54 protein-coding genes and 1 pseudogene are annotated in these 56468 nt (G+C 60.9%); 17 read left to right on the top strand and 38 right to left on the bottom strand.

Annotation, left to right across the window (positions count from 1 at the left end; translation table 11 throughout):
- Positions 1-62: 62 nt before the first annotated feature.
- Both ACTG4B_RS04630 and ACTG4B_RS04625 read left to right on the top strand, forming a co-directional pair.
- Positions 63-815: a class I SAM-dependent methyltransferase gene (locus ACTG4B_RS04630; RefSeq protein WP_439154511.1), complete on the top strand. Its 753-nt coding sequence runs from the start codon at positions 63-65 to the stop codon at positions 813-815.
- 49 nt (positions 816-864) lie between these two features.
- A complete protein-coding gene (locus ACTG4B_RS04625) occupies positions 865-1968 on the top strand; it encodes a THUMP domain-containing class I SAM-dependent RNA methyltransferase (RefSeq protein WP_439154510.1) in 1104 nt (367 codons plus the stop codon).
- Here ACTG4B_RS04625 and dxs (ACTG4B_RS04620) read toward each other — a convergent pair.
- The 13 genes from dxs (ACTG4B_RS04620) to ACTG4B_RS04560 form a co-directional block, all read right to left on the bottom strand.
- Positions 1965-3890 (bottom strand): 1-deoxy-D-xylulose-5-phosphate synthase, encoded by a 1926-nt coding sequence (gene dxs, locus ACTG4B_RS04620; RefSeq protein WP_439154509.1) that lies wholly within the window; start codon positions 3888-3890, stop codon positions 1965-1967. The two genes, ACTG4B_RS04625 and dxs (ACTG4B_RS04620), sit on opposite strands and share 4 nt — an antisense overlap.
- A 183-nt stretch (positions 3891-4073) precedes the next feature.
- Complete coding sequence (gene pufX / locus ACTG4B_RS04615) at positions 4074-4307, bottom strand: RC-LH1 core complex protein PufX (RefSeq protein WP_439154508.1); 234 nt, start codon at positions 4305-4307, stop codon at positions 4074-4076.
- 11 nt (positions 4308-4318) lie between these two features.
- A complete protein-coding gene (gene pufM / locus ACTG4B_RS04610; protein ID WP_439154507.1) occupies positions 4319-5245 on the bottom strand; it encodes a photosynthetic reaction center subunit M in 927 nt (308 codons plus the stop codon).
- A 13-nt stretch (positions 5246-5258) separates the two neighbouring features.
- On the bottom strand, positions 5259-6092 hold the full coding sequence (pufL, locus tag ACTG4B_RS04605; protein ID WP_439154506.1) for a photosynthetic reaction center subunit L: 834 nt from the start codon (positions 6090-6092) through the stop codon (positions 5259-5261).
- Positions 6093-6222: 130 nt separating this feature from the next.
- Positions 6223-6378: a light-harvesting antenna LH1, alpha subunit gene (gene pufA / locus ACTG4B_RS04600; RefSeq protein WP_439154505.1), complete on the bottom strand. Its 156-nt coding sequence runs from the start codon at positions 6376-6378 to the stop codon at positions 6223-6225.
- 15 nt (positions 6379-6393) lie between these two features.
- Positions 6394-6549, bottom strand: coding sequence for a light-harvesting antenna LH1, beta subunit (pufB, locus tag ACTG4B_RS04595; protein WP_296372258.1), 156 nt, complete (start codon positions 6547-6549; stop codon positions 6394-6396).
- 144 nt (positions 6550-6693) lie between these two features.
- A complete protein-coding gene (gene pufQ, locus ACTG4B_RS04590) occupies positions 6694-6918 on the bottom strand; it encodes a cytochrome PufQ (RefSeq protein WP_439154504.1) in 225 nt (74 codons plus the stop codon).
- Positions 6915-8375, bottom strand: a complete 1461-nt coding sequence (gene bchZ, locus ACTG4B_RS04585; RefSeq protein ID WP_439154503.1) for a chlorophyllide a reductase subunit Z — start codon at positions 8373-8375, stop codon at positions 6915-6917. The genes pufQ and bchZ overlap by 4 nt, the downstream gene beginning before the upstream one ends.
- Positions 8375-9979 (bottom strand): chlorophyllide a reductase subunit Y, encoded by a 1605-nt coding sequence (gene bchY / locus ACTG4B_RS04580; RefSeq protein ID WP_439154536.1) that lies wholly within the window; start codon positions 9977-9979, stop codon positions 8375-8377. The genes bchZ and bchY overlap by 1 nt, the downstream gene beginning before the upstream one ends.
- On the bottom strand, positions 9969-10973 hold the full coding sequence (locus ACTG4B_RS04575) for a chlorophyllide a reductase iron protein subunit X (RefSeq protein ID WP_439154502.1): 1005 nt from the start codon (positions 10971-10973) through the stop codon (positions 9969-9971). Before ACTG4B_RS04575 ends, bchY begins: the two co-directional genes overlap by 11 nt.
- A complete protein-coding gene (gene bchC, locus ACTG4B_RS04570) occupies positions 10970-11908 on the bottom strand; it encodes a chlorophyll synthesis pathway protein BchC (protein WP_439154501.1) in 939 nt (312 codons plus the stop codon). The genes ACTG4B_RS04575 and bchC overlap by 4 nt, the downstream gene beginning before the upstream one ends.
- 111 nt (positions 11909-12019) lie before the next feature.
- Entirely contained in the window at positions 12020-13168 is a 1149-nt protein-coding gene (locus tag ACTG4B_RS04565) for a methyltransferase (RefSeq protein ID WP_439154500.1), read from the bottom strand.
- A complete protein-coding gene (locus ACTG4B_RS04560) occupies positions 13168-14049 on the bottom strand; it encodes a polyprenyl synthetase family protein (protein WP_439154499.1) in 882 nt (293 codons plus the stop codon). The genes ACTG4B_RS04565 and ACTG4B_RS04560 overlap by 1 nt, the downstream gene beginning before the upstream one ends.
- Before the next feature lie 87 nt (positions 14050-14136).
- Here ACTG4B_RS04560 and crtD point away from each other — a divergent pair.
- Both crtD and crtC read left to right on the top strand, forming a co-directional pair.
- Positions 14137-15504 (top strand): annotated as a pseudogene (crtD, locus tag ACTG4B_RS04555) (1-hydroxycarotenoid 3,4-desaturase CrtD); the annotation flags it as partial.
- A gap of 132 nt (positions 15505-15636) precedes the next feature.
- The gene (gene crtC / locus ACTG4B_RS04550) at positions 15637-16506 is read left to right on the top strand and encodes a carotenoid 1,2-hydratase (RefSeq protein ID WP_439154535.1); all 870 of its coding nucleotides are present in this window, start codon (positions 15637-15639) and stop codon (positions 16504-16506) included.
- Between the two features lie 7 nt (positions 16507-16513).
- On the opposite strand, the gene ACTG4B_RS04545 is transcribed toward crtC, so the two are convergent.
- The 5 genes from ACTG4B_RS04545 to ACTG4B_RS04525 all read right to left on the bottom strand — a co-directional run bounded on the left by ACTG4B_RS04545 (position 16514) and on the right by ACTG4B_RS04525 (position 22776).
- Positions 16514-17149, bottom strand: a complete 636-nt coding sequence (locus ACTG4B_RS04545; protein ID WP_439154498.1) for an ATP-binding cassette domain-containing protein — start codon at positions 17147-17149, stop codon at positions 16514-16516.
- Positions 17142-18785 carry an ABC transporter permease gene (locus ACTG4B_RS04540; protein WP_439154534.1) on the bottom strand — a complete coding sequence of 548 codons (1644 nt, stop codon included), beginning with the start codon at positions 18783-18785 and terminating at the stop codon, positions 17142-17144. Before ACTG4B_RS04540 ends, ACTG4B_RS04545 begins: the two co-directional genes overlap by 8 nt.
- Before the next feature lie 66 nt (positions 18786-18851).
- Positions 18852-20051, bottom strand: a complete 1200-nt coding sequence (locus ACTG4B_RS04535) for an ABC transporter substrate-binding protein (protein WP_439154497.1) — start codon at positions 20049-20051, stop codon at positions 18852-18854.
- 12 nt (positions 20052-20063) lie between these two features.
- A complete protein-coding gene (locus tag ACTG4B_RS04530) occupies positions 20064-20672 on the bottom strand; it encodes a CDP-alcohol phosphatidyltransferase family protein (RefSeq protein ID WP_439154496.1) in 609 nt (202 codons plus the stop codon).
- 100 nt (positions 20673-20772) lie between these two features.
- Positions 20773-22776, bottom strand: coding sequence for a hydantoinase/oxoprolinase N-terminal domain-containing protein (locus tag ACTG4B_RS04525; RefSeq protein ID WP_439154495.1), 2004 nt, complete (start codon positions 22774-22776; stop codon positions 20773-20775).
- Between the two features lie 176 nt (positions 22777-22952).
- On the opposite strand from ACTG4B_RS04525, the gene ACTG4B_RS04520 reads away from it, so the two are divergent.
- Complete coding sequence (locus tag ACTG4B_RS04520; protein WP_439154494.1) at positions 22953-24227, top strand: acetylornithine deacetylase/succinyl-diaminopimelate desuccinylase family protein; 1275 nt, start codon at positions 22953-22955, stop codon at positions 24225-24227.
- 9 nt (positions 24228-24236) lie between these two features.
- Here ACTG4B_RS04520 and panC read toward each other — a convergent pair whose 3' ends face one another.
- Together panC and panB are read right to left on the bottom strand one after the other, a co-directional pair.
- A complete protein-coding gene (gene panC / locus ACTG4B_RS04515; protein WP_439154493.1) occupies positions 24237-25094 on the bottom strand; it encodes a pantoate--beta-alanine ligase in 858 nt (285 codons plus the stop codon).
- A complete protein-coding gene (gene panB / locus ACTG4B_RS04510; RefSeq protein ID WP_439154492.1) occupies positions 25091-25915 on the bottom strand; it encodes a 3-methyl-2-oxobutanoate hydroxymethyltransferase in 825 nt (274 codons plus the stop codon). The genes panC and panB overlap by 4 nt, the downstream gene beginning before the upstream one ends.
- 123 nt (positions 25916-26038) lie before the next feature.
- Here panB and ACTG4B_RS04505 point away from each other — a divergent pair, with 123 nt between their 5' ends.
- The 6 genes from ACTG4B_RS04505 (at position 26039) to ACTG4B_RS04480 (ending at position 32765) form a co-directional block, all read left to right on the top strand.
- The gene (locus ACTG4B_RS04505) at positions 26039-27514 is read left to right on the top strand and encodes an ABC transporter substrate-binding protein (RefSeq protein ID WP_439154491.1); all 1476 of its coding nucleotides are present in this window, start codon (positions 26039-26041) and stop codon (positions 27512-27514) included.
- A 33-nt stretch (positions 27515-27547) separates the two neighbouring features.
- Positions 27548-28489 (top strand): ABC transporter permease, encoded by a 942-nt coding sequence (locus ACTG4B_RS04500; RefSeq protein WP_439154490.1) that lies wholly within the window; start codon positions 27548-27550, stop codon positions 28487-28489.
- Positions 28489-29304, top strand: a complete 816-nt coding sequence (locus tag ACTG4B_RS04495; protein ID WP_439154533.1) for an ABC transporter permease — start codon at positions 28489-28491, stop codon at positions 29302-29304. Before ACTG4B_RS04500 ends, ACTG4B_RS04495 begins: the two co-directional genes overlap by 1 nt.
- Entirely contained in the window at positions 29301-30884 is a 1584-nt protein-coding gene (locus ACTG4B_RS04490) for an ABC transporter ATP-binding protein (RefSeq protein WP_439154489.1), read from the top strand. The genes ACTG4B_RS04495 and ACTG4B_RS04490 overlap by 4 nt, the downstream gene beginning before the upstream one ends.
- Before the next feature lie 64 nt (positions 30885-30948).
- Positions 30949-31962 (top strand): P1 family peptidase, encoded by a 1014-nt coding sequence (locus ACTG4B_RS04485; protein WP_439154488.1) that lies wholly within the window; start codon positions 30949-30951, stop codon positions 31960-31962.
- Between the two features lie 203 nt (positions 31963-32165).
- Positions 32166-32765, top strand: a complete 600-nt coding sequence (locus tag ACTG4B_RS04480; protein ID WP_439154487.1) for a VPLPA-CTERM sorting domain-containing protein — start codon at positions 32166-32168, stop codon at positions 32763-32765.
- Between the two features lie 175 nt (positions 32766-32940).
- On the opposite strand, the gene ACTG4B_RS04475 is transcribed toward ACTG4B_RS04480, so the two are convergent.
- The 6 genes from ACTG4B_RS04475 to ACTG4B_RS04450 form a co-directional block, all read right to left on the bottom strand.
- Entirely contained in the window at positions 32941-33933 is a 993-nt protein-coding gene (locus tag ACTG4B_RS04475; protein WP_439154486.1) for an ABC transporter substrate-binding protein, read from the bottom strand.
- A gap of 42 nt (positions 33934-33975) precedes the next feature.
- The gene (locus ACTG4B_RS04470; RefSeq protein WP_439154485.1) at positions 33976-34827 is read right to left on the bottom strand and encodes an ABC transporter permease; all 852 of its coding nucleotides are present in this window, start codon (positions 34825-34827) and stop codon (positions 33976-33978) included.
- The gene (locus tag ACTG4B_RS04465; RefSeq protein WP_439154484.1) at positions 34824-35744 is read right to left on the bottom strand and encodes an ABC transporter permease; all 921 of its coding nucleotides are present in this window, start codon (positions 35742-35744) and stop codon (positions 34824-34826) included. Before ACTG4B_RS04465 ends, ACTG4B_RS04470 begins: the two co-directional genes overlap by 4 nt.
- 45 nt (positions 35745-35789) lie before the next feature.
- Positions 35790-36632: an ABC transporter ATP-binding protein gene (locus ACTG4B_RS04460; RefSeq protein WP_439154483.1), complete on the bottom strand. Its 843-nt coding sequence runs from the start codon at positions 36630-36632 to the stop codon at positions 35790-35792.
- Complete coding sequence (hydA, locus tag ACTG4B_RS04455) at positions 36632-38086, bottom strand: dihydropyrimidinase (protein ID WP_439154482.1); 1455 nt, start codon at positions 38084-38086, stop codon at positions 36632-36634. Before hydA ends, ACTG4B_RS04460 begins: the two co-directional genes overlap by 1 nt.
- Positions 38087-38185: 99 nt before the next feature.
- On the bottom strand, positions 38186-39436 hold the full coding sequence (locus ACTG4B_RS04450) for a Zn-dependent hydrolase (RefSeq protein WP_439154481.1): 1251 nt from the start codon (positions 39434-39436) through the stop codon (positions 38186-38188).
- Between the two features lie 177 nt (positions 39437-39613).
- On the opposite strand from ACTG4B_RS04450, the gene ACTG4B_RS04445 reads away from it, so the two are divergent.
- Entirely contained in the window at positions 39614-40216 is a 603-nt protein-coding gene (locus tag ACTG4B_RS04445; protein ID WP_439154480.1) for a TetR family transcriptional regulator C-terminal domain-containing protein, read from the top strand.
- A 3-nt stretch (positions 40217-40219) separates the two neighbouring features.
- Here the strand turns inward: ACTG4B_RS04445 and preA are convergent, their stop codons facing one another.
- The 4 genes from preA to araD form a co-directional block, all read right to left on the bottom strand.
- Entirely contained in the window at positions 40220-41524 is a 1305-nt protein-coding gene (gene preA, locus ACTG4B_RS04440; protein ID WP_439154479.1) for an NAD-dependent dihydropyrimidine dehydrogenase subunit PreA, read from the bottom strand.
- Between the two features lies 1 nt (position 41525).
- Positions 41526-42860: an NAD(P)-dependent oxidoreductase gene (locus ACTG4B_RS04435; protein WP_439154478.1), complete on the bottom strand. Its 1335-nt coding sequence runs from the start codon at positions 42858-42860 to the stop codon at positions 41526-41528.
- Between the two features lie 163 nt (positions 42861-43023).
- A complete protein-coding gene (locus ACTG4B_RS04430) occupies positions 43024-43935 on the bottom strand; it encodes a Gfo/Idh/MocA family protein (protein ID WP_439154477.1) in 912 nt (303 codons plus the stop codon).
- Positions 43935-45689, bottom strand: a complete 1755-nt coding sequence (gene araD, locus ACTG4B_RS04425; RefSeq protein ID WP_439154476.1) for an L-arabinonate dehydratase — start codon at positions 45687-45689, stop codon at positions 43935-43937. The genes ACTG4B_RS04430 and araD overlap by 1 nt, the downstream gene beginning before the upstream one ends.
- A gap of 80 nt (positions 45690-45769) precedes the next feature.
- Between araD and ACTG4B_RS04420 the strand changes: the two genes are divergently transcribed.
- On the top strand, positions 45770-46513 hold the full coding sequence (locus ACTG4B_RS04420) for a class II aldolase and adducin N-terminal domain-containing protein (RefSeq protein ID WP_439154475.1): 744 nt from the start codon (positions 45770-45772) through the stop codon (positions 46511-46513).
- Between the two features lie 105 nt (positions 46514-46618).
- The gene (locus ACTG4B_RS04415) at positions 46619-47479 is read left to right on the top strand and encodes an SDR family oxidoreductase (protein WP_439154474.1); all 861 of its coding nucleotides are present in this window, start codon (positions 46619-46621) and stop codon (positions 47477-47479) included.
- On the opposite strand, the gene ACTG4B_RS04410 is transcribed toward ACTG4B_RS04415, so the two are convergent.
- Entirely contained in the window at positions 47445-48104 is a 660-nt protein-coding gene (locus ACTG4B_RS04410; RefSeq protein WP_439154473.1) for a hypothetical protein, read from the bottom strand. The two genes, ACTG4B_RS04415 and ACTG4B_RS04410, sit on opposite strands and share 35 nt — an antisense overlap.
- A 131-nt stretch (positions 48105-48235) precedes the next feature.
- On the opposite strand from ACTG4B_RS04410, the gene ACTG4B_RS04405 reads away from it, so the two are divergent.
- Positions 48236-49021: an ion transporter gene (locus ACTG4B_RS04405; RefSeq protein ID WP_439154472.1), complete on the top strand. Its 786-nt coding sequence runs from the start codon at positions 48236-48238 to the stop codon at positions 49019-49021.
- Here ACTG4B_RS04405 and dxs (ACTG4B_RS04400) read toward each other — a convergent pair.
- The 6 genes from dxs (ACTG4B_RS04400) to ACTG4B_RS04375 form a co-directional block, all read right to left on the bottom strand.
- Positions 49018-50934 (bottom strand): 1-deoxy-D-xylulose-5-phosphate synthase, encoded by a 1917-nt coding sequence (gene dxs, locus ACTG4B_RS04400; protein ID WP_439154471.1) that lies wholly within the window; start codon positions 50932-50934, stop codon positions 49018-49020. The two genes, ACTG4B_RS04405 and dxs (ACTG4B_RS04400), sit on opposite strands and share 4 nt — an antisense overlap.
- Before the next feature lie 11 nt (positions 50935-50945).
- Entirely contained in the window at positions 50946-51833 is an 888-nt protein-coding gene (locus ACTG4B_RS04395) for a polyprenyl synthetase family protein (RefSeq protein WP_439154470.1), read from the bottom strand.
- Positions 51826-52059, bottom strand: coding sequence for an exodeoxyribonuclease VII small subunit (locus tag ACTG4B_RS04390; protein WP_439154469.1), 234 nt, complete (start codon positions 52057-52059; stop codon positions 51826-51828). Before ACTG4B_RS04390 ends, ACTG4B_RS04395 begins: the two co-directional genes overlap by 8 nt.
- Positions 52056-52979 (bottom strand): histone deacetylase family protein, encoded by a 924-nt coding sequence (locus ACTG4B_RS04385; RefSeq protein WP_439154532.1) that lies wholly within the window; start codon positions 52977-52979, stop codon positions 52056-52058. Before ACTG4B_RS04385 ends, ACTG4B_RS04390 begins: the two co-directional genes overlap by 4 nt.
- A 103-nt stretch (positions 52980-53082) precedes the next feature.
- Complete coding sequence (locus ACTG4B_RS04380) at positions 53083-53784, bottom strand: response regulator (RefSeq protein ID WP_439154468.1); 702 nt, start codon at positions 53782-53784, stop codon at positions 53083-53085.
- A complete protein-coding gene (locus ACTG4B_RS04375; RefSeq protein WP_439154467.1) occupies positions 53781-54287 on the bottom strand; it encodes a MarR family winged helix-turn-helix transcriptional regulator in 507 nt (168 codons plus the stop codon). Before ACTG4B_RS04375 ends, ACTG4B_RS04380 begins: the two co-directional genes overlap by 4 nt.
- A gap of 145 nt (positions 54288-54432) precedes the next feature.
- Between ACTG4B_RS04375 and ACTG4B_RS04370 the strand changes: the two genes are divergently transcribed.
- Positions 54433-55302 carry a branched-chain amino acid aminotransferase gene (locus ACTG4B_RS04370; protein ID WP_439154531.1) on the top strand — a complete coding sequence of 290 codons (870 nt, stop codon included), beginning with the start codon at positions 54433-54435 and terminating at the stop codon, positions 55300-55302.
- Positions 55303-55342: 40 nt separating this feature from the next.
- On the opposite strand, the gene ACTG4B_RS04365 is transcribed toward ACTG4B_RS04370, so the two are convergent.
- The gene (locus tag ACTG4B_RS04365; RefSeq protein WP_439154466.1) at positions 55343-55519 is read right to left on the bottom strand and encodes a hypothetical protein; all 177 of its coding nucleotides are present in this window, start codon (positions 55517-55519) and stop codon (positions 55343-55345) included.
- Between the two features lie 198 nt (positions 55520-55717).
- Between ACTG4B_RS04365 and ACTG4B_RS04360 the strand changes: the two genes are divergently transcribed.
- Positions 55718-56344, top strand: coding sequence for a hypothetical protein (locus ACTG4B_RS04360; RefSeq protein ID WP_439154465.1), 627 nt, complete (start codon positions 55718-55720; stop codon positions 56342-56344).
- The last annotated feature ends 124 nt before the right edge of the window (positions 56345-56468 follow it).

The raw sequence follows: 56468 nt of genomic DNA, 5'->3' as shown, positions 1-56468 counted from the left end.
GCAAAACCGCTTTCTGTTGATATGCTTCCCCACAAGTCTTGCCCAAGGAGAGCGGAACCGCAATGCATCTGGACGTCTTGGATCTGCGAAATTTCTATTATCGTAGCGCGCTTGGACGGGCGGCGCAAAAGGTGATCCGCAACGAATTGACCACGCTCTGGCCCGAGGCAAAGGGCCAGATGGTCATGGGCTTTGGTTTCGCGGTGCCGCTGCTGCGCCCCTATCTGAAAGATGCACGGCGGGTCGTCGGCCTGATGCCCGGCCCTCAGGGCGTGATGCCGTGGCCGCCAGAAGGCAAGAACGTCAGCGTGTTATGCGAAGACACATTGTGGCCGATTGAAACCGGCCATGTGGACAAACTGGTCGTGATGCACGGACTGGAAACCACCGAACAGCCTTCGGCGCTGCTTGAAGAAGCATGGCGCGTGCTTGGCCCCGGCGGGCGGGCGGTATTCGTCGTGCCGAACCGCGCCGGGCTTTGGTCGCGGTCGGACAAGACACCGTTCGGCTATGGGCGGCCTTATTCGCTTAGCCAGCTTGAGGCGCAGTTGCGCCTGCACCGCTTTGTCACGGAACGCACCATGTCGGCACTGTTCCAGCCGCCTTCGACCCGCCGGATATGGCGGAAGTCGGCAGGGTTTCTGGAACGGCTGGGTCACCGGATGCCAGTGATCGTCGCCGGTGGCGTGCTGATGATCGAGGTGAGCAAGCAGACCGTCGCCCCCACCCGCCCCGGTCTGGGCGAAGCTGTGAAACGCCCCCTGCGCGCGCTGGAAGGGATCGGCAAACCACAGCACCAGCCCGAGAGCGCCTGATGCCGTTACGCCCTTGCACCTGTGGCCCCGGCAAGCCTATGCACGGCGCATGAGCCAGCCTTTTGAAATCTTCATGACAGCCACACCCGGGTTGGAACGCGCCCTGCATGCAGAGGCGCTGGAAAACGGCTTTGCCGATGCGCAGTTGACCATGGGTGGGGTAATGCTGATGGGATCATGGGAAGACGTCTGGCGGGCCAACCTGACCATGCGCGGGGCCAGTCGTGTGCTGGCGCGGATCGGCAGTTTCATGGCATTCCATCTGGCGCAACTGGACAAGCGGGCACATAAATTCCCGTGGGCCGAAACCCTGCGGCAGGACGTGCCGGTCCGGGTCGAGGTCACGACCAACAAGAAATCCAAAATCTACCATGCCGGTGCTGCGACCCAGCGCATTGAAACCGCACTCAGGGAAAACGGCTATCAGATCAGCGCGGATGCCGCGCTCGCGCTCAAGGTGCGGATCGACGACAACCGCGTGACGATCAGCATCGACACCTCGGGCGACAGCCTGCACAAACGCGGCCACAAGGAAGCTGTGAACAAGGCCCCCATGCGCGAAACGCTGGCCAGCCTGTTCCTGCGCGAATGTGGCTACACGGCAGATGAACCCGTGCTGGACCCGATGTGTGGATCGGGCACATTCGTGATCGAAGCGGCAGAAATGGCCGCCGGGCTGCACCCCGGGCGCACGCGGCACTTCGCCTTTGAACAGCTCGCCAGTTTCGATGCGGATGCATGGGCGACGATCCGGCAGAACAGCCCCCGCGCAACTTCGCATCATTTCTACGGATCAGACCGCGATGCCGGCGCTATCAGGATGAGCCGCGCCAACGCCGACCGCGCCGGTGTGTTCCAGCTGACCACATTCGAAACACTTGCCGTCAGTGACCTGCAACGGCCCGACGGGCCCCCGGGGCTGGTGATCTGCAACCCGCCCTATGGCGGGCGCATCGGGAACCCCAAGCTATTGTTCGGGCTTTACGCAAACCTTGGCAAAGTGCTGCAAGACAGGTTCAAGGGCTGGCGCGTGGGGATCATCACCAGCGATGCGGGCTTTGCCAATGCAACCGGCCTACCATTCAAACCCAAAGGCGCACCCGTCCCGCACGGCGGCATCAAGGTCTGGCTGTTTCAGACCGGTCCTCTCTAGCGGATGCCGGATGTGACCTTTTTCACATCAATACCCGCCGCCTGCATGGCCATTGCCGCGATATCCACTGCCGTCATTCCGGCATCGGCATACATCGCATCTGGCGCGGCCTGATCGATGAACCGATCCGGCAGTGTCATCGTGCGCACCTGACAGCGCCCGTCCAGCAGCCCCTCATTGGCCAGATCATGCAGCACCATCGCGCCAAATCCGCCGCGGCTGCCCTGTTCGACAGTCACCAGGGCCTTGTGATTGCGCAGCAACTGACGGATCAGAGTATGGTCAAGCGGCTTGGCAAAACGTGCATCGGCAATGGTCACGGATACGCCGCGTGCTTCCATCGCACGGGCGGCCTTGCGACATTCACCCAGATGCGCCCCAAAGGATAACAGCGCCACATCCGTGCCTTCCTGCACGATCCGGCCCTTCCCGATCTCGATCACCTCGCCACGTTCAGGCAGGTCCAGCCCCTCACCCTCGCCGCGTGGATAGCGAAACGCAATCGGCCCATCGTCATATGCCGCCGCCGTGCGGACCATATGCATCAGTTCCAGCTCGTCGCCAGCGGCCATCACGACCATGTTCGGGAGTGCCGCCATATAGCCAATGTCGAAAGCGCCCGCATGGGTCGGGCCATCGGCCCCGACCAGCCCGGCGCGGTCGATCGCGAAACGCACGGGCAGGTTTTGCAGGGCCACGTCATGCACGACCTGATCGTAGCCGCGTTGCAGGAACGTGGAATAAATCGCACAGAACGGTTTCAGCCCGCTGGCAGCCATGCCTGCGGCAAAGGTCACGCCATGCTGTTCGGCGATCCCCACGTCAAACACCCGCCCCGCGAACCGCTGGCCCATGATGTTCAGGCCGGTACCATCCGGCATCGCCGCCGTAACGGCGACGATCGCCGGATCAAGCGCCGCTTCGGTCAGAAGCGCCGTGCCAAAAACTTTGGTATAGCTTGGGGCGTTCGGCCGCGATTTGGCCTGCGCACCGCTGACCACATCGAACTTGGACACCCCGTGCCCACGGTCCGCACTGGTTTCGGCGGGGGCGTAGCCCTTACCCTTTTTCGTGCAGACATGAATCAGCACAGGGCCGGTTGCCCGCGTGCGTGCCGCGCGCAAGACCGGCAGCAACTGTGACATGTCGTGCCCGTCAATCGGGCCGATATAGCTGAAGCCCAACTCCTCGAACAAGGTGCCGGACCCGCCGGTCTGCATCCCTGTCACCAGTTGCCGGGCCCGGCGGGCATGGTCGCGCAGCGGACCGGGTAATGCCGCCTCGAAGCCTTCGGCCATCTTGTGCAACTCGCCCATTGGCGACGCATAAAGGCCAGACAGGTAATTCGACATCGCGCCAACGGGCGGGGCAATGGACATTTCATTGTCGTTCAGAATGACGAACAACCGCCGCCCTTCGGCACCGGCGTTGTTCATCGCCTCATAGGCCATGCCCGCGCTGATCGACCCGTCGCCGATCACGGCAATCGCATCGCCCGTGGGCATCCCCATGTCGCGGCCAACCGTAAACCCAAGGGCTGCGGAGATCGACGTGCTGGAATGGGCGGCGCCGAATGGATCATATTCACTTTCAGTGCGCTTGGTGAACCCGGACAGCCCGCCTTCCTGACGCAGGGTGCGGATACGGTCACGCCTGCCGGTCAGCACCTTGTGCGGATAGCATTGGTGGCTGACATCCCAGATCAGTTTATCGCGCGGCGTGTCAAACACCGCATGAATGGCAACCGTGAGTTCAACCACGCCCAGAGATGATCCCAGATGCCCGCCGGTCTGCGACACCGCCGAAATCACTTCGGTCCGCAGATCATCGGCCAGATTGGCCAGTGCGGTGTCATTCATCCGGCGCATGTCGGCCGGACTTGTCACGCAATCAAGAAACGGGGTCTCGGGGTGATTGGTCATGACGGCACCTTTGTGTTAAAAAGAAAGCGCCGCAAGTGGGGTGAACCCGCTTGCGACGCTAGTCTCCTGTAGCCAACAGGAAGGGAACTGGGGCAAAACCCCATGACGGATCCACCAGGGAGGGTGATCCGACAGCGAAGAACCATGGGCGGCTGCGTCGCGCGCCGCCCCGGTCCAATCTTGTCAGGCGGTCGTGGCCTCGGGGGCCATGATCACCAATGACGACAGCGGCGTCGGATCAGGCGCCTGTTTGCTTTCTTCGGGCAGGGCCTTGCCGATCAGCGCGATCATCGCGATCACGAACCAGACAGACAGCACAAAGGCAGCGGCGTAACCGGCCCCCTTCAACATCAGAAACGTGATGTCAGCCGACAGCCTGCTCTTCTCGCTCATGTCGAGGATGTTTTCGTTTTTCATCATCTCTCTCCTTAGAAATCAGGCGCATAGCCGTGGATCTGCGCCCAGACGAACCAGTTGTCGACGACCGTGCCGGACAGCAGGATACCGATACCGCCAGTCAGCGGGGTCAGCACCGCAAACCACCATGCCCAACGGTGAATCCCTTCCATGGTGGCGTTAAAGCCCATGGTCCAGCGCCAGAACAAGGCGGCGCGTTCGGTGGCCGTGCCGCGATCGACGATCTGTTCCAGTTCGCGATCGCCGCCGAAACGGGTCACCGCCAGAATGGTCGCGCCATGCATCGCAAACAGCAGGGCCGATCCATAAAGGAACGCAATCGAAAGCGCGTGGAACGGGTTGTAGAACAGATTGCCATGCGTGATCGAGAACAGGTTGGTCCAGTCGAGATGCGGGAAGATGCCGTATGGCACGGCCTCTGACCATGACCCCATCAGGATCGGACGGAAAAAGTTCAACACAAAGATCAGCCACAGCAGCGCCGCAAAGGCCCACGCCACGTGAAGGCCCATGCCCAGCGCCTTGGCGCGGGTATAGGTCCGCATCCACCACGCCCCGCAACCGACCGCAAAGAAGAAGCTGGCAATCAGCCACCATCCACCTTCGGCCAGTGGCGCAAAGCCGAGCCCGTATTCCGGGCCTGGCGGTTCAAGCGCCAGCCAGAAAAGATCGCGCAGGAACACACCGGGGCTATAGTCGACCTGCGCCCAGAAGTTCATGCCAATGATAAAGAACCACGCGGCAAACCCGATGACAGCCAACAGCCCGTAAGAGCCGTAATGCACCGGTCCGACCTGTGCGTTCCCGAACAGACCAAACAGCGTATTGAAACCTGCCTTGCCGGACCGTTCGCGCATGGTGTCAGGGTCGGCGGGTACACCCATTTCGGGCGGCCCCTGCACCTGAACCTGTGTAAAGATATTCTGATATTCAGCCATTTTTCATACCCTCCTACAGGTCGACCCACCAAGGCAGTTCATAGTACCAGTCCCACCAGACGATCCATTCGTCGAACCAGATGGTGCCGGAAATCACGATGCAGACCGCGCTCCAGAACCCGGCCATCAACGCCAGGAACAGACCCAGACGGTGAATGCCCAGCGGCCCGATGGAATAGCCGATCAAATCCCGGAAATAGGTATCTTCGTGGTCCGGAGTGCGGATCTCGTCACCCTTTTTGCCCGGATTGATCGCCGAGAGGATCAGCGACCCATGCAGCGCCAGTGCAACCGCATTGATCCAGAAGAAACTGATCGCGATCATATGGGCAGGGTTGTAGTGAAAGTTGCCATAGGCATAGCCCACGTTGTTCACCCAATCGAGGTGGCTGAAGATGCCATAAGGAAACGCGTGCCCCCAGGCCCCCATCAACACAGGACGGATCACCACAAGGGTGACATAGGCAAAGATCGCCACGCCAAAAGCGAAGGGCACGTGATACCCGATGCCCAACTTGCGGCATATCTCGACCTCGCGCATCATCCAGCTGACAAAGGCGCCGATGGCGCAAATCGTGATGATCTGCCACAGCCCGCCTTCCAGCAGAGGTGCGGCACCAAGGCCATATTCCAACGATGGCGGATCAATCGAGATCAACCAAGGGTTCCATGTGGGGCCCTGGCTGGCCCCGTAAAAAATCAATATCGTGCCTAACACGGCGAAAAAGAACGTCGTGACCCCGAAGAAGCCAACGTAAAATGGCCCCACCCAGAAGTCGAACAGATCACCGCCAACCAATGTCCCGCCACGGACCCGGTATTTTCTTTCGAAGCTGAGCTGTGCCATCTTCCTACTCCATTCATGGACAGGCCCTGCAACCCCGTTCGGGTGCGCCCTGTCGTCGTCAATGTCGGTGTTTGCCCGGGCGGGGTCAGGCCCCGCCCGCAGCTATGCTATTGTCCTGAAAACAGGCGGTTTATTCTGCGCCAAAGGCGAGCGTGAACCAGTTTGTTTCAGGGTTGCTGAGCAGGACGAGGTGAATCATCGCTGCCAGCAGGAACAGGAAAACGCCCTGTGCCACGAAAACGCGGCGTGGGTCGAAAACCAGCCAGATCTTGTAGAACTGTGCCATGTGATATTCCTCTTCTTACCAGCTGAACCAAGGAAGCTTGATGTACGTCAGGACATGCGCAACGACGGCGACGATCGTGAAGATCGTGAACCCGCTCATGTACACTGTGTGCAGCTCTTGGGCCTGCTCGTCAGTGAGACCTGTGAAGGACAGGTCAGATTTGTCAGCCATGTTTTGTCTCCAAAATAAAGTACTGACGCCGCGCACCCCCCGCGGCCGGGTTACGACAGAAGTTCGTCCTCTGCCCTGATCCGCCACCCCGGGGGGGAATGACGAACATCGGATGCCCCGTGGGGCAAATGTCGTGCCAGCGGTTCATGCGCTAAAGATATGCGGCGTGATGATCCGGGCCTGTGTCCAGGCCTTGGCGATGGGGCCTTTTTCAGGCAGCTCCATCCGGCGTGCCGCCGTCAGCGCCCAAGTCAGGAACGCAAGCGGCAATGTCGCCAGAAAGATCAGCGCAAAATAGGCATAGTATTCACGTTTCGGGGGCGCGGTGCGGGCCCTGAGTATCGGTGCATCTGTTGTAAAATCAGTCATTTGCGTCCTCCCGAGGATGGTTGCAGTGTCTCGATGGTCTCAAGGACCACCCGGTCGTTTCCGGCGTCGAGTGCCGCCCGCTCTGCGGCATCGCGCAGGGTCTTGGCGGCGGAAATACGTGTCAGGATCGGGTGCGTGGCCACGATCTCGTCCAGCTTGGCCTGTGCATCAGCGTCCCATGGGAAATCGCGGCGCAGCGGGGTCAGCGTGGCGTCAGTTGCATCCATGTCTGACCCAAGCGGCAGGATATGGAACAGCGCATCAAACAACCCGTTGCACACCTCTTGCAACACATAGGTCGCACCGGCATAGCCCATGAACGGGGTGCCTGTGGCACGACGGATCGCGGCACCGGGGAAACTGGCGGGGATGAACACGGGGCTTGGCCCGTGCCCGGCCTTCATTTCGGCCAGATACATTTTCTCGTTGATGGACCCCATGACGATCAGGGGCCGCTTGCTGTGCAGCATTTGCCGCACTTCTTCGTTGTTGGTCTTTTTGCCACGACACCGGGCCACGGCAAAGGCACAGGGAAAGCCCAGATCGCCCTCAAGATAATGGCGGATACCGCGGGCATAGGTTTCATTCGCGACAATGGCGAATTCAGCGGTAGCAAAGAAATCCTGCGTGACAGACCGCCACAAATCCCAGACCGGTTTTATCGTCGAATGTTTCTCGCGCTCGATGAACGGTTCGGGGTCAAGGCCCGTCAACTCACCCAGCTTGCGCAGGAATTTCGTGGTGGAATCAATCCCGAAGGGCGCTTGCAGGTATGGCTTGCCCAGCACCTCGCACAGGCCCCGGCCAAATTCGCGGTACATGCAGATATTCACATCTGCATTCACCAGATTGCGCATTTCAGCCAGATGGGCACCCAGCGGCATCACCATGTTGACCTCTGCGCCGATCCCTTCGATCAGGCGCCGGATCTCGGCCAGATCGGATGGCATGTTGAACGCGCCATACATCGGCCCCAGAATATTGACGCGGGGGGCGGCCCCCTCTTCGCGCTTCTTCTCGGGCGGCATCCGACCCTTGGTCATGCCGAATTCGGTAAAGATCCAGGTCATCGCGCGGTCCGCGCATTCCCACTGATCCTCATCAATGGTGCGCGGCAGGAACCGCTGGATATTGGTGCCTTGCGGTGTCACGCCGCCGCCGATCATCTCGGCGATCGACCCGGTCACGACTACGGCAGGCAGTGCAGGATCAAGCACCTGCCAGGCGCGTTTCATCGCCGCCTCAGTGCCTTCACCCATTTCGCTTTCGCCAAGACCGGTCACGACAATCGGCAATTCATGCGGCGGCAAACCGTCAGTGTAGTGCAAAACAGACGTCACCGGCAGGTTTTCACACCCCACTGGTCCGTCAATGACAACCTGCAAACCTTTGACGGCGCAGAACGCATAAACAGCACCCCAATATCCGCCGGCACGATCATGATCGGTGACAAGCATCAGATCATCTCCTGCGCTTTGGCTGCACGGGCTTGCTTGTCCAGCTTCTTTTGATGCTGGGCGCGGAAATCCGGGCGCAGATTGGGCGCGCCTTCCCAGACACCGGCCGTGTCCGCAGTGCCCACGCCCTCAAAGAACGCGCGCATCGTGTCCATCTTTTGCTTGCCTGCAATCGCGGCATTCACGACCTGCGCCAGCGATCCGGCACCGGCCGGGCCCATCAGCGGACGGGCCGAAATAAGGTTGGTGAAATACAGCGCGGGAATTCCGTGTTCCTTGGCGTGTTGCACCACCGGCGTCGTGCCGATCGCCAGATCAGGCTTGATCGCATCGACCGCCGCCAGATCATCCTCTAGCGACGCGCGGTAAACGACCTTGACCCCGCGCGAGGCCAGCCATTCAGCATCGGGCCGGGACCATTCCGTCTTTGGGCAGGCCGTCCCGACATAAGGTACATCCGCGCCGCTTTCGATCAGCAGACGGGCGACCAGCAGTTCCGACCCTTCATAGCCCGACAATGTGACCGTGCCGTTTATCTGTGATCCAGTCAGCGCCGCCCTGATCGCGGGAAGGAATGTATTCTGCGCGGTGGCAATCTGATCGGGGCTGACATTATATGCATCGCCAATCGCGGCCAGCCATGCAGCGGTGCCATCATGGCCAACCGGGGCCGATCCGACAACCTTGCGGCCAGCGGCCTGAAATTCGCGGATGCTGGCAGTATAAAACGGGTGGATCGCTGCCGCGACGCCGCAATCGAGTGCGGCATAAAGCTCGCGCCATTCGCGCGTTGGCACCACAGGCCCAACCGCCAGCCCCATCGGCGCCAGCATCGCCCCGATCATCATCGGGTCTGCGGGAAACATTTCGCCCAGCAGGGCAACAGCGGGACGGTCGGATTTACCAGAGGCGGGGCGGGCCACGGGGCCTGCCTTGATCTCTGCGCGGGCATAATTGAGCATCGCCCCGGCCAGCACATCCTTGGCTTCGGCGTGGGTGGGGATCCCGAATCCGGGCACGTCGATGCCGACGATCCGCACACCGTTGATTTCCTTGGGCAGCAACCGCAGCGGCACACCCGATGCAGTCGGCACGCACAGGTTCGTCACCACAATCGCATCATAGCGATCAGGGTCGGCCATATCGTGCACGCTTTCGCGGATATCCTCGAACAACTTGCCAGTCACCAGCGTTTCGGAATTGAACGGCACGTAACCGACCGACCGGCGCGCGCCATAGAAATGCGACACGAATGTCAGCCCATAAACGCAACAGGCAGACCCGGACAGGACCGTTGCCACGCGTTTCATCCGCAGGCCCACGCGCAAAGACCCGAAGGCCGGGCACATCGACTGTGGCTGGTCATGGGGGCCTTGCGGATAGTCCTTGGCGTATTGATCCAGAATATCGGATTTGCCAGCGGCACGTGCGGCGGCTTCCATCGTGGCCGCCCCAGCCGTGCAGCCACCATCCAACGCGGTCTGCGCTGCAGCTTCCGGCAGATCCGGGGTGGCATCATCACGCGCGGCACCTTCGATAATGCGAACCTTGCCCGCCTCATCATAGCCGACTTCGTAGCCCTGGGTGGCCGCCTCATGCGTCATCATAAATGACCTCAAGGCTTTCCATCGGCTTGGCGTTCTTGCCGCGCATATCGATGTCGGTGGCGGGAACAAGCTGGTAATCGCCACCGGTATCCTTGGCGTCGAACAAGCCCAGCAGGCCATCCTGGTCCAGCGGATTGGGGCGCACGGGCGGGGCAATGCCCACGGCATCGGCCAGACCTTCGAACATCGGGCCCCATTCGCTTTGATGGGTGCCGACAATCTGGTAGTTCGCCGATTTCTTGCGCAGGTCGTCGTTCTGCGGAATGGCGGCCAAAACCGGAATATCCACTGCCTTGGCAAAGGCCTGCGCCTCGCCACTGCCGTCATCCTTGTTGATCACAAGGCCAGCCACACCGACGTTGCCGCCCAGCTTGCGGAAATATTCGACCGCCGAACAAACATTGTTGGCGACATACAGCGATTGCAGGTCGTTCGATGCGACCAGAATGACCTTTTGCGCCATGTCGCGGGCAATCGGCAGGCCAAAGCCGCCACAAACAACGTCGCCCAGGAAATCCAGCAGGACGTAGTCAAAATCCCAATCGTGGAAGCCCAACTTTTCCAACAGCTCGAACCCGTGGATGATACCGCGCCCGCCGCAACCGCGGCCAACCTCTGGCCCGCCCAGTTCCATCGCAAACACGCCGCCGCGCTTGAAACAGACATCACCGATCTTGACCTCTTCACCGGCGATTTTCTTTTTCGCCGATGTTTCGATGATCGTCGGGCAGGCCTTGCCGCCGAACAAAAGGCTGGTCGTGTCGGATTTCGGGTCACAGCCGATCAGCAGAACCCGCTTGCCCATTTCGGCCATCATATGGCTCAGGTTCGCCAGCGTGAACGATTTGCCAATCCCGCCCTTGCCATAAATCGCGATAATCTGGGTTTTCGATGTGGGTTCGCCCTGCGGCACTTCCAGCGATGGTTCCTCGTGCGCTTCGTCGCGCAGACGCTGATCGAAATCCTTAAGATTCGGTATTTCGTCCTTCATGCGGTTCCCCAGTTCAAAATCATCTTCAGGCAGGCCGGATCGGTAAAGGCTGTTTCGTAAGCCTGCCGCGCAGCTTCTGCCGGTTGTTGGTGTGTAATCAGATCCGCCAGTTCCAGCGCGCCGGCCTCGACCAGCGCCTTGGTTGCGATCATGTCGGCCGACGTCCATTCCGCGCTGACGCGGAACCGGGCCTCTTTCATGAAAGCGGGCGGAAAGGCGAATTGCAGCGGCGCTGTGTAGAAGCCCGCCAACACGATTTCGCCTCCCTTGGCGATCCGCCCGATCAGGTCGTTCAGCAGATCTCCGCGACCCGATGCATCATAGATGGACATGTAATCGCGGCGCGCGTCCGCTTCCGGTGCCATCACCTGATACCCATCAGCCCCATCCATGCGCTGCGGGTCAATTTCCCAGACGGTTGGCGCAGGCGCACCGGCGGCAATCGTCAGGCGGGCCAGCAGACGGCCCAGAACGCCGTGGCCGATAATCAGGTCAGGCACGGCCTTGTTCGGCCCCGCCATCGCATGGCGCGCCGTCGCAGCAAGCGCAAACAGCGCGCCGGCAGCCCCCATTCCGGCATCAATCCGGGTCACGCGCGCCGCCTTGGTGACAAGCGTCTGAGACGCAGCCCCGAACAGGCCAAACGCACCATCATAGCAGTTCGCGCCGGGCACAAAGACATGTTCGCCAACGCGAAATCCGCTGTCCGCACCTGCCTCGACAACTTCGCCGGCTGCCTCATATCCCGGGATCAAGGGGTATCCCATACCCGGAAACGGGGGCATTTCGCCCGACCAGAACAATTTTTCCGTTCCTGTCGAAATACCGGAATGCCGAATAGCAACGACGATATCGTCCGCGGCGGGCGGGACCAGTCCCACCGTATCGAGCGCCAACTGGCCCGGTGCGGTTAATATCACTGCATTGCTTTCCAAAGGTTTTTCCTCCTGCCGCGATTCCCTGTTGGAATTTCCCACGGCACCCTGTCCTGCCTGTCAGTTTAACCTGACATCCCGTTGTGTCAATTCATTTAGACATTTTAGGTGTCAACTTGACCTGACACCTTGCAAAACTGATGTTACGAAAGGCCGCAAGCTGCCCATTTGCCTGATCTGTGCGAATCCGGCCTGCCGCAGCAGCGCTGCGATCTCGACGTGAGAGCGCGCGCGCCCGGTGCGCATTGCCATGCAATACAGTGCGAAATAGGCATCCCCCGCGCGGTGCGGATGCCGCCCGCCGGTCATCGGTTCGGATATCAGGACGCGTCCGCCGGGCGGGAGCGCATCATGCACGGCGCGCAGCAGCGCCAAAACCGTATCATCAGCGTGATCGTAAAGAACCCGGATAAGACTGATGACATCCGCCCCCTGCGGAAGTGGATCATCGCGAAACGATCCGGGCACGATTGCAACCCTGCCTGCCATATTGGCCTGCACGAATCGGTCACTTGCGGCGGGCACGACCACAGGCAGATCGAACAGTGTCAGCGACAGGTCAGGATAAGCGGCGCCAACCGCCTGCAAAAAGGCCCCTGTGCCGCCGCCCACGTCCATCAGCCGCACGGCACCGCGCAGGTCCACCGCCGCCAACGTGTCATCGGCCACCAGCACCTGACTATCGGCCATAAGTTGTGAATATGTCGCTGTCACCGCAGGATCGGTTGCACCACCTGCACCAAAGACATAGGGCCAGAAATCGGCCAGTTCAGTCTGGGTTTCACCGCGAAAAAACGCCACAGGATCCGCCAGATCCCGATACAGCACATCGTGATGCGCGATCATCCCCGCCAACCCCGGCACACCGGCCAGCGCGGCACCGCGTGTCGTCAGCGCATAACCCCCGCCGCGGCGCTGTTTGACCAAGCCGATGGCAATCGCACCGGACAGCAGCACCTGCATCCGCGCAGGTGGAACCTGACAGGCACCAGCCAGCGCATCCAGCGTCATCTCCCGTTGCAAGAGCATCTGCGGCACGTCAAGTTTGACCAGCGCCTGCAGGATCTGCGAATGGCAAAACCCCGCGACAAGGTCGAACATCGCGTCACCTTCGGTGCGGACAATGCGCCGTGTCAGGGGGAACCGCGCCGCCCAACGCTGAAAACCACGCGAAGCGGCAAGCCGGACCAACCATGATGATGCGCGCCCCGCGTCAGGCCCGCGCACGGGCCGCAACCCGGGCAGATCCACATCGGCCATTATTCACCCGGAACCGTCGGCTTCACGCGGGCACCGGCGGGCACCAATTTGTCTGCATAGGCCCGCACCATCTGCGCCAGCGCTGCCTCTCCCGGACAGGCCGGGATCGACGAAATCGCCCCGCCGAGAATGTCATCAAACCGCCTGATCGCCCCCTGCACACCTAATGAGGTCACAGCATTGGGGCGCCCGTGCAGATCGTCCTGCCCGGCGGGTTTGCCCAGTTCCTCGACATCGCACAGCGCATCGCGCAGGTCGTCGGCAACCTGAAATGCCTCGCCCAGTCGCGCACCCAGTTCTTCCCATGGTTCGGCGTCCTGCCCGGCGGCAACAGCGCCCATTTGCGTGGCCGCAATAAACAGCGCGCCGGTCTTGGCCTGGTGATAGGCCGACAGATCAATCGTATCTTCGCTTTCCCAACCCTGACCGGCGCAGATGCCAAAGGGCATGCCCGTTCGTTTACCAAGTATGTCGATCAGGCACAGTGCGCGCGCTGGCGCAGTGGCACCGGCGTGAGCCAATAACTGAAACCCCATGATGATCAGACTGTCACCCGTCAGCACCGCCAGCGGTTCGGAAAACGCGCGATGCACCGCGGGTTTGCCCCGCCGCAGGTCAGCATCATCGAAACACGGCAGGTCGTCATGCACAAGGCTGGCGCAGTGGATCACCTCCAGCGCGACGGCGGCCGCATTGGTCAGATCGGGCCGGTCATCGCCGCAGGCCATGGCAACCGACATCAGGATGGTCGGCCTGATACGCGCACCACCCGGCGTCACGGCATATTCCAGAGCAGCCGCAAGCCGGGACGGCGCAACACCGCCCTGCCCTTGCTGAATGGCCGCTGTCATGGTGTCCGCGATGCGATCGGAAATTTTCATGCGCGTCTCCTTTGCATTCCATAGTGTCCATTTTAGTTTACATGTGTCAATGTAAATTCAAAGAGACAGCTTGGTTGAAAAGATCGGATGACGCAAAAAACTCCTCACGTGATCATCATCGGTGCCGGGATCGGCGGGCTTGCGACTGCGCTGCGGCTGGCCGATCAGGGGTGCGCTGTCACTGTGCTGGAAATGCATGGCGCGCCGGGCGGCAAGATACGCACTGTGCCATCCGCCGCAGGGCCGGTCGATGCGGGGCCTACCGTGCTGACGATGCGCCCGGTGTTTGACGCGCTGTTTGCCGATGTGGGCGCGGTCCTGGACGATCACCTGACGCTGACACCCCTTGCAACATTGGCGCGGCATTATTGGGATGACGGCGCAACTCTGGACCTGATGGCAGACCCGGCGGCAAGCCTTGCCAATGTCACCGCCACCTTTGGGGCCAGGGCCGGCGCGGAGTTTGCCGCTTTTTCCGCCCGTGCCAAACGGCTGTTCGATGCCTTTGACCAACCCATGATGCAGACGCCCGAACCCGACAACAGCGCGGTCACGCGCACCGTATTGCGTCGCCCGGCCCTGATCCGCGACATGGCCCCGCATCGCAGCCTTGCAGGGCTGCTGCGCCAATCCTTTGGTGATCCGCGACTGGCGCAACTGTTCGGGCGTTACGCCACCTATGTGGGCGGATCACCCTATGCATCCCCGGCGATCCTTTCGCTGATCTGGCAGGCCGAGGCGCAGGGCGTCTGGACCGTGAAAGGCGGGATGCACCGGCTGGCGCAGGTCATCGCGGGGCTGGCAGCGGATCGGGGGGCCGAATTTCGGTATGGCACGACCGCAACACGCATTACCCGGCAGGGCGGGCAGATCACCGGTGTGGAAACCCCCGGCGGGCATATTGCCGGCGATACAGTGGTTTTCAACGGCGATCCGCGCGCCCTGCAAACAGGTTTGCTGGGCGATGGTCTGCGCGACACGCTGCCGCCCAGCGCCACTGAACCGCGCAGCCTGTCGGCCTATGTGCATGCCTTTTCAGCAACTCCCACAGGGCCGCAACTGGCGCATCACACGGTGTTTTTCGGACATGATCCCAAGGCGGAATTCGCAGCGATCGCCAAGGGCCGGATGCCACAGGATGCCACGCTTTATCTTTGCGCCCAGGATCACGGCACGGTTGCCGCCGATGCACAGCAACGGTTCGAAATTATTATGAACGCGCCGCCGGTGCTGCACGATCCCGAAAAGGAAAAAGCCCAATGTCAGACACTGATTTTCGACCGGTTCCGCCAATTCGGACTGCGATTCAGCCCGGAACCAGGGCCAGATGCGCTGACGACGCCGCAGGGATTCGACCAGCTGTTTCCGGCCAGCAGCGGTTCGCTTTACGGGCGCAGCCCACATGGGATGATGGCGGCATTCAAGCGCCCAACAGCGCGCACGACAGTGCCGGGGCTTTACCTGTGCGGGGGCGGGGGTGCCGATGGCGACACTCTCCGCCCGGCATGCGGCCGCGGCGATCATGACGGACCATGCTTTGCACTCGACGTTCCACCCAACGGTTACGCATGGTGGTATGTCGACGGGATCAGCGATTGCGGGACCAAAGCGGTCAGCGTGATCGGATTTATCGGGTCGGTGTTTTCACCATGGTATGCATGGTCCGGGCGGCGTGACCCGGCCAATCACTGTTGTATCAACGTCGCCACCTATGGCCCCGGCGGGCGTTTCACCATGACAGACCGGGGGCGCGCCGCGCTGAAAACAGACACAAACACACTACAAGTCGGTCCATCGTCGATGCATTGGACGGGCGACAGACTGGTCATCGACATTGATGAAATAAGCGGCCCGCCGGTCATTTCGCGGGTGCGCGGGCAAATCACAGTGACCCCCCGCGCGGTCACATCGGTCGAACTGGCCCTGACATCTGATGGCGCGCACGTCTGGCGGCCATTTGCCCCAACATCGGACATTACCGTCGCGTTGGAAGCACCGGGATGGCAATGGTCAGGCCACGGGTATTTCGACGCAAATTTCGGCACCCGTGCGCTGGAACAAGATTTCAGTTTCTGGACGTGGGGCCGCTATCCGACCAAGGCGGGCGCGACGTGCATCTATGACGCGACCCGCCGCGACGGCACGACGATGGACACTGCCGTGGCCTTTGACGCGGATGGCACTGCACGCATCGTTGACGCGCCACCGCGCACGCCCTTCAAACGGTCTTTGTGGCAAGTGCGCCGCGAAACCCGCGCCGACCCCGGCGTAATCCCAAAACAGGTGCTGAACATGTTGGATGCGCCGTTCTATTCGCGGTCTGCGGTGCAAACCCAACTGAACGGAGAGGTCGTGACCGGTGTCCACGAAGCGCTTGATCTGGACCGCTTCGCATCCCCATTGATTAAACCGATGCTGGCGGTCCGGGTGCCAAGACGGAAGGGATGGAACAGCTAGCGCCCCGCTAGTCCCCCAGCGTCATTATCGCACCGCCTGCGGCCTGCGCATCGTCGGCGTCGTGCGTCACCATCAGCACCGGCAGGGCGCGGGATCTGGCGCGGTCGAACACCATATCGCGCACTTTTGCGCGGCGGGTGGCATCCAGCCGGGAAAACGGCTCGTCCAGCAGCAGCGCGCAAGGCTCTGACAGCAGCATACGCATCAGCGCGACCCGCGCCTTTTGCCCGCCCGACAATGTGGCGGGGTCGCGGTCGCCGAAACCGGCAAGACCAACTTCTTCCAGTGCCTCTTGCACTTTTGCCTGCCTGCCGGCAGCGGTGCCACCCGGACGCAGGCCAAAGCCAAGGTTGGCCCCGACCGACAGATGCGGAAACAGCAGATCATCCTGAAACAGGATACCCACGCGCCGCTTGTGCGGGGCGGCATGGGTGATGTCGTGCCCATCCAGCCAGACCGTGCCGGTGGCCGCGAAATCCAGTGCCAGCGTGCCGGTGATGAACGCCAGCAGCGTGGATTTGCCCACGCCCGACGGCCCCATGACCGTCAGCACCTTGCCTGGCCGGATATGGTGATCGACCGTCAACAGGGGCGTTGCACCCTTGGTGATCGTCACGTCCCGCAGGATCAGCCCCCTATCCATACCGCAGCCCTTTCCTGTTGCGCCAGACCAGCGCGGGGATCAGCAGCGCCAGCGCGAACGGCACCAGTGCCGTGCCTGTCTGCATCAACCCGTAAACCCCGATGGCCCGCCGGTCACCGCCCGATGCCAGCGCCACCGCTTCGGTCGTCAGGGTCGCGACGCGCCCCCCGCCAATCAGCAACGTCGGCAGGTATTGCCCGACCGACACCGCCACACCCACCGCCAGCGCCGTCAGCACCGGGCGCAGCAGCATCGGCAGCCGCACGCGCCACAAAACTGCGCTGGGACTGGCCCCCAGGGCCGCAGCAATCGTGCCCATGCGCGCATCCCACGCGCGAAACGGGTCCGCGAGCGACAAAAAAACATAAGGCAGCACGAACACCAGATGCGCCAGCATCACCGGCCCACGCCCGATATCAGCACCCATGTTCAGCAAAAGCGTCTGCAACCCCGGCAAAAAGGCCGTCTGCGGAATAAGCAGCGGCAAGTATAGCAACCAGATCCCCCGCCGGCTGATCCGCAGGCCATAGCGGTATTCCGCCTCAAGACAGCCGATGGTCAGAAACATTGCGGCAAAGGCAACCGTCACCGCGATCAACGCGGTTTCGCCCAGCGCATCCAGCGTGCCGGGGCCGTGGCGCAGCCAGTTTCGCCATGTGAATTGGTCAGGCAGCATTTCAGGAAAGCTCCAGAACCCTGCCACTGACCAGACCGCCAGCACCGCCAGCCCCAGCAAGACCGCCAGCGCCGACACCGCCCCAAGGCCCAGTGCCGCGCCCGCGACCACGCCATCACAACGCCCCCGCGCACCTGTCGCAATCCAGCGACGACCCAGCCGGGCCACCAGGATTTCCCCCAATCGCCAGAACACCAGTGCGCCAATCACCAGCGCCAACTGCAATAACGCACCGGACGCCGCCTTCAGCCGCATGGCAAGGTCGGGGTCCGACATCCATTTCACGATCTGCACCGATAGCGGCGGTGGCGTGTTCGGCCCAAGGATCACGGCGACATCGACGACCGACATGGCATAAGCCAGCACAACGTAAACCGGTGGTCTGATCTGTGCATAGACGCGGGGAAAGACGGTTTTCAGCCACCCGGTCAGCCGCCCATAGCCCAGGGCCTGCGCGATGGTCACGCTGCGGCGTGCATCCGTCTGCCCCAGTGCGGCAAGGGTGATCAACAGCAGGAATGGCACCTCTTTCACCACCAGTCCGGCGGTCATGGCCAGACCCCATGTGTCCTGCACGATCAGCAAATCGGGGGGCCTGTACCAGCCGGTCACCGCCGGCGACAGCACCCGCGCGATCCAGCCCGAGGGCGCAATCAGAAATGCCAGCCCAAAGGCGGCGGCGGCATGTGGCACCGACAAAAGCGGTGACAACAGTCTTTCAAGCGCGCGAAAGGGTCGCGTACCCGACCAGCCTGCGGTGATCAACACGACGATGGACAGTGAAATCAGCGTTGCCAGTATCCCGGTCGTCAGCGAAAGCAGCACCGCGCGCGGCAAGCCCGCCCATGCGAACAGATCACGAAACGGGTCAAGCGACGGGCCGGTCAGCCCTGCCGCTGGCAGATGCCCGAAGGAAGGCAGCAGTGTGCCCCACAACCCCGCAACGACCGGCCCCAACATCGCAAGCAATGTCAGGACCGGCAAGGCAGGTGGCAAACGCCAGATGCGCGCCGAGCGTGTCACGCCTTACTGCGCAACACCGTAACGGGTCATCCAGTCGTCGGCGATCCGGGTCATCCAGCTTGGGTGCGGCTCTGCCTGCACGGTGCCCAGTTCAGCAGGCGACAGCGTGGCAATCCCCAGTTCCAGCGCATCGAACACCGCACGATCCTCGGGGGTCAGCGCCGCCATATCCAGCACGGTGCCGTAGCCAAGGATTTCAGGGTCTTGCGCGCGGGCCTGCGCCACTGGCGACATCAGGAAATTGGCGACAACCATCGCACCCGCCTTGGAGCCGGAGTTGTAGGGGATCGCCACGAATGACGCGTTGCCGATGGTGCCCTTGTCCAGCACGAAAGTGCGCACGGTGTCGGGCAGCTGGTTGTTGGCAATCGCCGCTGTCGCCTCGCCGGGGCTAAAGGAAATCGCCAGATCAACCTCGCCATCGGCGATCAGTTGCAACTGCGCGGGGCCGGTCGCGGGATAGGCGCGGCCCTGCCGCCACAAGGTCGGCGTCAGCGCATCAAGGTAATCCCACAGCGGCGCGGTGACGGCGGCGTAACTCTCATCCGTCGCAGGCTGCGCCAGCACCGACGGATCATCCAGCAGATCGACCAGCGCCTGTTTCAGGAATGTTGTGCCCAGAAAATCGGGCGGCTGCGGATAGGTGAAACGCCCCGGATTGGCAGTGGACCATTCCAGAATGGCGTTCATGTCACCTAGCGGTTCTGCCAGATCGGCGGTATCGTGTATGAACACGACCTGCGCCATCGCCCAGGGGGATTCGAAACCTTCAACCGGCACGGTGAAATCGGTCTGCACGGTCTTGCCTTCCACATCCACCAGCGCCCAGTTCGGCAGTTGTTCGGCATAGGGGCCAAACAGCAGGTCGGCATCCTTCATCGCCGCGAAATTGGCGCCGTTGATCCAGATCATATCGATCGCGCCGTCGTCGTCCTCGCCTGCCTGCTTTTCGGACAGCACGCGGGTGACGGCATCGGCAGTGTCGGTCAGTTTGACGTGTTCCAGCGTGACATCGTATTCCGCCGCCACCTGTTCACCAACCCAGGCAATGAAATCATTGGTGGTCGTGGACCCGCCCCAGGCGTTCCAGTAAACGGTCTGGCCCACGGCCTCTTCCACGACGGCATCCCAACTGGCGGGATCCGGGTTGGCCAGCGCAGGCAAGGGGGCCAGCAAGGCGGCCAGAACGGCAAGATGTTTCATATGGGTGATCCTTCAGTTAGTGTATATCTGTTTGGCAGCGATAATCCGCAGCGTGGCAGTGACAAAGCACAGCGTTCCGAAAATCCACGCAAGCGGCGCAAAATAAGTTTCAAACAGGCAAAGGAGAACAAAGAACACGATCGTCTCTGTCCCTTCCAGAATCCCGTTGGAATAATAAAGCGATTTCTGCCCCTGCGCATCGGTCCGGTGCCCATGCTTTTCGGCTAAAATCGCATAGCCCAGAAAGCTGGTGCCGTTGAAATAGAACGACGCGAGCAGAAACGCCCCGGCCGTGCCGTTGGCCGCCGGATCGGCCCAGACGAACGCCATGGGGATCGCGCCGTAGAAAAGGAAATCCGCCGCGATATCCAGATAGCCGCCGAAATCCGTCTTGCGCGTGGCCCGCGCCACCGCCCCGTCCAGCCCATCGGCAAGGCGGCTGGCCAACAGCGGGATCAGCGCCAAGCCGGCCAGGCCCAGCGCAATCAGCAAAGCGGCGCACAATCCCAGCGCCAGCCCGATCAGCGTGACACCATCTGCGCTGAACCCGCGCGCGGCCAGTCGGATGCCAAAGGCATTCAAAGGCGGGTCGATCAACTGGCGGGCGTAGCGGTCTAACATGTCAGGCTTTCAACGTTTGACGTCTTTTGGCCCATGCGGCACGGGCGCGCAATCCAGGTGACGGGAAAGTGAGCATCCTGCGACAACTGACATAATGACCCTAGCCAAGCGCGATGCGCGGGCGGCCCTGTGCGGTGACCCTGATGCGCGCCTCGATGAACATCGGCTGGCCTTCGATCGCCACCTCGTCAATGTCGCGGACGGTCGTCAGACGCATGTCCTCGACCCCGGCGGCGCGCGCGCGGGTGCGCGCATCTTCCGAAAGGGCCTGCTCTAGCGCCGTCATCGCCGCATCCCGGTCGGCAAAGCGTTGTGGCCCATCCGCCAGATGCACCACAAAAACGCCCGCACCGGCACTGGTGACAACCCCGCTGGCCTGCATCGCGACCTGCCCCACGACCGCGCCAATCGCATTGGCCACATCGGCATGGTCCGGCACGATCATCCGCGTGCCAAGCCTGTCGCCCACAGGGCCGTAATACGCACGCGCCGACGCGCCCAACCCGATCACCGGCACACCCACCACGGTGCGCATCTGCAAAAGCCCGTGATGCCCGTCCAGCCCTGCCATGGTCAGCGGGTGACGGGCCATCGCAGCAGGATCATCCCAATCGCGGCTGTCCTCGGCAAAGGCGGCTTGCAGCAGACAATCCACCGTCTGCGCGGTCAGTTGATCCACGATCATCTGCGCCAGCGCGGCAGGTCCGTCGGCGATCCGCCGCCCCGATCCGATCCGCCTGCGGGCAAAAAGCGTCAGCGCCTTGGTTGCCGCGTCACTGTCCCATGCATCCACCCGGCCCAGCACATGTGCGGCATCCGAAGGCGTCACCCCCGAAACCATCACAAACCCGCGCCCGATCAGCCGCGCCAGCGCTGGGTTTTCTGTTCGCGATTGCACGGCATGGCCCAGCCGCAGCGGCCCATCCGCCAGACGCGCGACGATTACGGCCTCGCGTTTTTCCAGACCTTCGGGCGGTGCATCCCATTGCGGGATCACGAATTGCCCACTGTCCAGCGCAGGCATGTCCTGCGCCAACGCACGATCAAGCGCGTCATGCACCAGCTTTGGGAATTTCATTGCAGCGAGCGAAATCGGCATCAGCCGACGCGGGCCAAGGTGCAAGCCACCATCCAACCCTTCGACCACATGCACGGCACTATCCCCACCAAGGCCGGTCGTGCGCATCGCCACCGCCTCGACCATGGTGCGGTGCGGGCCGACGCGCGCGCCCTGCACATCAATCATCGGGCGACCGTCGCGCAAAAGGCACACATCGGTTGTCGTTCCGCCGATATCACTGACCAGAGCATCCGTCTCGCCTGTCAGCCATCGCGCGCCCGCACTGGATGCCGCAGGGCCGCTTAAAATCGTCTCGATCGGTTTCTCGCGGGCAACTGCCGCCGACACCAGCGCCCCGTCACCGCGCACGACCATCAGGCGGGCATCAATCCCGATGGCGGCCAGATGACGTTCGCACGCTGTAATTAGCCCGTCGATCATCCCGATCAACCGCGCGTTCAGCACCGCAGTCAGCGCCCGTTTCGGCCCGCCCAGCGCCGACGACAGTTCATGCGAACAGGTCACGGGCTTGCCCGTCAGATCGCGGATCAGATCACGGGCCGCAAGTTCATGCGCGGGGTTGCGGGTGGCAAAGCTGGCAGCAACGGCAAAGCCGGTGATACCCGCATCCAGCCCGTCAAGTGCTGTGCGCAGCGCCACCGGATCAAACGGCGCTACCTCGTTGCCCGCATGGCCGTGTCCGCCAGCCAACGTGATGACAGGATCGCCGCGCAAGGCATCCTCCAGCCCCGCACGGCCCAGTTCAGCGGAGGCAAAACCGATGAACACCAGCGCGATGCGCCCGCCCTGCCCTTCGACCAGCGCGTTGGTGGCCAGCGTTGTGGACAGCGACACCATCGCAATATCGGCAGGCGCGACACCGGCCTGCGCGACGGCCCGATCAATCGCTTCGCCCACGCCTATCGCCAGTTCGGGCCGCGATGTCAGCGCCTTGGCCTTGGCAATCACCTGATCGGTGGCTTCATCCAGCACAATCGCGTCGGTATAGGTGCCGCCCGTGTCCACGCCCAAAAGATACGCCATGTTCTGTCCCTGACTTGCCTGCGCTGTCTTATCGTGTTTCGATTTTAACTTGAATCACAATTCGCTACCTCTCCCTGACGGTCAAACGTGATGTGTGCTGTCTCAAGTGAAAGTCGAAACACTTGAGACATGAATTGGCGATTGTGTCGATGCGTTCGTTGTCCAATAATCGGGGCATGACCACCGCCCTGACCCACGCCATTACCGACCGGCGCGATGACCTGATCGCGCTGACCCAGGATCTGATACGTATTCCCACGCTGAACCCACCGGGAGAGAATTACCGCGAGATTTGCGAATATCTGGACCGGCGGCTGCGCGGCGCGGGTTTTCAGACCGAACTGATCCGCGCCCATGACACGCCCGGGGACAGCGACCGCTATCCGCGCTGGAATATCGTGGCCCGTCGCGACGGCGGACTGGCTGGCGATTGTGTCCACTTCAACAGCCATATCGATGTGGTCGCGTTAGGCACGGGCTGGACGGTGGACCCCTTTGGCGGTGCTTTGATCGACGGCAGAATCTATGGTCGCGGTGCCTGCGACATGAAAGGGGGGCTGGCCACATCCATCATCGCCGCCGAGGCGTTTATTGCAACGCATCCCGATTTTGCCGGTGCAATCGAGATATCCGGCACGGCAGATGAAGAATCCGGCGGCTATGGCGGCGTCGCATATCTGGCGGAACAGGGTTACTTTGATCCCGCCCGCGTGCAGCACGTCATCATCCCCGAACCGCTGAACAAGGATCGCGTCTGCCTTGGCCATCGCGGCGGCTGGTGGGCGGAAATCGAAACCTTCGGTGAAATCGCCCACGGGTCCATGCCGTTTCTGGGTGATTGCGCGGTGCGGCACATGGGGGCGGTGCTGAGCACGTTTGAAACCACGCTTTATCCGGCCCTGGCGGCCCGCACGACCGCCATGCCCGTGGTGCCCGAGGGCGCGCGATCATCCACAATGAACATAAACGCCATCCACGGCGGCCAGCCCGAACCGGCCGACGACTACACCGGCCTGCCCGCGCATTGTGTGCCGGACAGCTGTCGGATCGTGATCGACCGACGGTTTCTGGTCGAAGAAAACATCGACGATGTGCGCAGCGAGGTGAAAGACCTGCTAGAGAGGCTGAAGGCCAGCCGCGCCAAATTCGACTATGCCCTGCGCGACATCAACGTGGTTCTGCCCAGCATGACCGACCGGAACGCGCCGGTGGTGCAGGTGATCGCCGATCAGATCGCGGCTGTCCTGGGCACACCCGCGCAATTCGTCGCATCGCCCGGCACCTACGACCAGAAACACATCGACCGGATCGGCAAGCTGAAGAACTGCATCGCCTACGGGCCGGGAATATTGGAACTGGCGCATAAACCGGACGAATTTATAGGCGTCGATGACATGATCGACAGCGCAAAGGTGATGGCGGGGGCGCTGGCAAATATATTGGTGCCGTAGGGCAGGGGTTTACCCCGACGGTCCCGACACCGCGATGTTGTCGATCAAGCGCACCCCCGCCAGCCATGCCGCCGCGAACAGTCGCGCACCCGGACTCGAACGGTCCAGCAGCGATAAATCATTGCCGTCGCGCAGCTCAAGATAGTCGATCCTGGTAAACCCCGCAGCCAGTATCAGCGTCCGCGCATCCTCGACGATCTGCGCCATGCCTGCACCTGCCTGCAACTGCGCGCGCATATCCTGCATCACCTCGGCAAGCACCGGCGCCTTGATCCGCGACCTGTCGGACAGCAACAGATTGCGCGATGACATCGCCAGCCCGTCTTCTTCGCGGATGGTGGGACAGCCAATGACCTCAATGGGAATATCAAGATCGGCGGCCATGCGGCGGACGACCTGTAATTGCTGGTAATCCTTTTCGCCAAAGAACGCGAAATCAGCGCTGGTCTGCAAGAACAGCTTGGGCACCACCGTCGCCACCCCATCGAAGTGGCCGGGGCGGGATGCACCGCACAGCATATCTGTCAGCCCTGCGACCGTCACGGTGGTCGCGAACCCGTCGGGGTAAATCTGATCGGGCGACGGCACATAGATCAGGTCAACGCCGGTCGATTCCAGTTTGCGCGCGTCGTCCTGTTCAGTGCGCGGATAGCTGGCCAGATCGTCGGGGTTGTTGAACTGCCTGGGGTTCACAAAGATCGTCACGATCACCCGGTCACAGGCCGCACGCGCCGCACGCGCCAGCGACAGATGCCCCTGATGCAGCGCGCCCATCGTGGGCACGACGCCAATGGTTTCCTCCGCCTTATGCCAGATCGCCGTTTGCGCACGCAGGCCCGCGAGCGTCCGTTCGATGGGCGCGATCACTTTGGGGCCTCGTCTGCGAAAACATGTTCGGCAGCCGGAAACGCCCGTGCCCGCACATCGGCGGCATAGGCGGCAACGGCCGCCGCCCCATCATCACCCAGATGCGCATAACGTTTCACGAATTTCGCCTTGAAGGCAGTGAACAACCCCAGCATGTCATCGACCACCAAAATCTGCCCATCACACCCCGCGCTGGCCCCGATCCCGATCGTCGGAACCGGCACAAGCGCCGTGATCTCATCCGCGAGGCCCGCAGGCACCTTTTCCAGCACCACGGCAAACGCGCCCGCATCCGCGACTGCCTGCGCATCGGCCAGCAGCGCATCACGCGCGGCACCACGGCCCTGCACCTTGTAGCCGCCCAGCGTGTTGATCGACTGTGGCGTCAGCCCGATATGGGCCATGACGGGAACACCCCGTGCAACCAGAAAGGCAATCGTTTCGGCCATCGCCACGCCGCCTTCCAGCTTGACCGCACCCGCGCCGGTTTCCGCCATCAGCCTTGCTGCGTTGCGAAACGCCTGTTGCGGGCTTTCCTCGTATGACCCGAAGGGCATGTCGATCACCATCATGGCGCGCGTCAGCCCGCGGGCCACTGCCCGCCCGTGCATGATCATCATCTCCATCGTCACGCCCAGCGTGGACGGCAAACCATGCAGCACCATCCCCACACTGTCGCCTACCAGGACAAAATCGCAATGTGCATCCATCATTTGCGCCATGGGCGTGGTATAGGCCGTCAGGCTGACCAGCGGTGTGCCGCCTTTGGCGGCGCGGATATCATCCGGCAGTGGGGCCCGCTTCTTGGCAGTCGCGCTCATCTCGTCCTCCGGCATGATGCGTGTTGCGGCGGCAGATAGCAGCACGCCCCCGCGCTTTCCAGTGCCAAGGGCTTGATTTGCCCCCGCGTTGGGTCAAGACTGCCCGGAACAACGGGGGAAACCATGCATCATCTCAACCGCATCATCGTGGCATCAGCCATCGCCCTTTGCGCACCCGCAGCTCTTGCACAGGACAGCATTTCCGTTGCCATCCAGCTGGAACCGCCAAACCTTGACCCCACCAGCGGGGCGGCGCAGGCGATTGACAGTGTGTTATACGCCAATGTGTTCGAAGGGCTGACCCGTTTCGCCGCTGACGGCGCGATCATTCCGGGGTTGGCGGAAAGCTGGGCGGTATCGGATGACGGGCTGACCTATCTGTTCATGTTGCATGACGGCGTGACCTTTCACGACGGCACGACGATGGACGCCGAAGATGTGAAATTCAGCCTTGACCGCGCGCGCGCCGACGACAGCACAAATGCGCAAAAGGGGCTGTTTGCGGGTATTGCCGATGTCACTGTGGTTGATCCGCTGACGGTGCAGATCATGCTGGACCAACCCGACGGGATGTTCCCGTTCAACATGGCATGGGGCGACGCCGTAATCGTCGCGCCTGAAAGCATCGGTAATATCGCCAGCAACCCCATCGGAACCGGGCCGTTTGTCTTTGCCGACTGGGTGCAGGGCGACCGGATCGAGCTGATGCGCAACGACGACTATTGGGGTAATCCGGCTGTGTTAGGGTCTGCAACCTTTCGGTTCATCAGCGATCCGACCGCCGCCTTTGCCGCCGTCATGGCCGAGGATGTGGACGCATTCATCGGCTTTCCCGCCCCTGAAAACCTGCCGCAGTTTCAGGCCGACCCGCGGTTTCAGGTGCTGATCGGCAATACCGAAGGCGAAACAATCCTGTCGATCAACAACAAGATGCCCCCCTTTGATAACCGACTGGTCCGGCAGGCCGTGGCCCATGCCATCGACCGGCAGGCGATTATCGACGGGGCAATGTTCGGCCTTGGCACACCGATCGGCACCCATTTCGCCCCGCATCATCCTGACTATCTGGATATGCTGGGCAATTCCCCCCATGACCCCGACAAGGCGCGCGCCTTGCTGGCCGAGGCGGGTTTCGCCGACGGGTTCACCACCACGCTGAAACTGCCCCCACCCAGCTATGCCCGCCGCGGCGGCGAGATTATCGCAAGCCAACTGCGCGCGGTCGGGATCGAAACCGAGATTACCAATCTCGAATGGGCCCAGTGGATCGAGGAGGTGTTCACGAATAAGGATTTCGGCCTGTCCATCGTCAGCCATACCGAACCGATGGATATCGGAATTTACGCCAACCCCGATTATTATTTCCAGTATGACAACCCGTCCTTCCGCGCTGTGATGACGCAGTTGAACGCCACGACAGATGCAGGCGGGCGCAGCGCGCTACTCAAGGCTGCACAGCGGATCATCGCGGATGATTATGTAAACGGCTTCCTGTTCGAACTGGCCGTGGCGACCGTGGCCAAGGCAGATATTCGCGGGTTATGGGTGAACCAGCCCACCGCTGCCGTCGATCTGACTGCGGTCAGCCGGGCCAACTGATCTGATGCCCGCGGCAGGTTCATCGGGGCAGGCATGATCCGCTACACACTTGGCCGCCTGACATCGCTGGCCATCAGCCTGATCGTCGCCTCGCTGGTGATTTTCGCCGTGATCGAGGTGATCCCGGGCGATCCGGCGGCCTTTATGCTGGGCGTCAACGCACGGCCCGATACCATTGCGGCGCTGCGGGCGGAGATGGGGCTGGATCAGTCACTGTTCCAGCGGTATTTTGCGTGGATTGGGGGCATGATGCAGGGCGACTTTGGGACGTCGTGGACCTATAAGACACCAGTGGCCGAATTGATCAGCGACCGGATCTGGGTGTCACTGCCGTTGGCGGCTTATGCGCTGATCCTGTCGACCCTTATCGCCTTTCCGGCGGGGATCTATGCGGCCAGCCGCCGCGGCGGGGCGGGTGACATCACGATCATGGGGGCCACACAACTGGGTGTCGCGATTCCGAATTTCTGGTTCGCGATGATCCTTGTGCTGATCTTTGCCATCAATCTGCGCTGGTTTTCCGCTGGCGGCTTTCCCGGCTGGGACAATCCCGCACTGGCGCTCAAATCGCTTACATTGCCTGCCATCGCGCTGGCCCTGCCGCAGGCGGCCATTCTGGCGCGCGTCATGCGGTCATCGTTGCTGGACATGCTGGGCGAGGATTTCATCCGCACCGCCCGCGCCAAGGGGCTGTCGCGCCGACAGGCGCTTTGGAAACACGCGGTGCGCAACGCGTTGATCCCGGTGCTGACGATCATCGGGCTGCAATTCTCGTTCCTGCTGGCTGGCGGCATCATCATCGAACAGGTGTTTTTCCTGCCCGGTCTGGGGCGGCTGATCTTTCAATCCATCAGCGCACGCGACCTGATCGTGGTGGAAAGCGTGGTGATGTTGCTGGTGTTTCTGGTGATCGTGGTGAATTTCGCGGTCGATCTGGCCTATGCCGCCGTAGATCCAAGACTGCGGCGCAGATGATGGACCGAAACCTGATCACAGGCAGCGCATTGACGGCGGTTTTTATCGCTCTGTCGGTCGTGTCATTTGTCTGGACTCCCTTTGATATCGAAACGCTGGATATCGCGGGCAAGCTGCAAGCGCCGGGCGGTGCGCATTTGCTGGGCACCGACCATTTCGGGCGCGATATCCTGTCGATGATCATGATGGGCGCACGCACGTCAATTGCGGTCGCGTTGGTCGCGGTGGGGATCGGCATGGTGCTCGGAATCCCGCTGGGGCTATTGGCCGCCGCAAGGCGCGGGACACTGTTGGACGAGGTGATCATGCGCGGCAATGACCTGATCTTTGCCTTTCCGTCGCTGGTCATTGCGATTCTGATTACAGCCGTGTTCGGCGCCTCTGCGGTGAATGCGATCATCGCCATCGGTATCTTTAACGTGCCTGTCTTTGCCCGCCTGACACGCGGTGCGGCCCTGCCCTTGTGGGAACGTGACTTTATCCTTGCCGCCCGCGTCTGCGGCAAATCGGCGGCCCGCATTTCGGTGGAACATATCCTGCCCAACATCACCAACCTGATGATCGTGCAAGGGACGATCCAGTTCAGCCTTGGCATTTTGGCCGAGGCCGCGCTGTCATATATCGGCCTTGGCGCACAGCCGCCGACCGCCAGTTGGGGGCGGATGCTGGCCGATGCGCAAACGCTGGTCAGCATCGCGCCGCATACCGCCCTGATCCCCGGATTTGCGATCCTATTCATGGTGCTGGGGCTGAACCTGCTGGGGGACGGGCTGCGCGACTGGCTGGACCCACGCTTGCGGGTGGCGCGGCTATGACGCTGCTGGACATCAAAAACCTGTCGCTGCGGATCAATGCCACTCCAATCCTGCATGATGTCGGCCTGTCCATGCAGCCCGGCGAAATCACCGCCATCACCGGCGAGAGCGGGTCGGGCAAATCCATGACGGCGCTGGCGATCATGGGCCTGTTGCCCCGGGGCGCGGTGCCCACTGGCCAGATCATGCTGGATCGTACAGAGATCCTGCAAACGCCCGAACCCGCCCTGTGCCGCATGCGCGGCAACACGATGGGCATGGTATTTCAGGAACCCATGACCGCGCTGAACCCGGTCCAGACCATCGGCGCGCAGGTGGCCGAAACGATCCTGATCCATGAACGCGCGCCCAAGGCGCAGGCCCATGCGCGCGCCGCCGCCATGCTGCAACGGGTTGGACTAAGCCAGCCCCCAACGCGCTATCCACACGAACTGTCCGGCGGGCAGCGCCAGCGCGTTTGCATCGCCATGGCCATCGCACGGCATCCAAAACTGCTGATCGCGGATGAACCGACCACCGCGCTGGATGTGACAACACAGGCCCGCATCCTAGATCTGCTGCGCGACCTGGTGCGCGATTTTGATATGGGGCTGTTGCTGATCACCCATGACCTTGCCGTGGTGGCCGACGTGGCCGACCGGATTGTCGTGATGGAAAAGGGGCGTGTCGTGGAATCCGGCCCGACCCGGGACTTGCTGCACAAAATGCAGAATCCCTATACCCGCGCACTGTTCGCCGCATCGGCCCATGCTGTCGATCTGCCTGCACATACCCCTGCCCCAACGCTTTTGACCGTGCAGAACGTCACGCGCGATTACCCCCTGCCGCGCCAAACCCTGCTTGGCCCGCGCGCCCGGTTCAAGGCGCTTGACGATGTCAGCTTCCACATCGACCACGGCGAACGCGTCGGGCTTGTCGGCGAAAGCGGCAGCGGAAAATCGACCCTGACACGGGCCATTCTGGGGCTGGAAGAGCCGCAAGGCGGCCGGATCACACTGAACGGGCAGCCGGTTTTCACCGGGCACCGCCCCAACCTTGCCGTGCGGCGCAAGATGCAGGTGGTGTTCCAGGATCCCTACAGCAGCTTCAACCCCCGCCACAGGGTCGCGCGGCTGATCACCGAACCGTTTCACCTGCTGGACGCCCCGCCCAGCGGTGCCGCGCGTGACGTGGCGATTGCCACCGCGCTGCGCGATGTCGGCCTGTCGCCGGATGATGCGGATAAATACATCCACGAATTTTCCGGCGGTCAGCGTCAGCGCATCGCCATCGCCCGCGCGCTGATCGCTAAACCTGAACTGATTATCTTTGACGAGGCGGTGTCCGCGCTTGATGTTTCCGTGCGCGCGCAGGTGCTGGATTTGATCGCCGATCTGTGCCGCAAGCGCCCGCTGGCCTATTTGTTCATCAGCCATGACCTTTCCGTCGTGCGCAGCATCACCGATAGGGTACTGGTGATGCAGGCAGGAAAAATCGTGGAATACGGCGAAACAGAGACTGTTTTGACCACCCCGCAACACCCCTATACCCAATCCCTGATCGCCGCCGCCCCGCGTTTGCCCGCCACGGGCACCGCATGAAGGCAGCCTTGTTTTCACGGGTGAACACGACGATCATGCGGGCAAACAGTACAAGAGGCGACACATGGCCCATGCCGTCACACCCGGCCCCCGCAACCTGATCACCGATGTGGCGGGGCTGCGCGTTGGCAATGCGCAAGACGATCACATCAAGACCGGCACGACCGTTGTGGTCGGCGACGCACCCTTTGTCGCCAGCGTGCATGTCATGGGCGGCGCACCGGGGACCCGCGAAACCGATCTGCTGGCCCCTGACAAGACCGTGCAACAAGTCGATGCGCTGGTGCTGTCAGGCGGGTCCGCTTACGGGCTTGATGCCTGTTCGGGTGTCATGGACGGGCTGCGCGCGCAGGGGCGCGGTTTTGCCGTGGGGCCTGTGCGCGTGCCCATCGTGCCAGGCGCGATCATCTTTGATCTGATCAACGGCGGGGCCAAGGATTGGGGTGAAAATCCCTACCGCGCGCTGGGCCGTGCGGCGCTGGAGACTGCAACACCGGATTTCGCCATCGGCACGGCTGGCGCAGGCACCGGTGCGCTGACCGCGATGCAAAAAGGTGGCTTGGGGTCGGCATCGCTTGTCCTGCCTGATGGCACGACCGTCGGTGCCCTGGTTGCGGTCAACGCACTGGGCAGCGTGACCACGCCGGGCGAGCGTCATTTCTGGGCCGCCCCGTTCGAGCTAGGCGGCGAATTCGGCCGCGCAGGCCCCGACCCGCAGTCGGGACTGGCCATTGCGCGTCGCAGCCGCAAGGAACAGGCTATGCAAATGCAGGCCACCCGAGGCATGAACACTACCATCGCGATCGTCGCCACCGACGCACCGCTGACCAAGGTGCAATGCCACAGGCTCGCTGTCACTGCGCATGACGGCATGGCGCGCGCCATCGTGCCGTCACATACCCCGCTTGACGGTGATCTGGTGTTCGGAGTGGCGACGGGCACCGACGGTGACGTCGATGTTGCCGCCCTTCAATCCATATCGGCCGCCGCCGCCACATGCCTGAGTCGTGCGATTGCCCGCGCAGTATATGAGGCGACCCCGGCTGCAGGGGATATTCTGGCGACTTATCGGGGATAGCCGTGCAACGACGTCGTGCGGGGTCTACCCCGCCTTTAGCCGATCACATGCGGACATGGGCAGGCGCGTCGTGGCCACGTAAGGGAACCCCGACATCGGCTTGCTGTAAATAGCGACAATTTGCGCCCGAAAGACAGAATGCAGCCCTAATTCAAACGCATTTCAGTTCTAGGCGGGGCAACAGAGAAATGCGTCAAATAGTTATGAGCCATATTTTGTCGCTCAAGTTAATATCGGTACACTGGAATCTGAATATGAAATTTAAGTCTTTTCTACTTGCCGGCGCTCTTGCCGTCGTATCCGCAACGGCCAGTTCCGCTGCAACCTATAAATACGGCGATGTGACGGACGGCGTTACGATCTCGAATAAATTACGCAAGCAATCAGTCGATTTCATAGAATTTTCTCTGGTGGCGCCTGATGGGTTCTTTGTGTCAGCACTCAATATTTCTGTCACAAGCAAGCCAGGTAAAAATCTCAGCGAAGTGATCGGGCTGTATTCCAGCTCTGGCCTGATGGCGACCGCAGCAGCAAAGCGCGGCGGTGGGAATACCGCAACGCTGTCCTTCAGCGGCGCCAATACACCCGCCGAGGGAACCTATACGCTTGGTATCGCGGGATGGAAGGCCTTCTTTCCCGACGACATGGAAGACGCCTATTCAACGGCCTTCTTTGGTAACGGGAAATACACGGTGCAGATCGACCCGACCCTTAGCGCGGTCCCGCTGCCGGCCGGTGGACTGCTGCTGTTGACGGGTCTTGGCGCGCTTGCATTCGGGCGCCGCAAAACGCGCAAAGCGTAAGGCAAAAATCTGTCCTGCAAAATTGACGCGCAATGGATCGTGCTTGGCTGTCGTGCCATTCGCAATCGAGCCAGTTGCGGTCATAACGCGGCTGGGACAACCCGGTGCTTAACATCCCAAATGCAACCGGGCGCCAGTTTTCACCGGCGCCCGCTTGTTTCATCCTGACCGCAGATCAGTTCAGCGCCTGATCCGTGATCGCATGTGTCCATGCGCCCTCGGGTTCCGTCGAAATCACCGGGTCGGACCCGCCCGCCAACAGTGCATCCACCGTCCGCTGGTAATCGGCGGGATCAAGAGCGCCGTTCGATCCGGCGGTCAGCTTGGCGATTTCGCCCATCATGCGAATCTGTGCAGCCTCGTTCTGGGCACCAGTTTCGTCGTTATCCAGCACGATCATGGCCGCCGCTTCGGGGTTTTCCTCGGCCCATTTCCAGCCCTTCATGGACGCCCGCACAAAGCGGACCATCTTATCGACGAACACAGGATCTTCCAGATTTTCCTCTAGCGCGTAAATCCCGTCTTCCAATGTGGCAACACCCTGATCTTCGTATTTGAACGTGATCAATTCGTCAGGTGAAACACCGGCGTCCAACACCTGACCATATTCGTTATAAGTCATGGTCGAAATGCAGTCGGCCTGCCGCTGCAACAGCGGATCAACGTTGAACCCCTGCTTCAGTACGGTGACACCATCCGGCCCGCCATCTGTGGAAATGCCTTCGCGGCTCATCCAGCTGAGAAACGGGTATTCGTTGCCAAAAAACCAGACGCCGATTGTCCGGCCCTTGAAATCCTCGACGCTTTCAATGCCGGTATCCTTCCAGCAGGTCAGCATCAGCCCGGAAGATTTGAACGGCTGCGCGATATTCACGACCGGCAGGCCTTTTTCCCGTGCCGCCAGTGCCGAGGGCATCCAGTTGAGCATGACATCCGCGCCACCACCAGCCAGAACCTGCGGCGGGGCGATATCGGGGCCGCCGGGCAGGATGGTGACGTTCAATCCTTCTTCGTCATAAAACCCCTGATCCTGCGCCACATAGTAGCCGGCGAATTGCGCCTGCGTGACCCATTGCAACTGCAATGTCACATCATTGGCGTGGGCATCGGCATGTGCCATCCCGCCCAGTCCCGCGGCAAGGGCCGCGGCCATCATCAATTTCTTCATTTTGACCTCCAAGTCAGTGTTGCACCCGTTTTACGGGCTTTGTTATTTGCGTTGCGACGGGTGCCAGAACGTTACCCGCCCTTCGATCCAAGCCATCAGCCCATAGAACGCGCTGCCTGCGATGGCTGCCACCACAATCTCGGCCCAGACCAGATCAAGCGCAAGCTGGCCGACGCTGGTTGATATCCGAAAGCCCATTCCGACTGTGGGAGAGCCGAAAAATTCAGCAACAATCGCCCCGATAAGCGCGAGGGTTGTGCCGATCTTCAGCCCGTTAAAGATGAACGGCATCGCCGCAGGCAGGCGCAATTTCATCAGTGTCGGCCAATAGCCCGCGCCATAGGTCCGCATCAGGTCGCGCTGCATCGCAGTGGTGTCGCGCAGCCCGGCGACGGTATTCACAAGGATCGGAAAAAACACCATCACGCCAACGACAGCCGCCTTGGATTCCCAATCGCTGCCCAGCCATTTGACGAAAATCGGCGCGGTGCCGACAATGGGCAATGCGGCCATGAAACCGCCCACCGGCATGATCCCACGGGTCAGAAACGGTGACCGGTCTGCCAGGATCGCAATCGCGAAGGCCGCCAAAGCACCAATCAGATAACCGGCCATCGCCCCTTTCAGGATCGTCTGCTTGAAATCCGCCCAAAGTATCGGCAACTCCGCACTGAACCGCTGCGCAATCGCAGAGGGCGGTGGCAGGATGATTGGGCTGACCTCTAGCAGGCGCACCAGCATTTCCCACATGATCAACAGCGTCAAACCAAAGATCGCTGGCACCAGAAGCTGCACAGACCGGTGCTGCGACAGCGCGCTGGCTGCCAGCCGCGCGTTGATGAACCACCCCAGCCCCCATACCGCCAGCGCCCCGATGATCGCCGTTGCCGTCATGTGCCTGCGATCCCCATGCGGCGTAAGGTCAGACGTTCAATCAGGCTGAATAACCCGACAAGCGTCGCCGCCGTGATCGCCGCAGCAAACAGTGCGGCCCATGTCACCATCGGTTGCCCGTACTGATCACCTACCAGCATCCGCGCGCCAAACCCGGCGCGCGCACCTGTGGGCAATTCCGCAACAATAGCCCCAACCAGCGCGGCAGATACGCCGATTTTCAGTGACGCGAACAAATAGGGCACGGATGCGGGCAACCGCAGCTTCCAGAACCCCTGTGCGGGACTGGCATGATAGGTGCGCAGCAGATCAAGCTGCATCGCATCGGGGCTGCGCAATCCCTTGACCATCCCCACGACGACAGGAAAAAAGCTCAGGTAGGCGCTGATGACCGCCTTGGGCAACAGCCCCTGAATACCGATCGCGCCCAGCATCACGATGATCATGGGCGCCAATGCCAGAATAGGAATGGTCTGGCTGGCGATGGCCCAGGGCATCACGCTCATGTCCATGGCACGGTTGTAAACGATCCCCACCGCCAGCAGAATGCCCAGCCCGGTGCCAATGGCAAACCCCAACAATGTGGCCGACAAGGTGACCCAGCCGTGATAAACGAGGCTGCGCCGCGATGTGATCCGGGTATCAAAGGTCGTCGCCCACATCTCGGCCGCGACCTGATGCGGCGACGGAAGGCGCGGGCGCGGCTGCACATAAGTCAGCGGAATCAGGTGCAGATTGCGGATACTCAGCGACAGCCCGCTATAATCCTGCCGCGCCATCGGCGTTTCAGGGGTAACACCCAAACCGTCGCGCTGCGCCTGGTCAGCCGTCAGATGCATGTTCATTGGCACGACTGCAACGATCCAGATCAGCAGGATCGCCCCGATGACCGTCAAGACCGGCAGGACAGATCTCATCAAATGCCCTCTCCGCTTTGTTCAAAATACTCTCGGCGGCGGCATCTAGACATCGTCATGGCCCGCACGCAGCCCGTCACGCACCCGATGCGCAATCGCGATGAATTCAGGCGTATCACGAATATCCAATGGCCGCTCTTTCGGCAGGGGGCTGTCGATGACATCGGTGATCCGGCCCGGACGCGGCGACATGACCACGATCTTGGTCGACAGATACACCGCCTCGGGGATGGAATGGGTGACAAAGGCAATCGTCTTTTGCGTCCGCGCCCAAAGCTGCAACAGCTGTTCGTTCAGATGGTCCCGCACGATTTCATCCAGCGCACCAAAGGGTTCATCCATCAACAGCACATCCGCATCAAAGGCCAGCGCACGGGCGATGCTGGCGCGTTGTTGCATCCCACCTGACAACTGCCATGGAAATTTCTTCTCAAATCCTTCCAGATCAACCAGCGCCAGCACACGGGCCACACGTTCGGCCTGTTCCGCCGTGGAAAACCCCATAATCTCCAGCGGTAGTCTGACATTGCCCCCGATTGTCCGCCACGGATACAGCCCCGCCGCCTGAAACACATAGCCGTAGGCGCGTGCGCGTCGGGCTTCATCGGGCGTCATGCCATTGACCGACAGTTTCCCGCCGGTTGGCTGCTCCAGTCCCGCGATGCAACGCAGAAAAGTCGTCTTTCCGCAACCCGACGGCCCGATAAAGCTGACAAAATCACCTTTGCGGATCGTCAGATTAACATCCTTCAGCGCATGCACTGGCCCATCGTTTGTCTGGAACGTCAGGTTCAGATCATGCGCATCAACCGCGACTGACGCATTGCGTTCAGTGGCAACTTCTTCTTCCACAAAGGCCTTGGCAGCCAATTCAGCAACAGTCGGCATCAGACCCCCGTTGCGGGAATGCCCGTCCGTTCGACCGGGCGGGGCGATGTCAGTTCCTTCCACGACGACAGGGCGCGGTTGACCGGCGTATTGCCTGCGCGCTTGACGAATTTTCCGTGGCCTTCCTGTGTGCGGACCTCGCCATCGTGAATGGCCACATGCCCGCGTGTCAGGGTAAAGCGCGGCAACCCTGTCACCTGCTTGCCTTCGAACACATTGTAATCAATCGCCGATTGCTGTGTCGTGGCGGTAATCGTCTTGGACTTCTCCGGATCCCAGACCACCAGATCGGCATCGGCCCCCACCAGAACCGCACCCTTTTGAGGATAACAATTCAGGATTTTGGCGGAATTTGTCGACGTCACAGCCACAAATTCGTTCATCGTCAAACGGCCTGTGCGCACGCCATGCGTCCATAGCATCGGCATCCGGTCCTCAAGCCCGCCGGTGCCATTGGGGATCTTGGTGAAATCGCCCACACCATAGCGTTTCTGTTCGGTGGAAAACGCGCAATGGTCCGTCGCAACCACCGACAGGCTGCCACTTTGCAGGCCCGCCCAAAGGCTGTCCTGATGCTGCTTGTTGCGGAACGGCGGCGACATGACGCGGCGCGCGGCATGGTCCCAATCCTTGTTGAAATACTCGCTTTCGTCCAGCGTGAGATGCTGGATTAGCGGCTCACCCCAGACGCGCTTGCCCTGCATCTTCGCGCGGCGGATCGCCTCGTGGCTTTCCTCGCAGGAGGTATGCACGACATAAAGCGGCACACCGGCCATATCGGCAATCATGATTGCACGGTTTGTCGCCTCACCCTCGACCTGCGTGGGGCGGGAATAGGCGTGCGCCTCTGGCCCGGTATTGCCGGCTGCCAGCAGTTTAGCCGACAGTTCGGCCACCACATCACCGTTTTCGGCATGCACCATGGCAATGCCGCCCAGTTCCGCCAGGCGGTTGAACGACGCATACATTTCGTCATCGTTGATCATCAAGGCGCCCTTGTAGGCCATGAAATGCTTGAAGGTGTTGATACCGCGATCCCTGATGACACTTTCCATTTCATTGAAAACCTGCTCGCCCCACCAGGTGACGGCCATATGAAACGAATAGTCACAGTTGGCGCGGGTCGATTTGTTGTCCCACATCTGCAATGCATCATGCAGTCCCTGACCGGGGCTGGGCAGCGCGAAATCCACCACCATCGTGGTGCCACCGGCCAAGGCCGCGCGCGTTCCACTTTCGAAATCATCGGTGGAATAGGTGCCCATGAACGGCATTTCCAGATGCGTATGCGGGTCAATTCCGCCGGGCATGACATAGCAGCCGGTGGCGTCAAGCTGGTCGTCACCTGCCAGGTTCGGCCCGATCGCAACAATCTTGCCGCCGTCGATCAACACATCCGCCTTGTAGGTCAGATCGGCGGTCACGATTGTTCCATTCTTGATGACTGTAGTCATGATCTTGTCTCCCTGTCCGCGGTCTGCGCGGCCCTGATCTTCTTCTGTTCAAAAATACCTCGGGGGGACCGCGCAAGGCGCGGTCGGGGGCAGCGCCCCCTAGCTTGCTATCTCCGCCGTCTCGACAACCGCGTGAAACAGCACATCCGCCCCGGCCGTGGCCCATTCAGGCGTTATTTCTTCCGCTTCGTTATGGCTTAGCCCGTCAACACAAGGGCACATCACCATTGCCGTGGGGTAGACATCGTTGATCCAGCAGGCGTCATGCCCCGCGCCAGACACAATATCCATGTGACTATACCCCAAACGCTCGGCCGCGTCGCGCACGGCCTTGACGCAGCCTTCGTCAAAGGCGGGCGGGTCGAACTGGCCGACGATCTCGCAGGAAAATTCCACGCCGATATCCTCACACAGCTTCGGCGCGCGTTCCCTCAACTCCGCGACCATCGCGTTCAATTTGTCCAGCAGATGCGTGCGCATATCAACGGTAAAGACGACCTTGCCGGGAATGATGTTGCGGCTGTTGGGGTAGACGTCGATATGGCCGATGGCGCCCACCGCATTCGGCTGGTTCTTCATCGCGATCTCATGCACCAGTTCGGTCACCAGCGCCAAACCACGCCCCGCATTCTTGCGCATATGCATCGGGGTCGATCCGGTGTGGCTTTCCTTGCCCGTCACCGTGCATTCGATCCAGCGCAGGCCCTGCCCATGGGTCACGACGCCGATATCCTTGCCCTCGGCCTCCAAAATCGGGCCTTGTTCGATGTGCAGTTCGAAAAACGCGTGCATCTTGCGATCACCGACCTTTTCATCACCTTTCCAGCCGATCCGCGCCAGTTCATCGCCGAATGTCTTGCCTTCGGCATCTGCCCGCCCATACGCCCAGTCCAGCGTATGCTTGCCAGCAAAAACGCCCGAAGCCAGCATAGCAGGGGCATATCGCGTGCCTTCCTCGTTCGTCCAGTTGGTCACCACGATGGGGTGCTTTGTCTTGATATCCAGATCATTCATGGTGCGAATAATCTCCAGCCCGCCCAGCACGCCCAGCACACCGTCATATTTGCCGCCCGTTGGCTGCGTATCCAGATGCGAACCGACATAGACAGGCAATGCGTCGGGGTCGGTGCCTTCACGGCGGGCGAACATATTGCCCATCTCATCCACGCCCATGGTGCAACCCGCAGCCTCGCACCAGCTTTGGAACAAATGGCGGCCGTCGCTGTCGGCGTCGGTCAGGGTCTGGCGATTGTTGCCACCCGCGATGCCGGGGCCAATCTGTGCCATTTCCATCAGGCTGTCCCACAAACGTGCGCCATTGATCTTGAGGTTCTCGCCGGGGGCAGCCATGTTTCGTCTCCTTGCATTCTGTTTGACCGGCTGGGTTTGACCAACTGGTCAAATCCACGCTAGCAGAGGTTCGGGGCCAGTCAAGTTTTCCGCGTGAATTTCAGGCGATTGCCTGCGATAGGAACAACATGCACAAGGAACATACCTGTCCGCCCGGAAATTGAGCAAGGGATCAGAATGAAAAAACCGCAAACCCGGATCCAGAAACGCAATCAGGCCGCGATCCTGTCGGCGGGCCTTGATGTCTTTTCAAAATATGGGTTTCGGGGGTCCACCCTTGACCAGATCGCCGAGACGGCCGGGCTGTCAAAGCCCAATCTGCTCTATTATTTCCCATCAAAAGAGGCGATCCACACCACCCTACTGGAACGGCTGTTGGACACATGGCTCGACCCTCTCAAGGCGCTGGACGGAGCAGGCGACCCGGTGCAGGAAATCATGGATTACGCCCGGCGCAAACTGGCTCTTAGCCGCGATTTCCCGCGTGAAAGCAGGCTGTTTGCGAATGAAATCTTGCAGGGCGCACCCCGAATCGAATCCATCCTGCAAAATGACCTTAAGGCCCTGGTCGATGAAAAGGCCGCTATCATTCAAGGCTGGGCTGATGCCGGAAAGATTGCCCCGATTGATCCGCATCACCTGATCTTTTCGATCTGGGCGCTGACCCAGCATTATGCCGATTTCGATGTGCAGGTGCGGGCCGTGCTGGGCGACAAGCCGCCCTACGACGGGGCGGCCGTTTTTCTTGAACAGCTTTATGCCAAGCTGCTGACGCCCTAGGGGTCATTCGGCGGCAACGGCACCCGGATTGTTGGGGTGGGTTGTCCAGTTGGCGTATTCCTTTTGCACCACCTTGCCGGTGCGCGGGTCCACTGTGCCGGGTTCCATTGCTTCCATCGTGATGCAGTTTTCGACCGGGCAGACATCGACACACAGGTTGCAGGCGACACATTCCGCGTCGATCACACTAAACGTGCGATCCTCGGACATGGCTATCGCCTGATGGCTGGTGTCTTCGCAGGCGGCATAGCAGCGGCCGCATTTGATGCAATCATCCTGATTGATCTTTGCCTTTGCCACATAATTCAGGTTCAGATACTGCCAGTCGGTCACATTGGGCACGGCACGGCCCACAACCTCTTCCACAGATGAATAGCCTTTTTCATCCATCCATTGTGACAGACCGCTGATCATTTCCTGCACAATCTTGAAACCATAGGTCATCGCCGCCGTGCAGACCTGCACATTGCCGCAGCCAAGGCTGATGAATTCCGCCGCATCGCGCCACGTGGTCACGCCGCCGATCCCGCTGATCGGCAGGCCGTGCGTTTCGGGGTTGCGCGCGATTTCCGACACCATCGACATTGCAATGGGTTTCACCGCCGGGCCGCAATAGCCGCCGTGCGACCCCTTGCCGTCAATCGACGGTTCGGGCGACATCGTATCAAGGTTCACGGATGTGATCGAATTGATCGTGTTGATCAGGCTGACCGCATCGGCCCCACCCCGCATCGCCGCCGCCGCAGGCTTGCGGACGTCGGTGATATTGGGCGTCAGTTTCACAATTACCGGCTTGTCGTAATACTGCTTGCACCAGCGGGTGACCATTTCGATATATTCCGGCACCTGCCCAACGGCGGCGCCCATCCCCCGTTCGGACATGCCATGCGGGCAGCCGAAATTCAACTCGATCCCGTCCGCGCCAGTGGCGGCGACACGGGGCAGGATATCTTTCCAAGCCTGTTCTTCGCAGGGCACCATGATGCTAACGATCATCGCGCGGTCAGGGTAGTCTGCCTTGACCCGTGTGATTTCTTCCAGGTTCACTTCCAAAGGCCGGTCCGTGATCAACTCGATGTTGTTCAGCCCCAACAGCCGCCGGTCCGCGCCATAGATCGCGCCATAGCGCGGGCCGTTGACGTTGACGACAGGCGGGCCTTCGGACCCCAGCGTTTTCCAGACGACGCCACCCCAACCGGCCTCGAACGCGCGGCGCACGTTGTATTCCTTGTCAGTCGGCGGGGCAGAGGCCAGCCAGAACGGGTTGGGGGATGTGATACCCAGAAAATTGGTTGTCAGATCGGCCATTTTAGTTGCTCCCCATCAAGGTTGCGTGAATATCCATTGCCGCATCGCGCCCTTCGGCCACGGCTGTGACTGTCAGGTCATCACCACCGCTGGCGCAATCGCCCCCGGCCCAGACGCCGGCACGGCTCGTGCGGCCCGCGCCTGTCACGGCGATCTTGCGCCCCTCCAGCGTCAGCCCGGCGTCAGTCTCTAAGGTTTGCCCGATCGCCTTGAACACCTGATCGGCGGCCAGCCGGATGGTTTCACCGGTGCCTTTCAGGCCCGTGCCGTCGTCGGCCGTATATTCAAGCTCAACCTCGCGTACGGCCCCATTGCCATGGATGGCGACAGGCTGCACGTTGAACATCAGCCGCACGCCTTTGGACGCGGCAAGATCCTGTTCATAGCGGCTTGCGCTCATCGCGTCGCGGCCACGGCGATAGGCGATGGTGACGTTTTGCGCGCCCAGCAGTTTGGATTGCACCGCCGCATCCACCGCCGTCATCCCGCCGCCGATCACGACAACGTCGCGGCCCACGGGCAGGTGCGTAAGGTCAGGCGATTGGCGCAGGGTTGCGATGAAATCGACCGCATCAGTGACGCTGTCCTTGTTTTCGCCCGGCGCGCGCAGTGCGTTCACGCCGCCCAGACCGACGGCCAGAAACACCGCATCATGGTCACCGGTCAGCGCATCAAGCGTCAGGTCCGTGCCCAACCGTTTGCCGGTCTGCAATGTGATCCCACCGATGCCCAGCAGCCAATCGACCTCGCGTGCGGCGAAATCATCGGTGGCCTTGTAGGCTGCGATGCCAAATTCATTTAGTCCACCAGGCTTTGTCCGGCCATCATAAAGTGTCACGTCATGCCCCTGCATCGCCAAGCGGTGCGCACAGGCAAGGCCGGCAGGCCCCGCACCCACCACGGCCACGGTTTTGCCGGTCGCATCGGCGCGGGTGTAAGGGTGGCTTTGTTTCGCCATCAGCGCATCGGTCGCATGCCGCTGCAATCGCCCGATTTCCACCGGTTTGCCCTCGGCCGCCTCGCGGACGCAGGCCTGTTCGCACAGATCCTCTGTCGGGCAGACGCGGGCGCACATGCCGCCAAGGATGTTCTGATCAAAGATGGTCTTCGCCGCCGCCTCTGGCGTGCCGGTGCTGATCTGACGAATGAACAGCGGGATGTCGATGCCCGTCGGGCAGGCCGTGACGCAGGGCGCATCATGGCAGAAGTAACACCGATCCGCAGCGACCGCCGCCTCATGGGGGGCATAGGGGGCGTGCAGATCGTCAAAGTTCGTCGCGATTTCTTCACCGGGCAAACGGCCAGCGGCGATACCGGGGGTCATGGGTGTGGACATGGCTGCTTCCTGTCGTGGCTTGTCACGAACAGCCTGCCACAGTTTTATTTTTTATCAAATGGTAAATTTTTGGCAGTTTACAAAAACACCCACCGCGCCTGATTTACAGGCTGTTCCTGCCTCCGGCGGGGATATTTTTACTCTGAAGAAACAATGCGTTATATCAAAATTCGAACGGGTCCACCGTGATCCGCTTACCCAGTGTCATTGCATCGGCCACATGGATCATCGGGGCCAGATCCACGTCGGATGCCCCCGTTTTGATCAGTTCCGCCATGCGGTCATACAGCGCGGGATATTCCCGATCAGGCCCGGCATCCTGTTCGACACCATCAATCAACAATCGCGCGCCACCGTCATGCAGCGTCAGCGTGCCTGCCGTAGTCTCGACACGAATATCCCAGCTTTGCGGGCCTTCCTGCCGCCAATCGAAATCGCCAGTGAAATTGCCCGTCCACTGCAATTGCGCGGCAATCGGCGTGTCGCGATTGCTGGGAAATTGCAGGGTTGCACCTGTCAGATGCACAGGCAGCGGCATAATCTCTGTCATGATCGACAAGGCATTACTGCCCGGATCGAACACGCCCATACCGCCGGGCGCGAACACCCAGTCCTGCCCCGGATGCCAGCGCCGCACGTCTTCCTTCCAGTTGATATGCCCGCCGGTGATCGTCTTGTCCGCCAGCCAAGCCTTGGCCGGGGCCACGCCCTTGGCCATCCGGCTGTGCCATGTGGCAAACAGCGTCACACCCGCCGCCTGCGCCATGGCATGCAACGTCTGCACCTCGGCCAATGTGGCGCCCGGGGGTTTTTCCAGCATTACATGCTGGCCGGCTGCAATCGCCTTGGCCGCATAATCAAAACGCGGCACAGGCGGAAGGCACAAGGACACCACGGGGATATCGGCGCGTGCCGCCAACATCCTTTCAAAATCATCAAAGGCCGGCACGCCGTCCACGGTGCCAGAGCGGCTGACAGTTGCGGCAAGGATCCAGTCGGGGCTGGCGTTGATGGCTGGCACATGTTGATCCACTGCGATCTTGCCGATCCCCACAAGGCAAATTGGCGTTGTCATCAATGCGCCTCTTTTCCCACGGCATTACCGCGACAGCCGATCAGGAAATCGAAATCGGCGCCGGTGTCGGCACCGGTCACCCGGTCGTGGTAGAGTTGGGCATAGCCGCTGGCAGGGCGCGGATTTGCACCGGATTTTTCGGCGGACCAATCGGCCAGACGCGCCGCCAGCTCTGCATCCGGAATATCCAGATGCAGACGCCGTTCGGCCACATCCAGTTCGATCATGTCGCCCGTGCGCACCACCGCAAGCGGGCCGCCGACCGCCGCCTCGGGCGCTGTATGCAGCACCACGGTGCCGAATGCCGTGCCGGACATGCGCGCATCGGAAATCCGCACCATATCGGTGATCCCTTTCTTCAGGATCTTCGGCGGGAGTCCCATATTGCCAACCTCGGCCATGCCGGGATAACCGCGCGGACCACAGTTTTTCAGGACCATCACGCAGGTCTCGTCGATATCCAGCGCATCATCGTTGATCCGCGCCTTGTAGTCGTCGATATCCTCGAACACCACCGCTCGCCCACGATGCGTCATCAGCGCGGGCGTCGCAGCGGATGGTTTCAGCACTGCACCATTAGGCGCCAGATTGCCGCGCAACACGGCCACGCCACCCGATTGCGTCAGCGCCTTTTCCACTGGCAGGATCACATCCTCGTTCCAGTTCTGCACATCCTTGACTTCGTCCCAGATACCCTGCCCCGATACGGTCAGCGCATCCTTGTGCAGCATCCCGGCTTCGCCCAGCCGCTTGATGACGACCGGCAGGCCGCCGGCATAGAAAAACTCCTCCATCAGGTATTTGCCCGATGGCATCAGGTTGACGATTGTCGGCACATCGCGCCCGCACCGGTCCCAGTCATCAAGCGTCAGATCAACGTCGCAGCGGCCCGCCATGGCCAGCAAATGAACCACTGCATTGGTAGACCCGCCAATCGCGCCATTCGTGCGGATCGCGTTTTCGAACGCCCGCTTGGTCATGATATCGGATGGTTTAAGATCGTCCTTGACCATATCGACGATCCGGCGGCCCGTCACATGGGCCATCACCCGGCGGCGGCTGTCCACGGCCGGGATCGCGGCGTTGCCTGACAGCGCCATGCCCAATGCCTCTGCCATCGACGCCATCGTGCTGGCGGTGCCCATCGTGTTGCATGACCCCGCCGAACGCGACATCGACGCCTCTGCCTCGACAAATTCCTCGGCCGACATTTCACCCGCACGCACAGCTTCCGAGAATTTCCAAAGATGCGTGCCGGACCCGACCCGTTCACCCTTGAAGTGACCGTTCAGCATCGGCCCGCCCGACACCATGATCGCGGGCAGATCGACCGACGCCGCCCCCATCAACAAAGCCGGAGTGGTCTTGTCGCAGCCGGCCAGCAACACCACACCGTCGATACATTTCGCGCGGATCGCTTCCTCCACATCCATGGCGCAAAGATTGCGATACATCATCGCCGTCGGGCGGATCGTGCTTTCGGACGGGCTGAACACCGGAAATTCCACCGGAAAGCCACCAGCTTCGTAGACGCCGAACTTCACGCGCTCTGCCAGATCGCGTAGATGCGCGTTGCAAGGGGTCAGTTCGGACCACGTGTTGCAGATGCCAATCACCGGCCGGCCATCCAGCAGGTCGGCGGGCAAGCCCTGGTTCTTCATCCATGACCGGTGATAGATCGCATCCTTGGACGTGCCGCCGAACCATTCCTGTGACCTCAACTTGCGGGGCCATGTGGCGGGTTTGAAGGTCATCGGTCATTTCCCTTTTGCTGATGTTGGCGCTATCATCTCAGGTCTGTATCAAACAGGCAAACCGAATGCGAGGGGACACCATGCAACACGGCAATCTCAGCCACTGGAACGAACGCGTTGATCTGGCTGCCGCCTTTCGCTGGACGGCACGGCTGAACATGCACGAATCCGTCGCCAATCATTTCAGCTTGGCGATCAATGATGATGGCACGCGGTTCCTGATGAACCCCAACCAGATGCACTTCAGCCGGATCAAGGCCAGCGACCTGATCGTGGTCGATGCAAACGACCCTGAAACCCTGCAAGGGCCGGACGCACCCGATCCCACCGCATGGGGGCTGCATGGCGGCATCCACAGGCATGTTCCGCACGCCCGCTGCGCGATGCATGTCCATTCGATCTTTGCTACCGTGCTGGCATCGCTGGCCGACAGTAACCTGCCCCCGATCGACCAGAACTGCTGCACCTTTTTCAACCGCTATGTCATCGACGATGGCTATGGCGGGCTGGCGTTCGAGGACGAAGGCGCACGGTGCGCCGCCCTTTTCACCGACCCCGCGAAACGTGTGATGATCATGGGCAACCATGGTGTGCTTGTCATTGGCGATACCATCGCGGACACATTCAACCGGATGTATTATTTCGAACGCGCCGCCGAAACGTATATCCGCGCGCTGCAAACCGGCCAGCCCTTGCGCGTGCTTCCCGACGATATCGCAGAAAAAACCGCGCAAGAACTCGAAAGCTACCCTGAACAGGATGCGCGACATCTGGCCGAACTCAAGACGATCCTGGACAGCGAAGGTTCAGACTATGCAGCTTGATCCCGCCTTCTTCTGTTGAAAAGTACCTCCGCCGGAGGCTTCCGCCCCATCATCTGCACACCACCCGCTTGAAGTCTGGGCAAGACTGCGCCACCTAATACATCAATGACAAATACCCTTCTCTCCTTCGGCCACGGTTATAGCGCCCGCGCCCTGTCCCGCATCCTGCTGCCGCAGGACTGGCGCGTCATCGGCACGACACGGTCCGACGATAAGGCGACGCGCCTGATGAACGAAGGGGTCGAACCGCGCATCTGGCCGGGGGCCAATATGTCCCCCGCGCTGGATACAGCGACGCATCTTCTGATTTCGGCCGCACCCGACGATGACGGCGACCCGGTGCTGGCCGCGCTGCACGATGAGATCGCCTCCCGCGCCGGACAGTTCGCATGGGTCGGCTACCTGTCTACAACCGGCGTCTACGGCGATCATGGCGGCGACTGGGTGGATGAAACCACCCCGCTGACACCGTCAACCAAGCGCGGGCAGGCACGTGTCGCGGCAGAGGCCGCATGGGCCGCAATCCCTGACCTGCCGCTACATATATTCCGGCTGGCAGGGATTTACGGCCCGGGGCGTGGTCCCTTTGCAAAGGTCCGGCAAGGCACCGCAAAGCGGATCATCAAGGACGGCCAGGTGTTCAGCCGCACCCATGTGGCCGATATTGCACGCGTGCTGTCTGCATCCATCGCGCGCCCCAACCCCGGTTCGGCCTACAATGTCTGTGACGATGATCCAGCCCCGCCGCAGGATGTCATCGCCTATGCCGCCGAACTGCTGGGCCTGCCGATCCCGCCTGCAGTGGATTTCGAAACCGCTGAAATGTCACCAATGGCCCGCAGTTTTTACGCCGAAAGCAAAAAGGTGCGCAATGACCGCATCAAGGATGAACTGGATGTGGACCTTCTATACCCCGACTACCGCAGCGGGCTTAAATCCCTGCTGGCACAGGAAATCGGCGCCTGACGGCCCAGGCGATACCGGAAAAGAGAAATAGCAACAAAATCCCTGTCACAAGGTTGGATGCGTAAAATACAGCGCGATCAGCCCAGTCCAGATTGTTCAGAAACCGGTAAGGCAGGCCCGATGTGACAGTGCCTGCGGGCGATCCGTTCATCGGCCCGACCACCAGTTCCGCCCAGGCCACATAGACCGCGATCACCCCGACCAACCATGCCAGCGCCCCATCCAGGCGCCGATAGCTGCGGTGGATAAACACACTGTCGATCCATTGCAGCAAAGGGCCGAACAAATGCAGATAAAGTTCCAGATGCCACGCCGCCAGTTCCCCGTCAGGGGTGACCGAGGTGGGGTCGGCGAAATAGAGCCGCCAATACAAAAAGACCACCATTGTATTGATCACGGCGGTCATGCTGACGAACCCATCCCAGCGGCGGTCACTGCGCCCTTCCATCAGGGCCATCATGCGGCTGGCGCAAAAGAAGGATGCGAACAGCGCCCAGATCGTCAGAAACCGGAACGGGCCGCCGAAACTGTCGAACCCGCCATAGATGATCGTGCGCAGGCAATATCCTGCGGCCAGCAGAAACACGACCCAGCGGTAGATCAAGACAGGTTTTCCAGTCATCATTCGCATATTCATGCAGCATAGCATGCATCGGTTCGGCCAGGCAGGTAAAGAACAAGGTTACCCCGGCAACTCCTCTTGCCGACACGCGGTAAACGCCTCATATCGCAGGGATGGAAATGCAGGGCAAAAACATGACACTTCGCCAGAAAACCAACCGGTTCCTCGAAACGGCATGGACCCGCAATTTCATCATCGTGGTCATCATCTTCAATGCGATCATTCTTGGCATGGAAACGTCGCAAGGCATCATGTCGATCGCTGGTGACCTGATCATTTTTCTTGACCAGCTATGCCTTGCGATTTTCGTGGCCGAACTGGCGGCCAAGATGTTCGCACAGCGCGGGCAGTTTTTCCGGCGTGGCTGGAACCTGTTCGATTTCGTGATTGTGGGCGTCGCTTTGATCCCCGGCAATGGCGGGCTTTCGGTGTTGCGGGCGCTCCGGATTCTGCGGGTGTTGCGTGTCATATCGGTGGTGCCGACCCTGCGCCGCGTTGTCGAAGGGTTCATCACCGCGCTGCCCGGCATGGGATCGGTATTCCTGTTGATGGGGATCGTGTTCTACATCGGCGCGGTCATGGCGACCAAACTGTTCGGCACCAGCTTTCCTGACTGGTTCGGCACGCTGGGCCGGTCCGGCTATACCCTGTTCCAGATCATGACGCTGGAAAGCTGGTCCATGGGCATCGTCCGCCCGGTGATGGAAGTATACCCCTACGCTTGGGTCTTTTTCGTGCCTTTCATCATGGTCACGACATTTGCGGTCGTAAACCTGCTGGTCGGTCTGATCGTCAATTCGATGCAAGATGCCCATGCCGCAGAAAGCAATGTTGCCACGGATGCCTACCGCGACGAGGTGCTGGCGAAACTGGTCGCCATCGAAAAGCAGTTGGAAAGCATCTCGCAAAAGCGGCCTTAGGCTGTCTTTGTGCCTAGTTGCGCCACACCCAATACTTCCAGAACCTTGGACACGATATCTTCGGCGTTCAGCCCGGCGGTGTCATACATCGCCTTTGGGCTGGCCTGATCGATAAACGTATCCGGCAGGACCATCGAGCGGAATTTCAGGCCGTGATCGAAAACACCTTCTTCTGCCAAAAGTTGCGCAACATGTGACCCGAAGCCACCAACAGCGCCCTCTTCGATGCAAATCAGCGCCTCGTGATCGGCCGCAAGCCGCAAGATCATGTCGCGGTCGAGCGGCTTGGCAAACCGGGCATCGGCCACAGTCGGCCTGATCCCCTTGGCCTCAAGCGTTTCGCAGGCACGCGTTACCTCGGCCAGGCGGGTGCCGAATGACAGGATCGCAACACGCGACCCCTCGCGGATCATCCGCCCCTTACCGATTTCGAGAGGTTGCGCATCTTCGGGAATCTCCACGCCAACGCCCTCGCCACGTGGGAAACGGAACGCGATCGGCCCTTCGTCATGGGCGGCTGCGGTCGCGACCATGCGCACCAGTTCGGCCTCGTCCGCGGCGGCCATCACGACAAATCCAGGAAGGTTTGCCAGAAAGGCCACATCAAACGATCCTGCATGCGTCGCGCCATCAGCGCCCACCAGCCCCGCACGGTCAATCGCGAAACGCACCGGCAGGCGCTGGATCGCCACATCATGTACCACCTGATCATAGCCGCGTTGTAGAAAGGTCGAATAGAGCGCGCAGAACGGTTTCAGCCCGCCCGCCGCCATGCCCGCGCTGAACGTCACCGCATGCTGTTCCGCGATACCGACGTCGAAACACCGGCTGGCATAGCGCGCCATGAATTTGTCCAATCCTGTGCCATCGGGCATCGCCGCCGTTACCGCCACGATTTTCGGATCATCCGCGGCATGTTTGATCAGCGCCTCGGCAAAGACGGATGTATATGAAGGCGCATTGCTGGGCGTTTTCTTCTGTTTACCGGTGACAACATCGAACCTGGCGGTCGCATGGCCCTTGTCGCGCGCGCCCTCGGCAGGGCCAAAGCCCTTGCCCTTTTTCGTGATCGCGTGGATCAGGATCGGGCCATCGGCGCGGGCCTTGACGGTGCGCAACACAGACAGCAACTGGTCCATGTCATGTCCGTCAATCGGCCCGACATAGGAAAAGCCCAATTCCTCGAACAATGTTCCGCCCACGGTCATATGCTTGAGCATATCCTTGGCGCGCTTGGCCCCTTCGCGAAACGGCGGCGGCAAGAGAGATACCGCGCCCTTTGCGGCCGCCTTGAATTCCTGAAATGGTTCGCCTGCATACAGCCGTGACAGATAGGCTGACATCGCGCCGGTGGGCGGGGCGATCGACATTTCATTGTCGTTCAGGATCACGATCAGCCGCTTGCCCAGATGACCGGCGTTGTTCATCGCCTCATAGGCCATGCCCGCCGACATCGCGCCATCACCAATCACGGCAATCGCATCGCCCCCCCCCGCGCCAAGGTCGCGTGCAACGGCAAAGCCGAGTGCGGCCGAAATCGACGTGCTGGAATGGGCCGCGCCGAACGGGTCATAGGGGCTTTCGGACCGTTTGGTGAACCCGCTCAACCCGCCTTCCATTCGCAGGGTGCGGATACGGTCACGTCGCCCGGTCAGAATCTTGTGCGGATAACACTGGTGCGACACATCCCAGATGATCTTGTCTTTGGGCGCATCGAACACGGCATGCAAGGCCACAGTCAGTTCGACAACGCCCAGACCCGCGCCCAAATGGCCGCCGGTTTCTGAAACGGCAGCAATCGTTTCGCTGCGCAGATCATCGGCCAGATGGCGCAGATCGCTATCCGACATCGTCTTCATGTCCGCAGGTGTCTGGACCCGGTCAAGGGTGGGTGTTTTGGATTGGTCCATCATCTGCGGCCTTCTTAATGTGTGCGCGCAATCACAAAGCGCGCGGCGTCTTTCAGTGTTTCAGCGTCCTCGCCGTAGACAGATAACGCATCACAGGCCCCTTGCACCAGTTCCGCTGCGCGACTTTTCGCCCCGCCAAGGCCCAGCAGTGACACGAACGTCGCCTTGCCGGCCGCCGCATCCTTGCCCACGGCCTTGCCGACAGCGTCGGCATCGCCCTCCACGTCAAGGACATCATCCCATATCTGAAAGGCCAGGCCCAGCATATCGGCGTAGGTCCTCAATGCCGGGGAATACTCTCCGGCAAGTTGCGGTCCGACTGTCGCGGCCCACGTAATCAACGCCCCTGTCTTGTCGGATTGCATGCGCGTTATCGCGTCAAGGTCAAGCGGCACTTCCGCGGTTTCAGCCGCGATATCTTTCATCTGGCCGCGCACCATCCAAAGCGACGCCGTCGCCAGCCCGCGCACCGCCTCTGCGCGGTGTGGACCCATCTTGTTGTGCAACATCAGGCGAAATGCATGGGTCTGCAATGCGTCGCCCGCCAGAACGGCAACCGCCTCGTTCCATTTTTTGTGAACCGTCGGGCGGCCGCGTCTCAGGTCATCATCATCCATGCAGGGCAGGTCGTCATGCACCAGCGAATAGGCGTGCATACACTCGATGGCCAATGCCGCATCAATCGCCACCTCATCGGATATCCCATGAAGCCGGCATCCCTCCAGCGCCAGAAAACCACGAAAGTGTTTGCCGCCTGTCAACGCATAGGAAATTGCATGCGTCAGGTCATCGTTGTGAATATTCCAGATACCACTTCGGCGCTTTTCAATCTTGCTGGCGGCATCCGTCAGCGCTTGCTGAAAACCTGACGGATTGCCCTGCTTGCCGTGACCGCTAACCATCAAGTGGCGCCGTGCCCTTTGGTTCGCCATTCTCACCCAGCGTGATCTTGGCGACCTTTTCTTCGGCCTCTTTCAGCTTGGCCTCGCAGCGGGCCTTTAACGCGGCACCCCGTTCATAAAGGGCGATACTTTCGTCAAGCGCCACATCGCCGCGCTCCAACTGGCCGACAACGGCCTCAAGCTCTTTGATGGCCTGTTCAAAGCTCATCTCGTTCACGTCGCTCATCGGCCTCTTTCCTCCAGAACGTTCACATGCGCTGCGGCAGCCGCGCCCAGCGCCTCAAGGTCATAGCCACCTTCAAGCGCCGACACAACGCGGCCCTGACAATGACGATCCGCCAGATCGCACAGTTTCTCAGTCACCCATGCAAAATCATCTGTCGTCAGGTTCATTCCAGCCAAAGGATCGGCCTGATGGGCGTCAAAGCCCGCGGAAATCAGCAGAAGCTGCGGCGCAAAATCATCGACGCGGGGCAGAACCATACGCGCCATCACATCGCGAAACGCCTGTGATCCGGTGCCTTCGGGCAGGGGCACGTTCAGCACATTGCCCACGCCCGTTTCATGCGCGGCCCCTGTGCCGGGATACAGCGGCGACTGGTGGGTCGAACAAAACAGGATGCGCGGATCATCCTCGACCAGATCCTGCGTGCCGTTGCCATGATGCACATCGAAATCGACGATCGCGACACGTTTCAGCCCGTGATGATCCAGCGCATGTTTCGCACCGATCGCGACATTGCCGAAAAAACAGAATCCCATCGCCGTCTCACGTTCTGCATGATGGCCGGGCGGACGGACGGCGGCAAAAGCATTGGCCGCCTCTCCCCCCAACACCATATCGACTGCACGCACCACGGCCCCAACAGCGCGAAACGTAGCCTGCAAGGTGCCCGGCGACATATGCGTGTCGGCATCCAGCGACCGCCACCCCGACGTTGGCGCAGCTGCGCGGATCGCATTCAGATGCGCCTTTGGATGACAGCGCAGGATATCGTCATCGGCGGCCAAAGGGGCCTTGACGCGCAATAAGTCCATCCCTTCCAGCGCGCCCAGAACCGCGCTTAGCCGCGCCACCTGTTCGGGGTGGCCCGACGGGGTGACATGATCAAGGCAATCGGAATGTGTGATCAATGCTGTTGTCATTTGCATAAGCAACCCAATTCAGGATGAAAGCGCAACCACCTTCTTCTGTTCCAAAATACCTCTGCCGGAGGCATGAAAGTCAAATATCCTGCCCTGTGCCGCCCTACTCCGGCGCCAGCATATACCCCGCACCACGCACCGTTTGCAGATAGCGGGGTTGCTTGGGGTCCACCTCGATCTTGCGGCGCAGACGGGTGATCTGGACGTCGACCGCACGTTCCTGGGTCTGTTCGCCCGAGCGGCTCAACTCCTCGACCAGCCGGGCGCGGGTCACAGGCTCGCCGGGGCAGCCTGAGAAAATCCGCATCAGGTGGCTTTCTGTCGCGGTCAGCCGGACCATTTGATCGCCCTGCCACATCTCGCCCCGGGCGATGTCATAGCGGACAGGGCCAAGGTTCAAAACCTTTGGCACAATCACCACCGGTTCGGCTGTCGGGACGCGGCGTAAAATGGCGTTAATGCGCAACAGCAATTCCTTGGGTTCGAACGGTTTGGACAGGTAATCATCCGCACCGGCCTCCAGCCCTGAAATCCGGTCACCGGTTTCGCCCTTGGCTGTCAGCAACATGATCGGCGTGGTGATCCGCTGGCGCAGGTCGCGGCATAGTGCGACACCATCTTCTCCCGGCATCATCACATCCAGCACGATCAGATCGAATTCCAGCCCCGACAGGATCCGCCGGGCATGTGCGGCATCGCGGGCAACACTGACCAGAAAGCCACTGCGCATCAGGAATTTCTGTAATAGGCCGCGAATACGTTCGTCATCATCAACGATCAAAAGATGGGCATCATCCGCGGTCATTCTGCTTTGTCCTTCATCGTCTCGTAATGGTGGCGCGCCTCGTCATCCATCATCGCCTCCAATACCTGCCGGAACCCGGCAACCGCTGTCGGACCGACGGCACGGTATGCGCTGCGCATCCGGTCCCGTTGGGCATTGGACAGTTCACGTTCCAACGCAGCCCCGGTCGCGGTAAGGTGCAAATGCCGTTCACGCTTGTCTTTCTTTCCCACGGTGCTGGCGACCAAACCGTCTTCGATCAAAGTGCGCAACACACGATTAAGCGATTGCTTTGTAACGCCAAGGATCGACAACAGGTTGTTGACCGTCGTGCCCGGGCTGCGATGGATGAAATGCAGCGCCCGGTGATGCGCCCGCCCGTAACCGTGTTCAACAAGAATTCGGTCAGGGTCGGCGGTAAATCCGCGATAGGCGAAAAACATCGCCTCGATTCCCTTGCGCAACTGCTCATCCGTCAGGAAAAGCAGGCTCTGACCCATCTGTGGCTGCAAGCCTTCCGCCATTGGGTTCTCCCCTCATTCCAAGCCTACAATACGTCAGCTTTATTGACATTCCAAGAATCAACTGTTAGCGATTTTACGATTATACGCAACATTATGTCCGTTTCGGACCTAGATGCGTAACAAATGCAAATTCACGGGGGAAGCGATGGCGGGTGCTTATGATGACAGGGACGGCAAGATCTGGATGGACGGCGCGCTGGTCGATTGGCGCAGCGCGAATGTCCACATCCTGACACATGCGATGCACTATGCGTCTTCGGTGTTCGAAGGCGAGCGGTGCTACAACGGCAAGATCTTCAAATCCCGCGAACATTCCGAACGGCTGATACGTTCCGGCAAGCTGATCGACTTCGACATTCCCTATACTGTCGATGAAATAGAAGCCGCCAAGATCGCAGCACTAGAGGCGAACGGCCTGAAAGACGCATATGTGCGCGCGCTTGCATGGCGCGGGTCCGGTGAAGACATGGGCGTTGCCGCAGCACGCAATCCCGTGCATCTGGCTGTCGCGGTCTGGGAATGGGGCAATTATTACGGCGATGCGAAAACGCGCGGCGCAAAACTCGACATCGCGAAATGGAAACGGCCCAGCCCGGAAACCGCGCCGTCACAGGCCAAGGCCGCGGGCCTTTACATGATCGCCACCATGTCCAAACATGCCGCCGAGGCGAAAGGCTGTTCAGACGCCATGATGTTCGACTATCGCGGCTATGTGGCCGAGGCGACGGGTGCCAACATCTTTTTCGTCAAGGACGGAGAGGTGCACACCCCGAAACCCGATGCATTCCTGAACGGGCTGACCCGGCAAACCGTGATCGACATGCTCAAGGCGCATCAAATAAAGGTCCACGAGCGGGTGATCATGCCCGAGGAACTTGAAGGTTTCCAGCAATGCTGGCTGACCGGCACGGCGGCCGAGGTGACACCCGTTGGCCAGATCGGCGACTATAATTTCGACGTCGGCCAGATGACGCAGGACATTTCTGCCGAATACGAAAAACTGGTCCGGTCCTGATCCCCCCGTCCCGCCCGGTCAACCGGGCGGGCCTTGCACCTCAACTCCGGGCGATCCGCAAAAAATTGGCGGCCCGCTGCGACGCAAGTCGTGTGCGCGGACGCCGCTGCAATTGCAGGCTGGCCTTGCAGGGCATCGCACGTCGCAGGACCGCGATCATGCGGCGCGGTGCCATATCGCGGGATGTGTTCGGCCGATCAAGAATATGTTTTCGCATCTTTTCCCTCCTTGCTGAGTCGCGATCATAGCATAAAAAAGTGGGATTTGCCGAAATTGGCGCTGAGCCGCCCCTAGATTGCCATAAATTGCTGATCTGGGTGTCATGGCGGTGAGTGTTGCTGTTATGCTGTTTTGATTTGGCAGCGTCACACGTCGCGTAAGTGTATGAGTAGACCGTTAACAAGTAACCATTCCCATGTTTGAACTGACTGCCGACGCAGCGCGCGTCACCCGAACCAATGCAGCGTCTGCGCTGGCACATTTGCTTCGCATTCTGAAATCTTCGCCTCAGGATCTTTGGCTCGACACGATTCGTCGTGCCAGCCCCGGCATCCATGACGCACTGATTTTCTGGATGCTGGAGCAGACGGAATGCGATTTCGCAATCGCCGTCCACGCATTCTATCTTATTGATCCATCACAATATCTGGATACCCCCAGACCGTTGCCGCAGCGTCCAAATCCCGGCCAGTACTTTGCCCAGGTGCTGATGAACTGGGACAAGGGGTATTACCGCATCCACAATCTGACGGTCGAGCAACAGGATGCCCACCCGCGGACTATTGCACGGCTAAATCAGAAATCCCTTGTCCGACCCAAGGGGACGCTGCCCTTTGTGATTCCAGACCGTTTTCTGAATCCGACAGGCGGCCAGCCGGCGACATTGCCCCATTACCTGTCGCCCGATGACGCGACACACCTATGGCCAATCTATGCCGCGCTGCAACTGCGCGTTCCCTCGCAACCGCCCGGGTTGCAACGCAAAATCGCCAAGGCACGGCAAGCAATCGAACGGCTTAGTTTCCGGTCCCGCAGGTCCTAGGGCGGCACCTCAGGATCCGGTGCCACCAGTCGCCTTGCGCTGCTGGGCGCGCTGCAACCCCAGCTGTCGTTCCCGCCAGATGATCAGCACGCCCGCGCTGATCACAATCGCGGCCCCCACCAGC

The organism is Yoonia sp., assembly GCF_965660735.1.
In the GTDB taxonomy this organism is placed as follows: Bacteria; Pseudomonadota; Alphaproteobacteria; order Rhodobacterales; family Rhodobacteraceae; genus Yoonia.
Note: the sequence above shows the minus strand (reverse complement) of the source record. Positions and strands in the feature narration are given on the sequence as shown.

Bases quoted from the DNA above. Each gene is read 5' to 3' on its own strand.
- ACTG4B_RS04630 (WP_439154511.1), top strand. From the start codon at position 63: ATGCATCTGGACGTCTTGGATCTGCGAAATTTCTATTATCGTAGCGCG.
- ACTG4B_RS04625 (WP_439154510.1), top strand. From the start codon at position 865: ATGAGCCAGCCTTTTGAAATCTTCATGACAGCCACACCCGGGTTGGAA.
- dxs (WP_439154509.1), bottom strand. From the start codon at position 3,890: ATGACCAATCACCCCGAGACCCCGTTTCTTGATTGCGTGACAAGTCCG.
- pufX (WP_439154508.1), bottom strand. From the start codon at position 4,307: ATGAAAAACGAAAACATCCTCGACATGAGCGAGAAGAGCAGGCTGTCG.
- pufM (WP_439154507.1), bottom strand. From the start codon at position 5,245: ATGGCTGAATATCAGAATATCTTTACACAGGTTCAGGTGCAGGGGCCG.
- pufL (WP_439154506.1), bottom strand. From the start codon at position 6,092: ATGGCACAGCTCAGCTTCGAAAGAAAATACCGGGTCCGTGGCGGGACA.
- pufA (WP_439154505.1), bottom strand. From the start codon at position 6,378: ATGGCACAGTTCTACAAGATCTGGCTGGTTTTCGACCCACGCCGCGTT.
- pufB (WP_296372258.1), bottom strand. From the start codon at position 6,549: ATGGCTGACAAATCTGACCTGTCCTTCACAGGTCTCACTGACGAGCAG.
- pufQ (WP_439154504.1), bottom strand. From the start codon at position 6,918: ATGACTGATTTTACAACAGATGCACCGATACTCAGGGCCCGCACCGCG.
- bchZ (WP_439154503.1), bottom strand. From the start codon at position 8,375: ATGCTTGTCACCGATCATGATCGTGCCGGCGGATATTGGGGTGCTGTT.
- bchY (WP_439154536.1), bottom strand. From the start codon at position 9,979: ATGACGCATGAGGCGGCCACCCAGGGCTACGAAGTCGGCTATGATGAG.
- ACTG4B_RS04575 (WP_439154502.1), bottom strand. From the start codon at position 10,973: ATGAAGGACGAAATACCGAATCTTAAGGATTTCGATCAGCGTCTGCGC.
- ACTG4B_RS04565 (WP_439154500.1), bottom strand. From the start codon at position 13,168: ATGGCCGATGTGGATCTGCCCGGGTTGCGGCCCGTGCGCGGGCCTGAC.
- ACTG4B_RS04560 (WP_439154499.1), bottom strand. From the start codon at position 14,049: ATGAAAATTTCCGATCGCATCGCGGACACCATGACAGCGGCCATTCAG.
- ACTG4B_RS04545 (WP_439154498.1), bottom strand. From the start codon at position 17,149: ATGGATAGGGGGCTGATCCTGCGGGACGTGACGATCACCAAGGGTGCA.
- ACTG4B_RS04540 (WP_439154534.1), bottom strand. From the start codon at position 18,785: ATGTTGGGGCCGGTCGTTGCGGGGTTGTGGGGCACACTGCTGCCTTCC.
- ACTG4B_RS04535 (WP_439154497.1), bottom strand. From the start codon at position 20,051: ATGAAACATCTTGCCGTTCTGGCCGCCTTGCTGGCCCCCTTGCCTGCG.
- ACTG4B_RS04530 (WP_439154496.1), bottom strand. From the start codon at position 20,672: ATGTTAGACCGCTACGCCCGCCAGTTGATCGACCCGCCTTTGAATGCC.
- ACTG4B_RS04525 (WP_439154495.1), bottom strand. From the start codon at position 22,776: ATGGCGTATCTTTTGGGCGTGGACACGGGCGGCACCTATACCGACGCG.
- ACTG4B_RS04520 (WP_439154494.1), top strand. From the start codon at position 22,953: ATGACCACCGCCCTGACCCACGCCATTACCGACCGGCGCGATGACCTG.
- panB (WP_439154492.1), bottom strand. From the start codon at position 25,915: ATGAGCGCGACTGCCAAGAAGCGGGCCCCACTGCCGGATGATATCCGC.
- ACTG4B_RS04505 (WP_439154491.1), top strand. From the start codon at position 26,039: ATGCATCATCTCAACCGCATCATCGTGGCATCAGCCATCGCCCTTTGC.
- ACTG4B_RS04500 (WP_439154490.1), top strand. From the start codon at position 27,548: ATGATCCGCTACACACTTGGCCGCCTGACATCGCTGGCCATCAGCCTG.
- ACTG4B_RS04495 (WP_439154533.1), top strand. From the start codon at position 28,489: ATGGACCGAAACCTGATCACAGGCAGCGCATTGACGGCGGTTTTTATC.
- ACTG4B_RS04490 (WP_439154489.1), top strand. From the start codon at position 29,301: ATGACGCTGCTGGACATCAAAAACCTGTCGCTGCGGATCAATGCCACT.
- ACTG4B_RS04485 (WP_439154488.1), top strand. From the start codon at position 30,949: ATGGCCCATGCCGTCACACCCGGCCCCCGCAACCTGATCACCGATGTG.
- ACTG4B_RS04480 (WP_439154487.1), top strand. From the start codon at position 32,166: ATGAGCCATATTTTGTCGCTCAAGTTAATATCGGTACACTGGAATCTG.
- ACTG4B_RS04475 (WP_439154486.1), bottom strand. From the start codon at position 33,933: ATGAAGAAATTGATGATGGCCGCGGCCCTTGCCGCGGGACTGGGCGGG.
- ACTG4B_RS04470 (WP_439154485.1), bottom strand. From the start codon at position 34,827: ATGACGGCAACGGCGATCATCGGGGCGCTGGCGGTATGGGGGCTGGGG.
- ACTG4B_RS04465 (WP_439154484.1), bottom strand. From the start codon at position 35,744: ATGAGATCTGTCCTGCCGGTCTTGACGGTCATCGGGGCGATCCTGCTG.
- ACTG4B_RS04460 (WP_439154483.1), bottom strand. From the start codon at position 36,632: ATGCCGACTGTTGCTGAATTGGCTGCCAAGGCCTTTGTGGAAGAAGAA.
- hydA (WP_439154482.1), bottom strand. From the start codon at position 38,086: ATGACTACAGTCATCAAGAATGGAACAATCGTGACCGCCGATCTGACC.
- ACTG4B_RS04450 (WP_439154481.1), bottom strand. From the start codon at position 39,436: ATGGCTGCCCCCGGCGAGAACCTCAAGATCAATGGCGCACGTTTGTGG.
- ACTG4B_RS04445 (WP_439154480.1), top strand. From the start codon at position 39,614: ATGAAAAAACCGCAAACCCGGATCCAGAAACGCAATCAGGCCGCGATC.
- preA (WP_439154479.1), bottom strand. From the start codon at position 41,524: ATGGCCGATCTGACAACCAATTTTCTGGGTATCACATCCCCCAACCCG.
- ACTG4B_RS04435 (WP_439154478.1), bottom strand. From the start codon at position 42,860: ATGTCCACACCCATGACCCCCGGTATCGCCGCTGGCCGTTTGCCCGGT.
- ACTG4B_RS04430 (WP_439154477.1), bottom strand. From the start codon at position 43,935: ATGACAACGCCAATTTGCCTTGTGGGGATCGGCAAGATCGCAGTGGAT.
- araD (WP_439154476.1), bottom strand. From the start codon at position 45,689: ATGACCTTCAAACCCGCCACATGGCCCCGCAAGTTGAGGTCACAGGAA.
- ACTG4B_RS04420 (WP_439154475.1), top strand. From the start codon at position 45,770: ATGCAACACGGCAATCTCAGCCACTGGAACGAACGCGTTGATCTGGCT.
- ACTG4B_RS04415 (WP_439154474.1), top strand. From the start codon at position 46,619: ATGACAAATACCCTTCTCTCCTTCGGCCACGGTTATAGCGCCCGCGCC.
- ACTG4B_RS04410 (WP_439154473.1), bottom strand. From the start codon at position 48,104: ATGATGACTGGAAAACCTGTCTTGATCTACCGCTGGGTCGTGTTTCTG.
- ACTG4B_RS04405 (WP_439154472.1), top strand. From the start codon at position 48,236: ATGACACTTCGCCAGAAAACCAACCGGTTCCTCGAAACGGCATGGACC.
- dxs (WP_439154471.1), bottom strand. From the start codon at position 50,934: ATGATGGACCAATCCAAAACACCCACCCTTGACCGGGTCCAGACACCT.
- ACTG4B_RS04395 (WP_439154470.1), bottom strand. From the start codon at position 51,833: ATGGTTAGCGGTCACGGCAAGCAGGGCAATCCGTCAGGTTTTCAGCAA.
- ACTG4B_RS04390 (WP_439154469.1), bottom strand. From the start codon at position 52,059: ATGAGCGACGTGAACGAGATGAGCTTTGAACAGGCCATCAAAGAGCTT.
- ACTG4B_RS04385 (WP_439154532.1), bottom strand. From the start codon at position 52,979: ATGACAACAGCATTGATCACACATTCCGATTGCCTTGATCATGTCACC.
- ACTG4B_RS04380 (WP_439154468.1), bottom strand. From the start codon at position 53,784: ATGACCGCGGATGATGCCCATCTTTTGATCGTTGATGATGACGAACGT.
- ACTG4B_RS04375 (WP_439154467.1), bottom strand. From the start codon at position 54,287: ATGGCGGAAGGCTTGCAGCCACAGATGGGTCAGAGCCTGCTTTTCCTG.
- ACTG4B_RS04370 (WP_439154531.1), top strand. From the start codon at position 54,433: ATGGCGGGTGCTTATGATGACAGGGACGGCAAGATCTGGATGGACGGC.
- ACTG4B_RS04365 (WP_439154466.1), bottom strand. From the start codon at position 55,519: ATGCGAAAACATATTCTTGATCGGCCGAACACATCCCGCGATATGGCA.
- ACTG4B_RS04360 (WP_439154465.1), top strand. From the start codon at position 55,718: ATGTTTGAACTGACTGCCGACGCAGCGCGCGTCACCCGAACCAATGCA.